The sequence below is a fragment of the Enterobacter cloacae complex sp. ECL411 genome, from assembly GCF_021869665.1.
GTDB lineage: Bacteria > Pseudomonadota > Gammaproteobacteria > Enterobacterales > Enterobacteriaceae > Enterobacter > Enterobacter intestinihominis.
In genome coordinates this window covers 3,898,598-3,955,109 of the sequence record NZ_CP091486.1, presented here as the reverse complement: position 1 = coordinate 3,955,109, position 56,512 = coordinate 3,898,598, and the positions used below count along the sequence as shown (strand labels likewise).

General features: G+C 55.9%; 54 protein-coding genes, 1 tRNA gene and 3 pseudogenes (2 of these 58 cut by a window edge). 25 read left to right on the top strand and 33 right to left on the bottom strand.

The features are described 5' to 3' along the window. Nucleotides 1-222: the 5' end (the start) of a 2,5-didehydrogluconate reductase DkgA gene (gene dkgA / locus L3069_RS18975; RefSeq protein ID WP_023306942.1), read on the bottom strand. The gene continues 606 nt to the left of window position 1, outside the view; only the first 222 of its 828 coding nucleotides appear in the window; its start codon is at nt 220-222; its stop codon lies beyond the left edge, outside the window. 105 nt (nt 223-327) lie between these two features. Continuing rightward, nucleotides 328-1,491 (bottom strand): alcohol dehydrogenase, encoded by a 1,164-nt coding sequence (gene yqhD / locus L3069_RS18970; RefSeq protein WP_038416728.1) that lies wholly within the window; start codon nt 1,489-1,491, stop codon nt 328-330. 195 nt (nt 1,492-1,686) lie between these two features. Between yqhD and L3069_RS18965 the strand changes: the two genes are divergently transcribed. Then, nucleotides 1,687-2,586 (top strand): AraC family transcriptional regulator, encoded by a 900-nt coding sequence (locus L3069_RS18965; RefSeq protein ID WP_017382749.1) that lies wholly within the window; start codon nt 1,687-1,689, stop codon nt 2,584-2,586. Between the two features lie 45 nt (nt 2,587-2,631). Here L3069_RS18965 and yghB read toward each other — a convergent pair whose 3' ends face one another. Both yghB and metC read right to left on the bottom strand, forming a co-directional pair. Beyond that, the gene (gene yghB / locus L3069_RS18960; RefSeq protein ID WP_015571869.1) at nt 2,632-3,291 is read right to left on the bottom strand and encodes a DedA family general envelope maintenance protein YghB; all 660 of its coding nucleotides are present in this window, start codon (nt 3,289-3,291) and stop codon (nt 2,632-2,634) included. 142 nt (nt 3,292-3,433) lie between these two features. After that, nucleotides 3,434-4,621 (bottom strand): cystathionine beta-lyase, encoded by a 1,188-nt coding sequence (gene metC / locus L3069_RS18955; RefSeq protein ID WP_023306940.1) that lies wholly within the window; start codon nt 4,619-4,621, stop codon nt 3,434-3,436. A gap of 252 nt (nt 4,622-4,873) precedes the next feature. On the opposite strand from metC, the gene exbB reads away from it, so the two are divergent. Continuing rightward, nucleotides 4,874-5,605: a tol-pal system-associated acyl-CoA thioesterase gene (exbB, locus tag L3069_RS18950; protein ID WP_023298602.1), complete on the top strand. Its 732-nt coding sequence runs from the start codon at nt 4,874-4,876 to the stop codon at nt 5,603-5,605. A 4-nt stretch (nt 5,606-5,609) separates the two neighbouring features. Beyond that, a complete protein-coding gene (gene exbD / locus L3069_RS18945) occupies nt 5,610-6,035 on the top strand; it encodes a TonB system transport protein ExbD (RefSeq protein WP_023298601.1) in 426 nt (141 codons plus the stop codon). Between the two features lie 91 nt (nt 6,036-6,126). Here the strand turns inward: exbD and L3069_RS18940 are convergent, their stop codons facing one another. Both L3069_RS18940 and L3069_RS18935 read right to left on the bottom strand, forming a co-directional pair. Then, entirely contained in the window at nt 6,127-6,564 is a 438-nt protein-coding gene (locus tag L3069_RS18940) for a hypothetical protein (RefSeq protein ID WP_023298600.1), read from the bottom strand. Next, nucleotides 6,557-6,961, bottom strand: coding sequence for a hypothetical protein (locus L3069_RS18935; RefSeq protein ID WP_023330187.1), 405 nt, complete (start codon nt 6,959-6,961; stop codon nt 6,557-6,559). The genes L3069_RS18940 and L3069_RS18935 overlap by 8 nt, the downstream gene beginning before the upstream one ends. Nucleotides 6,962-7,063: 102 nt before the next feature. Here L3069_RS18935 and L3069_RS18930 point away from each other — a divergent pair, with 102 nt between their 5' ends. After that, on the top strand, nt 7,064-7,567 hold the full coding sequence (locus tag L3069_RS18930) for an ESA_00282 family adhesion-associated protein (protein WP_023298598.1): 504 nt from the start codon (nt 7,064-7,066) through the stop codon (nt 7,565-7,567). A 43-nt stretch (nt 7,568-7,610) separates the two neighbouring features. Beyond that, nucleotides 7,611-8,099, top strand: coding sequence for a TIGR00645 family protein (locus L3069_RS18925; protein ID WP_006811956.1), 489 nt, complete (start codon nt 7,611-7,613; stop codon nt 8,097-8,099). 109 nt (nt 8,100-8,208) lie between these two features. Here L3069_RS18925 and L3069_RS18920 read toward each other — a convergent pair whose 3' ends face one another. Continuing rightward, nucleotides 8,209-9,249: an aldo/keto reductase gene (locus tag L3069_RS18920; RefSeq protein ID WP_038416727.1), complete on the bottom strand. Its 1,041-nt coding sequence runs from the start codon at nt 9,247-9,249 to the stop codon at nt 8,209-8,211. 82 nt (nt 9,250-9,331) lie between these two features. On the opposite strand from L3069_RS18920, the gene yghX reads away from it, so the two are divergent. Beyond that, nucleotides 9,332-10,219, top strand: a complete 888-nt coding sequence (gene yghX / locus L3069_RS18915; protein WP_023306936.1) for a YghX family hydrolase — start codon at nt 9,332-9,334, stop codon at nt 10,217-10,219. A gap of 113 nt (nt 10,220-10,332) precedes the next feature. Further along, nucleotides 10,333-11,880 carry a methyl-accepting chemotaxis protein gene (locus L3069_RS18910; protein ID WP_038416726.1) on the top strand — a complete coding sequence of 516 codons (1,548 nt, stop codon included), beginning with the start codon at nt 10,333-10,335 and terminating at the stop codon, nt 11,878-11,880. Nucleotides 11,881-11,882: 2 nt separating this feature from the next. On the opposite strand, the gene fucR is transcribed toward L3069_RS18910, so the two are convergent. Both fucR and yghU read right to left on the bottom strand, forming a co-directional pair. Next, nucleotides 11,883-12,632: an L-fucose operon activator gene (gene fucR, locus L3069_RS18905; protein WP_038416725.1), complete on the bottom strand. Its 750-nt coding sequence runs from the start codon at nt 12,630-12,632 to the stop codon at nt 11,883-11,885. A 76-nt stretch (nt 12,633-12,708) separates the two neighbouring features. Then, entirely contained in the window at nt 12,709-13,575 is an 867-nt protein-coding gene (gene yghU, locus L3069_RS18900) for a glutathione-dependent disulfide-bond oxidoreductase (protein ID WP_023298592.1), read from the bottom strand. A gap of 183 nt (nt 13,576-13,758) precedes the next feature. Between yghU and gss the strand changes: the two genes are divergently transcribed. Next, nucleotides 13,759-15,621 (top strand): bifunctional glutathionylspermidine amidase/synthase, encoded by a 1,863-nt coding sequence (gene gss, locus L3069_RS18895; RefSeq protein WP_038416724.1) that lies wholly within the window; start codon nt 13,759-13,761, stop codon nt 15,619-15,621. 52 nt (nt 15,622-15,673) lie between these two features. Here the strand turns inward: gss and pgaD are convergent, their stop codons facing one another. The 4 genes and pseudogenes from pgaD to pgaA all read right to left on the bottom strand — a co-directional run bounded on the left by pgaD (nt 15,674) and on the right by pgaA (nt 21,800). Then, on the bottom strand, nt 15,674-16,108 hold the full coding sequence (gene pgaD, locus L3069_RS18890) for a poly-beta-1,6-N-acetyl-D-glucosamine biosynthesis protein PgaD (RefSeq protein WP_038416723.1): 435 nt from the start codon (nt 16,106-16,108) through the stop codon (nt 15,674-15,676). Continuing rightward, a pseudogene (gene pgaC / locus L3069_RS18885) lies at nt 16,105-17,435 on the bottom strand (poly-beta-1,6-N-acetyl-D-glucosamine synthase). The gene pgaD and the pseudogene pgaC overlap by 4 nt, the downstream one beginning before the upstream one ends. After that, complete coding sequence (gene pgaB / locus L3069_RS18880; protein WP_236901892.1) at nt 17,428-19,353, bottom strand: poly-beta-1,6-N-acetyl-D-glucosamine N-deacetylase PgaB; 1,926 nt, start codon at nt 19,351-19,353, stop codon at nt 17,428-17,430. Before pgaB ends, pgaC begins: the two are co-directional and overlap by 8 nt. A gap of 8 nt (nt 19,354-19,361) precedes the next feature. After that, complete coding sequence (gene pgaA / locus L3069_RS18875; RefSeq protein ID WP_038416720.1) at nt 19,362-21,800, bottom strand: poly-beta-1,6 N-acetyl-D-glucosamine export porin PgaA; 2,439 nt, start codon at nt 21,798-21,800, stop codon at nt 19,362-19,364. Nucleotides 21,801-22,468: 668 nt separating this feature from the next. On the opposite strand from pgaA, the gene L3069_RS18870 reads away from it, so the two are divergent. Beyond that, nucleotides 22,469-22,996 carry a LuxR C-terminal-related transcriptional regulator gene (locus tag L3069_RS18870; RefSeq protein WP_051979844.1) on the top strand — a complete coding sequence of 176 codons (528 nt, stop codon included), beginning with the start codon at nt 22,469-22,471 and terminating at the stop codon, nt 22,994-22,996. Between the two features lie 61 nt (nt 22,997-23,057). On the opposite strand, the gene L3069_RS18865 is transcribed toward L3069_RS18870, so the two are convergent. Next, entirely contained in the window at nt 23,058-26,075 is a 3,018-nt protein-coding gene (locus L3069_RS18865; RefSeq protein WP_063135854.1) for an autotransporter outer membrane beta-barrel domain-containing protein, read from the bottom strand. A 114-nt stretch (nt 26,076-26,189) separates the two neighbouring features. Continuing rightward, nucleotides 26,190-26,504, bottom strand: coding sequence for a lipoprotein (locus tag L3069_RS18860; RefSeq protein WP_003862457.1), 315 nt, complete (start codon nt 26,502-26,504; stop codon nt 26,190-26,192). A 175-nt stretch (nt 26,505-26,679) separates the two neighbouring features. Here L3069_RS18860 and L3069_RS18855 point away from each other — a divergent pair. The 3 genes and pseudogenes from L3069_RS18855 (at nt 26,680) to L3069_RS18845 (ending at nt 29,823) form a co-directional block, all read left to right on the top strand. Continuing rightward, nucleotides 26,680-27,311: pseudogene (locus L3069_RS18855) on the top strand (LuxR C-terminal-related transcriptional regulator). Further along, nucleotides 27,308-29,095 (top strand): hybrid sensor histidine kinase/response regulator, encoded by a 1,788-nt coding sequence (locus tag L3069_RS18850; protein ID WP_038416717.1) that lies wholly within the window; start codon nt 27,308-27,310, stop codon nt 29,093-29,095. The pseudogene L3069_RS18855 and the gene L3069_RS18850 overlap by 4 nt, the downstream one beginning before the upstream one ends. Nucleotides 29,096-29,496: 401 nt before the next feature. Then, nucleotides 29,497-29,823: a hypothetical protein gene (locus L3069_RS18845; protein ID WP_023298582.1), complete on the top strand. Its 327-nt coding sequence runs from the start codon at nt 29,497-29,499 to the stop codon at nt 29,821-29,823. On the opposite strand, the pseudogene L3069_RS18840 reads toward L3069_RS18845, so the two are convergent. The 3 genes and pseudogenes from L3069_RS18840 to L3069_RS18830 all read right to left on the bottom strand — a co-directional run bounded on the left by L3069_RS18840 (nt 29,801) and on the right by L3069_RS18830 (nt 32,025). Next, nucleotides 29,801-30,619, bottom strand: a pseudogene (locus L3069_RS18840) (DUF4225 domain-containing protein). The gene L3069_RS18845 and the pseudogene L3069_RS18840 sit on opposite strands and share 23 nt — an antisense overlap. Before the next feature lie 521 nt (nt 30,620-31,140). Continuing rightward, a tRNA-Phe gene (locus L3069_RS18835) sits at nt 31,141-31,216 on the bottom strand. A gap of 95 nt (nt 31,217-31,311) precedes the next feature. Then, entirely contained in the window at nt 31,312-32,025 is a 714-nt protein-coding gene (locus tag L3069_RS18830) for a DUF554 domain-containing protein (protein ID WP_003862452.1), read from the bottom strand. 181 nt (nt 32,026-32,206) lie between these two features. Here L3069_RS18830 and L3069_RS18825 point away from each other — a divergent pair, with 181 nt between their 5' ends. Next, the gene (locus L3069_RS18825) at nt 32,207-34,342 is read left to right on the top strand and encodes an ornithine decarboxylase (RefSeq protein ID WP_022649374.1); all 2,136 of its coding nucleotides are present in this window, start codon (nt 32,207-32,209) and stop codon (nt 34,340-34,342) included. Between the two features lie 99 nt (nt 34,343-34,441). On the opposite strand, the gene L3069_RS18820 is transcribed toward L3069_RS18825, so the two are convergent. After that, on the bottom strand, nt 34,442-35,134 hold the full coding sequence (locus L3069_RS18820) for a response regulator (protein WP_022649373.1): 693 nt from the start codon (nt 35,132-35,134) through the stop codon (nt 34,442-34,444). Beyond that, nucleotides 35,124-36,761: a sensor histidine kinase gene (locus L3069_RS18815; RefSeq protein WP_022649372.1), complete on the bottom strand. Its 1,638-nt coding sequence runs from the start codon at nt 36,759-36,761 to the stop codon at nt 35,124-35,126. The genes L3069_RS18820 and L3069_RS18815 overlap by 11 nt, the downstream gene beginning before the upstream one ends. Nucleotides 36,762-37,106: 345 nt before the next feature. On the opposite strand from L3069_RS18815, the gene L3069_RS18810 reads away from it, so the two are divergent. Genes L3069_RS18810 through citG form a run of 8 tightly spaced genes read left to right on the top strand, consistent with a single transcriptional unit; the run spans nt 37,107 to nt 44,418 of the window. Continuing rightward, nucleotides 37,107-38,468, top strand: coding sequence for a 2-hydroxycarboxylate transporter family protein (locus L3069_RS18810; protein WP_038416715.1), 1,362 nt, complete (start codon nt 37,107-37,109; stop codon nt 38,466-38,468). A gap of 17 nt (nt 38,469-38,485) precedes the next feature. After that, nucleotides 38,486-39,349 (top strand): fumarylacetoacetate hydrolase family protein, encoded by an 864-nt coding sequence (locus L3069_RS18805; RefSeq protein WP_023298578.1) that lies wholly within the window; start codon nt 38,486-38,488, stop codon nt 39,347-39,349. A gap of 13 nt (nt 39,350-39,362) precedes the next feature. Further along, complete coding sequence (citC, locus tag L3069_RS18800; RefSeq protein ID WP_038416714.1) at nt 39,363-40,385, top strand: [citrate (pro-3S)-lyase] ligase; 1,023 nt, start codon at nt 39,363-39,365, stop codon at nt 40,383-40,385. A gap of 16 nt (nt 40,386-40,401) precedes the next feature. Further along, nucleotides 40,402-40,695: a citrate lyase acyl carrier protein gene (citD, locus tag L3069_RS18795; protein ID WP_017382935.1), complete on the top strand. Its 294-nt coding sequence runs from the start codon at nt 40,402-40,404 to the stop codon at nt 40,693-40,695. Then, nucleotides 40,692-41,567 carry a citrate (pro-3S)-lyase subunit beta gene (gene citE / locus L3069_RS18790; RefSeq protein ID WP_032626185.1) on the top strand — a complete coding sequence of 292 codons (876 nt, stop codon included), beginning with the start codon at nt 40,692-40,694 and terminating at the stop codon, nt 41,565-41,567. Before citD ends, citE begins: the two co-directional genes overlap by 4 nt. 10 nt (nt 41,568-41,577) lie before the next feature. Continuing rightward, complete coding sequence (citF, locus tag L3069_RS18785) at nt 41,578-43,095, top strand: citrate lyase subunit alpha (protein WP_100167815.1); 1,518 nt, start codon at nt 41,578-41,580, stop codon at nt 43,093-43,095. A 2-nt stretch (nt 43,096-43,097) separates the two neighbouring features. Next, nucleotides 43,098-43,637, top strand: a complete 540-nt coding sequence (gene citX / locus L3069_RS18780; protein ID WP_038416713.1) for a citrate lyase holo-[acyl-carrier protein] synthase — start codon at nt 43,098-43,100, stop codon at nt 43,635-43,637. Continuing rightward, the gene (gene citG, locus L3069_RS18775) at nt 43,615-44,418 is read left to right on the top strand and encodes a triphosphoribosyl-dephospho-CoA synthase CitG (RefSeq protein ID WP_038416712.1); all 804 of its coding nucleotides are present in this window, start codon (nt 43,615-43,617) and stop codon (nt 44,416-44,418) included. Before citX ends, citG begins: the two co-directional genes overlap by 23 nt. Before the next feature lie 81 nt (nt 44,419-44,499). Here the strand turns inward: citG and L3069_RS18770 are convergent, their stop codons facing one another. The 4 genes from L3069_RS18770 to mutY form a co-directional block, all read right to left on the bottom strand. Beyond that, a complete protein-coding gene (locus L3069_RS18770; protein WP_022649364.1) occupies nt 44,500-45,756 on the bottom strand; it encodes a nucleoside permease in 1,257 nt (418 codons plus the stop codon). A gap of 291 nt (nt 45,757-46,047) precedes the next feature. Then, a complete protein-coding gene (gene mltC / locus L3069_RS18765) occupies nt 46,048-47,124 on the bottom strand; it encodes a membrane-bound lytic murein transglycosylase MltC (protein ID WP_100167814.1) in 1,077 nt (358 codons plus the stop codon). 124 nt (nt 47,125-47,248) lie between these two features. Then, nucleotides 47,249-47,521, bottom strand: coding sequence for an oxidative damage protection protein (locus L3069_RS18760; protein ID WP_003862425.1), 273 nt, complete (start codon nt 47,519-47,521; stop codon nt 47,249-47,251). Between the two features lie 26 nt (nt 47,522-47,547). After that, nucleotides 47,548-48,600: an A/G-specific adenine glycosylase gene (mutY, locus tag L3069_RS18755; RefSeq protein WP_023306917.1), complete on the bottom strand. Its 1,053-nt coding sequence runs from the start codon at nt 48,598-48,600 to the stop codon at nt 47,548-47,550. 144 nt (nt 48,601-48,744) lie between these two features. Here mutY and trmB point away from each other — a divergent pair, with 144 nt between their 5' ends. The 3 genes from trmB to L3069_RS18740 are packed head-to-tail and all read left to right on the top strand — an operon-like array spanning nt 48,745 to nt 50,564. Continuing rightward, a complete protein-coding gene (gene trmB / locus L3069_RS18750) occupies nt 48,745-49,464 on the top strand; it encodes a tRNA (guanosine(46)-N7)-methyltransferase TrmB (protein ID WP_022649361.1) in 720 nt (239 codons plus the stop codon). Then, a complete protein-coding gene (locus L3069_RS18745) occupies nt 49,464-49,790 on the top strand; it encodes a YggL family protein (protein WP_003862421.1) in 327 nt (108 codons plus the stop codon). The genes trmB and L3069_RS18745 overlap by 1 nt, the downstream gene beginning before the upstream one ends. A 57-nt stretch (nt 49,791-49,847) precedes the next feature. Then, nucleotides 49,848-50,564 carry a DUF2884 domain-containing protein gene (locus tag L3069_RS18740; RefSeq protein ID WP_022649360.1) on the top strand — a complete coding sequence of 239 codons (717 nt, stop codon included), beginning with the start codon at nt 49,848-49,850 and terminating at the stop codon, nt 50,562-50,564. A gap of 83 nt (nt 50,565-50,647) precedes the next feature. Here L3069_RS18740 and L3069_RS18735 read toward each other — a convergent pair whose 3' ends face one another. Genes L3069_RS18735 through L3069_RS18710 form a run of 6 tightly spaced genes read right to left on the bottom strand, consistent with a single transcriptional unit; the run spans nt 50,648 to nt 54,363 of the window. Continuing rightward, a complete protein-coding gene (locus L3069_RS18735; protein WP_023298571.1) occupies nt 50,648-50,986 on the bottom strand; it encodes an endonuclease domain-containing protein in 339 nt (112 codons plus the stop codon). Nucleotides 50,987-51,042: 56 nt separating this feature from the next. Beyond that, nucleotides 51,043-52,191, bottom strand: a complete 1,149-nt coding sequence (gene hemW / locus L3069_RS18730; RefSeq protein WP_038416710.1) for a radical SAM family heme chaperone HemW — start codon at nt 52,189-52,191, stop codon at nt 51,043-51,045. Beyond that, nucleotides 52,184-52,777, bottom strand: a complete 594-nt coding sequence (locus L3069_RS18725) for an XTP/dITP diphosphatase (RefSeq protein ID WP_022649357.1) — start codon at nt 52,775-52,777, stop codon at nt 52,184-52,186. Before L3069_RS18725 ends, hemW begins: the two co-directional genes overlap by 8 nt. Nucleotides 52,778-52,780: 3 nt before the next feature. Continuing rightward, complete coding sequence (gene yggU, locus L3069_RS18720; protein WP_022649356.1) at nt 52,781-53,077, bottom strand: DUF167 family protein YggU; 297 nt, start codon at nt 53,075-53,077, stop codon at nt 52,781-52,783. After that, entirely contained in the window at nt 53,074-53,640 is a 567-nt protein-coding gene (locus L3069_RS18715) for a YggT family protein (protein ID WP_003860024.1), read from the bottom strand. The genes yggU and L3069_RS18715 overlap by 4 nt, the downstream gene beginning before the upstream one ends. A gap of 21 nt (nt 53,641-53,661) precedes the next feature. Beyond that, nucleotides 53,662-54,363 (bottom strand): YggS family pyridoxal phosphate-dependent enzyme, encoded by a 702-nt coding sequence (locus tag L3069_RS18710; RefSeq protein WP_023298569.1) that lies wholly within the window; start codon nt 54,361-54,363, stop codon nt 53,662-53,664. 17 nt (nt 54,364-54,380) lie between these two features. Here L3069_RS18710 and L3069_RS18705 point away from each other — a divergent pair, with 17 nt between their 5' ends. After that, nucleotides 54,381-55,361, top strand: coding sequence for a type IV pilus twitching motility protein PilT (locus tag L3069_RS18705; RefSeq protein ID WP_032676501.1), 981 nt, complete (start codon nt 54,381-54,383; stop codon nt 55,359-55,361). A gap of 10 nt (nt 55,362-55,371) precedes the next feature. Here L3069_RS18705 and ruvX read toward each other — a convergent pair whose 3' ends face one another. The 3 genes from ruvX to gshB all read right to left on the bottom strand — a co-directional run. After that, complete coding sequence (gene ruvX / locus L3069_RS18700; RefSeq protein WP_006811925.1) at nt 55,372-55,788, bottom strand: Holliday junction resolvase RuvX; 417 nt, start codon at nt 55,786-55,788, stop codon at nt 55,372-55,374. Continuing rightward, nucleotides 55,788-56,348, bottom strand: coding sequence for a YqgE/AlgH family protein (locus tag L3069_RS18695; protein ID WP_022649353.1), 561 nt, complete (start codon nt 56,346-56,348; stop codon nt 55,788-55,790). The genes ruvX and L3069_RS18695 overlap by 1 nt, the downstream gene beginning before the upstream one ends. A gap of 74 nt (nt 56,349-56,422) precedes the next feature. Next, a protein-coding gene (gene gshB / locus L3069_RS18690; RefSeq protein ID WP_038416709.1) for a glutathione synthase crosses the window boundary here: on the bottom strand, nt 56,423-56,512 show its 3' portion. Its footprint extends 858 nt past the window's final position; 90 of the gene's 948 nt are visible here — the last part of the coding sequence; its start codon lies off the right edge, out of view — the gene reads right to left on this strand; the stop codon is at nt 56,423-56,425.

The window sequence follows — 56,512 nt, the reverse complement described above, 5'->3', positions numbered from 1 at the left end:
GGTGATGAATAACTCATCGCGGGGAATGCCAGCGCTGGCAAGCGCGGTCCCCACGCCGTCCTCGTTTTTATAGGCGGCGGCGGTATCAATGGACCGATAGCCGACTTCCAGGGCTTTATGAATGGCGGAGACGACCTCGTCGTTACCGGCTTTCCATACACCTAGCCCCAGCTGGGGCATCACGTTGCCGTCCTGTAGCTTGATTACGGTTTGGTTTGCCATTTTTCCTCCTTCAGGTGCTCATCGCCGGAGGGAACCTCCGACGATGTGATGTGCATTAAGTCTGGACGAAATGTCAAAAAACGAAAGTCAGGATCCTAAAAACGCTTAGCGTGCCGCTTCGTAAATACGACGGCTGACGTCCAGGGTGATGTCGCCGTGCTCGCCGATCTGCTTCATACCGTGTGCTTCCAGCTTCGCCAGCAGGGCAGGGATGGAGCTGCCGTCCAGGCCGTAGTCAGAGAGACGCGTTGGCACGCCCAGGCTTTCAAAGAAGTGACGGGTGGCTGCAATTGCGGCATCGATACGCGCATCGTCGGAACCCTCGGTGATGTTCCACACGCGTTCGGCGTACTGGAGCAGTTTGGCGCGTTTAGCGTCACGTTTTTCATTCCACAGCGCAGGCAGAACCGCCGCCAGCGTCTGGGCGTGATCCAGGCCGTGCATCGCCGTCAGCTCGTGGCCGAGCATATGGGTAGCCCAGTCCTGTGGCACGCCTGCACCGATAAGGCCATTCAGTGCCTGTGTTGCAGCCCACATCACGTTAGCACGCACGTCATAGTTTTCAGGTTCTTTCAGCGCTTTCGGACCTTCTTCAATCAGCGTCAGCAGAATGCCTTCCGCGAAACGATCCTGAATTTTGGCGTTCACCGGGTAAGTGACGTACTGCTCAACGGTGTGAACAAAGGCGTCGACCACGCCGTTCGCCACCTGACGCGCAGGCAGGGTATAGGTGTAAACCGGATCGAGGATCGCGAACACGGGCTGAACGTGTTCGTTCATAAAGGCCTGCTTGTCACCGGTGGTTTTACGGGAGATGACCGCGCCTTTGTTGGACTCAGAGCCGGTGGCCGGCAGCGTCAGCACGGAGCCCATCGGGATCGCACTGCTGATGTCGCTGCCGCCCGTTTCCAGAATATGCCACGGGTCGATGCCGTCAGCGTAATGCGCTGCCGCCGCGATGAATTTGGTGCCGTCCAGCACGGAACCGCCGCCCACCGCCAGCAGGAAAGTGATCTGCTCGTCACGGGCGATTTTTACCGCGTTCATCAGCGTTTCATAAGACGGGTTAGGCTCGATACCGCCGAACTCGCGTACGTCCAGCCCTTCCAGAGCGCTGTAAACCTGATCCAGTACGCCGGTTTTTTTCACGCTGCCGCCGCCGTAGGTAATCAGGACGCGGGCGTCCGTCGGGATTTGCGCGCGCAGGTCAGCGATAGCGTCTTTACCAAACAGAATGCGGGTTGGGGTGTGAAGATTAAAGTTGTTCATGGCTTGTTCCCTGTAGTGGGTAAAAAATCGTGGTGGCGCAGAAGGCAACCTGATGCTGCACATTGTGGCGGGCAGGCGCTATCCTCTCAATGCACATTCCTGCCGATGTCTTGCCCATTTCTACAGCACGCTGGAGAAACGGTAAGAAAATGCGCACACTGTCAGCGTCGGAAACCGTACCCGGAGTAATTGAAAATGAACCGTGATGCCATCTGCCGCCAGCTAACGTCGCAGATTAAAAGACTGATAGATAACGGAAATGATTCGGCTGAGCTGTTGCCGGATATCCGATTGCTCTACGGTACCCAGCCCGGAACGCGCACCCCGGTGATGTATCAGCCCGGCATCGTGTTTCTCTTTTCTGGCCATAAGATTGGCTATATCAATGAGCGCGTGTTCCGTTACGACACCAATGAATATCTGCTTCTGACTGTACCTTTACCCTTCGAATGTGAAACTTTCGCGACAGAGGAGGTACCGCTGGCCGGGATCCGCGTCAACGTCGACATTCTCCAGTTGCAGGAGTTGCTGATGGAGATTGGGGAGGACGAACTTTTCCGGCCGTCGATGGCGGCAAGCGGTATCAACTCCGCGACCCTATCGGAGGAAATTCTCTGCGCGATTGAACGCCTGTTAGACGTGATGGAAAGGCCTCTGGACGCGCGTATTCTCGGAAAGCAGATTATCCGCGAAATTCTTTACCATGTGCTGCTGGGACCGGGCGGCGGGGCGCTGCTGGCGCTGGTAAGCCGGCAAACGCACTTCAGCCTCATTAGTCGCGTGCTGAAGCGCATCGAGAGCCAGTACACGGAAAACCTCAGCGTTGATCAGCTGGCGGCGGAAGCCAATATGAGCGTCTCGGCGTTTCACCATAACTTTAAATCCGTCACCAGCACGTCGCCGTTGCAGTACCTCAAAACCTACCGTCTGCATAAGGCGCGGATGCTGATGATCCACGATGGCATGAAGGCCAGCGCCGCGGCGATGCGGGTCGGGTATGAAAGCGCGTCGCAGTTTAGTCGGGAGTTTAAGCGTTACTTCGGCGTCACGCCGGGGGAAGATGCGTCACGTATCAGAACCATGCAGGGAGCGTGAGGGGAAACGGAGGCCGGGTAAGCGGTAGCGCCACCCGGCTTTTATTTATGCGCTGCAATACTTTTTCTTGATCACCACCGCAATGGTACCCACCAGCCCTGCAACCAGCAGGAAAATCGGCAGGATCATCAGGAAGGTCATCACCTGGTCTTCATGGCGCTTAACAAAGGGGATCATATTCAGCGCGTAGCCGAGCGTGGTGACCACGCCCACCCAGAGCAGAGCGCTCAGCCAGTTGAAGAACTGGAAGCGGCGGTTAGAGAGGCCTGAAATACCCGCCATGGTAGGCAACAGGGTGCGAACGAACGCCAGAAAACGCCCGGCAAGCAACGCCAGCAGGCCGTGACGGTCAAACATGCAGGTCGCGCGCTGATGATATTTATGCGGCAGCTGCGCCAGCCAGCCTTTCACCACGCGGGTGTTTCCAAGCCAGCGCCCTTGCAGGTAGCTCAGCCAACAGCCGAGACTGGCCGCAGAGGTAAGGATCACCATTGTCGGTGCGAAGTCCATCACGCCCTTGCCGATTAACGCCCCTGCGAGCAGGAGCAGGCTGTCACCGGGTAAAAATGAGGCTGGCAGTAATCCATTTTCCAGAAATAGCGTCGCGAACATCACGAAATAGACAATCCCGACGACATGTGGGTCCGCCAGCGCGGCAAAATCGTGTTGCCAGAGCGCCGTGATGATATTTTGAATAACAGCCATGGACTTTCCTGTGGAACAGCAGATATAACGCTATTGTACTCCCAATTTTGCCTGTCGGGGTTGATCGCAGGCGCATCTCATACAGACTTTTCTGCTTGCGGTGTTCAGAATAGCGTCCAGGGAGTACATGTCAGCCAGCACTTTACACGATGCGCTCAAATCCTGCCGATAAATCCGCAATTAAATCGTCCACATTTTCCAGCCCGATATGCAGGCGGATTAAGGTCCCCTCGAAGTCCACCTCGCCGCCCGGGCGCAGGGCCGCAATCTGCTCCGGCTGATTGGGCAGGATCAACGATTCAAACCCACCCCATGAATAGGCCATGCTGAAGAGGGTAAAGTTATCCAGATAGCTTGCCAGCTCGGCGTCATTCAGGCGCTTCTTAAGAACAAATGAGAACAACCCGCTGCTGCCCGTAAAGTCACGTTGCCAGTATTCGTGGCCCTTGCTGCCCGGCAGCGCCGGATGGTTAACGCGCTCCACCTGCGGATGCAGCGCCAGCCACTGAGCAATTTGCAGGCTGCTTTCGTGATGCTGACGCAGACGCACGCCGAGCGTACGGATGCCCCGGCTGGTCATGTAGGCGGTATCGGCATCCACCATCTGGCCCATCAGGTAGGCGTTTTCACGCAATTGCTCCCAGCAGCGGGCATTAGATACCGCCGTACCGATCATGCCGTCTGAGTGGCCAATCAGGTATTTGGTCGCCGCCTGAATGGAGATATCGATGTCAAATTCCAGGGCTTTAAACAGCACACCTGCCGCCCAGGTGTTGTCGATCATGATGATCGCTTCCGGCGCTATGCTGCGCACCGCCTTCACGATGGCCGGGACGTCATGCACTTCCATAGTGATGGAGCCGGGAGATTCCAGGAACACAACGCGCGTGTTGGGCTGAATAAGCCCGGCAATACCGGCCCCAATCAGCGGATCGAACCAGCTGGTGGTGACGCCGAGCTTGCTGAGTATTTTGGTGCAGAAGTCCTGGCTTGGCTCGTAGGCGGTATTGGTCATCAGGATGTGGTCACCCTGTTCAACAAACGCCAGAATGGTATTGGCGACCGCCGCCGCACCGCACGGGAACAGCGCGCAGCCCGCGCCGCCCTCCAGTTCACACATGGCTTCCTGCAACGAGAAATGGGTTAACGTGCCACGGCGACCGTAAAACAGCCCGCCCTTCGCGCGATTACGCGTGGCGATTTTTTTATCTTCGACGGTATCAAACACCAGCGAGGAGGCACGCTGGATCACGCTGTTGACCGAGCCCTGGGTGTATTTTTTACTGCGTCCTGCCTGCACCAGCGTGGTCTCAAGCTGCTTTTTAGTCATGTTCGCTAACCCTATTTTTTATACGTCTGGACGTCCAGACTACCACGATTGTCACAATGTGCATCCGGATGCTTATCGAATAAGCAGAAAATATTATCAAATATTCGCATAAGAAATTTTTACTGCGTAAGCGCAAGGAAAGTGAGCGAAAATTACGGCACTATGTAAATACTAATGAGAACTACTATCAATTCGACGACGTTTTGATATTATTACGTTCAGATTGTGTGATTTGCGTCCTGGAGATACAGAGTGGGTAATAATTTGATGCAGACGGATCTCTCCGTTTGGGGCATGTATCAACATGCTGACATCGTCGTTAAGGTTGTGATGATCGGCCTGATTCTGGCGTCCGTGATCACCTGGGCTATCTTCTTCAGCAAGAGCGCCGAACTTCTTTCACAAAAACGCCGCCTCAAGCGTGAGCAGAAGCAGCTGGCGGAAGCCCGCTCTCTGGATCAGGCTTCTGATATCACCTCATCCTTCCATGCGAAAAGCCTGACTACCCTGTTAGTGAACGAAGCGCAGAACGAGCTGGAACTCTCCGCAGGCAGTGAAGATAACGAAGGCATTAAAGAGCGTACCGGTTTCCGTCTGGAGCGTCGCGTTGCGGCCGTGGGTCGTCATATGGGCCGCGGTAACGGCTACCTGGCGACTATCGGCGCTATCTCCCCGTTCGTCGGCCTGTTCGGTACCGTCTGGGGCATCATGAACAGCTTTATCGGTATCGCCCAGACGCAGACCACTAACCTTGCGGTCGTCGCGCCGGGTATCGCAGAAGCGCTGCTGGCAACGGCTATCGGTCTGGTTGCCGCTATCCCTGCGGTAGTTATCTATAACATCTTCGCGCGCATGATTGGCAGTTACAAAGCCACACTGGGTGACGTTGCCGCGCAGGTTCTGCTGCTGCAAAGCCGCGATCTGGACCTGAACGCCAGCGCCGTTAAACCGGTGCATGCGGCGTCCAAACTGCGCGTAGGTTGATTGTATGGCAATGCGTCTTAATGAAAATCTGGACGATAACGGTGAAATGCATGAGATCAACGTGACGCCGTTTATCGACGTCATGCTGGTTCTGCTGATTATCTTTATGGTTGCCGCGCCGCTGGCGACGGTGGACGTGAAGGTGAATCTGCCTGCGTCCTCCAGCCAGCCGCAGCCGCGTCCGGAAAAGCCTGTCTACCTGTCCGTGAAGGCCGATAAGTCCATGTTCCTGGGCAACGATCCGGTGACGGATGCCTCGGTTATTCCGGCGCTGGACCAGCTGACCGGCGGCAAGAAAGACACCACCGTCTTCTTCCGCGCGGATAAAACCGTCGATTATGAAACCATGATGAAGGTAATGGACACGCTGCATCAGGCGGGATACCTGAAGATTGGTCTGGTCGGCGAAGAGAAAGCGGCCGCGAAGTAAAACGAAGGCGAAGCCGCCTTCCGTGCCGGGTGGCGGCTTCGCCTTACCCGGCCTACAATCTCAGGCTAGCGCCGCCGGGCGAACCACGTTGTCAGCAGTTAGAAGATGTTGTTGACGCCTCTTCATCGAGCGCCACGCAGGTGACGTTTGATGTGCGATAGTTGCCTTCCGAGAGTTTACGGGTCAGGCGCAGGGTGGCTGTCTCGCGTGCCAGCAGGTACTGATAGTTCGTCTCCAGTCGCCCAAGGATCTTCTCTTTAAGCTCAGGGCGCAGCTCAATAATGGCGTTCATCACCGCGCCGTAAATCTCCTCTTTGGCCTGCAAGGCATAAATTTCCCGACGGTTCTGCCATTTCAGGCGCACCAGCGTGGCCGGAATCGAAACCAAGTCCTGCGTTATTCGCGTCATCTCGTCATTTTTTATCTTTTTCAGGGCGTCGAGATTCTGCTTTAAGATAAATTCATCGCTTTTCTTATCATCTAAAGTCAAATAAACGTTATTACCGCTATCATCATTCACGTTAATCATCCCCCAGGTTATAAAAAATGGGATTGCTTTTTTCACGCGTAATTAAGTTAAGCCAAATTTCATTGCCAGCTTCATTTATTTGCTGTGTTTTCTCGGCCATTATTTGACTTAGAGCCTGGGCATCTATTTCCCCTTCGGCCTGTAAATCATTTAGCAGATGAACTAAGGCTTCAATCTTGATGGCACGAAATAACCGTTCTTTTAAATGGCGATCGTGCTCTTCCAGCACCATATTACGGGATTTGCCGGTGCGTGAAACACCAATTAATATATCGGCTTCATAGTCGGAGAGTTTTCTTTTTCCTTGAGTGAAATTCGCCTCTTTATCTGCTTCCGTCGAAGGCTGTTCCACAGGCGTAATGTGGTACTTTGCCGGGACAAGATTGTCGGGCAGCATTTTAATTTCCTTTAATTTCAAAAGGGTGGGGTTGGAAAAAGGGTGAGATTCGTTGACAATATCATGAGGCAATTTTAAAATCAAAAAAAATGGAGCCTACCCATGAACAGCATTTTCTTCACGGTCGTAACGTTACTATTACTGACCGCTGGCGTGCTTTTATTGATGCAAGAGTTCAATAAAACGAAAGTGTCAAATGACGCCAGTGAACCACCGCAGCCTGAATTGATGTCCAAAGAGGAGGGGGAAGATCATTTCTCCGTCTTGATGAACGCCGTGACGCCAGTCTGGTACTGGCGGGTGAATCACGAATATATCGATTTTCTCCATGCGACAATTAAGCGAATGAAAATGGCCGAAATTAATGATACGCCCGGTCTGTTCGACGCGCAGCGCCGCTGTAGCGACCTTAATTCGGCGGTCTATAAATATTACGACAATATCAAAAAACGCTGTCTGAATGGCGAGAAGGTGTCGTATTCCGATTTAGACGTATTAAATCTGCGCCAGTGTTTTCGCGAGTTTAGCCTGGAAGCCTACCCGGAACTGGTCGCACTGGTCTGGCCGGAGTATGCGCGTCCGGATGTGGATCCCAACGAGGTATAGTTGAGATATACTGAGCGCTGGTTTCGTTTGCAGACAGGATTTTATGGAACGCTTCTTTGAAAACGCAATGTATGCCTCTCGCTGGCTGCTCGCACCCGTCTATTTTGGTCTCTCTCTGGCGCTGGTCGCCCTGACGATCAAGTTCTTCCAGGAGATATTCCACGTCCTGCCAAACATTTTCTCCGTGGCAGAAGCCGATTTGATTCTGGTTCTGCTGTCGCTGGTGGATATGACGCTGGTAGGAGGATTACTGGTGATGGTGATGTTCTCCGGTTATGAGAATTTCGTCTCTCAGCTTGATATCGCCGAGCACAAAGAAAAGCTCAACTGGCTGGGGAAAATGGACGCCTCATCGCTGAAAAATAAAGTCGCGGCGTCGATTGTGGCGATTTCGTCTATTCACCTGTTACGTGTCTTTATGGATGCTAAAAACGTCCCGGATAATAAGCTGATGTGGTATGTGATTATCCACCTGACGTTTGTACTGTCGGCGTTTGTGATGGGATATCTGGATAAAATCAGTAAGAAATAAATTTACCAGGCCCCTCACCCTGCCCTCTCCCCAGAGGGGAGAGGGTGTTCAAGTTCCCTCTCCCCTCTGGGGAGAGGGTTAGGGTGAGGGGCGAAAGCATCGGACCGCACTATTTATCCGACGACGCCTGCCACAAATTCAGCTCACCATCCGCCACGTGCTGGTCAATCCGCGTCAGTTCATCTTCGGTAAAGCACAGGTTATTCAGCGCCTGAACGTTCTCTTCCAGTTGCTCCGGGCGGCTCGCGCCAATCAGCACTGACGTTACACGTGTATCTTTCAACAGCCAGCTTAGCGCCATCTGCGCCATCGTCTGCCCGCGCGCATGCGCCATCTCGTTCAGCAGACGAAGGCTGCTCAGGTTGGCTTCGGTCAGCATTTTCTCCGTCAGGCCGCGCACTTTTTTCCCTTCGCGCTGCATACGTGAACCGTCCGGAATACCGTTCAGGTATTTTCCGGTCAGCAGGCCCTGCGCCAGCGGGGTAAAGGCGATACAGCCCGTTCCGTTTTTCTCCAGCGCGTCCAGCAGACCAGTCTTGTCGACCCAGCGGTTAAGCAGGTTGTAAGACGGCTGGTGGATCAAAAGCGGGATCTTCCACTCGCGCAGCAATTCGGCCATCGCCGTCGTGCGTTCCGTGGAGTAGGACGAAATGCCGACGTACAGCGCTTTTCCGCTCTGCACCGCGTGTGCCAACGCGGCGGCGGTCTCTTCCATCGGCGTGTTTTCGTCTACGCGGTGAGAATAGAAAATATCCACATACTCCACGCCCATGCGTTTAAGGCTCTGGTCGAGGCTGGCGAGCAGATACTTACGTGAACCACCCGAACCATACGGTCCTGGCCACATGTCGTAGCCCGCTTTGGTGGAGATGATCAGCTCGTCGCGATACCCGGTAAAATCTTCTCGCAGCAGGCGGCCAAAATTTTCTTCAGCGCTGCCTGGAGGGGGGCCGTAGTTGTTGGCAAGGTCAAAATGGGTAATGCCGAGATCGAAGGCCTTACGCAGCAGCGCGCGCTGGGAATCGAGCGCCTGAACGTGGCCAAAGCTGTGCCACAGACCCAGCGACAGCGCCGGTAAGCGCAGGCCGCTTTTGCCGCAGTATCGGTACTGCATGTTTTCGTATCGGCCGGTGTAAGGGTGCCAGGACATGATGTCTCCTTTCTTATCGGTGAATTTTCGAAACAGCGTTTTTATTCTAAGCTTATCAAATCATAAATCATGGAGATAAGCGATGACGCGCCTGACTGCCAAAGATTTTCCGCAAGAGCTGCTTGATTACTATGACTATTACGCCCACGGTAAAATCAGCAAACGCGAATTTCTGAATCTCGCGGCGCGCTATGCCGCAGGCGGCGTAACGGCGCTGATGCTGTTTAATATGCTTAAACCCAACTACGCCCTCGCGGAGCAGGTTAAATTCACCGATCCCGATATTCTTCCGGAATACATCACTTATCCCTCGCCCAATGGTCACGGCGAAGTGCGCGGTTACCTGGTGAAGCCGGCCAAAGCTACCGCGAAAACGCCCGCGGTAGTGGTCGTGCATGAGAACCGGGGGCTGAATCCGTATATTGAAGACGTGGCACGACGCGTGGCGAAAGCGGGGTATATCGCGCTGGCTCCCGACGGCCTGAGCTCGGTGGGGGGATACCCCGGCAACGACGACGAAGGAAAGGTTTTGCAGCAGAAGGTCGACCCGACAAGGCTGATGAACGACTTTTTTGCCGCCATAGAGTTTATGAAAAATCATCCGGAAGCCACCGGGAAGGTGGGGATTACCGGTTTTTGCTACGGCGGCGGCGTATCGAATGCCGCCGCCGTAGCGTATCCGGAACTCGACTGCGCGGTGCCCTTCTATGGTCGTCAGCCGCGGGTGGAGGATGTGCCAAAAATTAGCGCGCCGCTCCTGCTTCATTATGCCGAGCTGGACAAAAATATTAACGAGGGCTGGCCTGCCTATGAAGCCGCGCTGAAATCAAATAATAAGGTTTATGAAGCGTATATCTACCCTGGCGTAAACCATGGATTTCACAACGATTCTACCCCACGCTATGACCAGCCCGCAGCCGAACTGGCCTGGTCGAGAACGTTAAGCTGGTTTAAAAAATATCTGGAATGATAAGCCCTGCTTAAATAAATCATCACAAAGGGTTATCTTTTCCCCTGTCCCTGCCGATAACGAGGGTAGTACTCGCCTCTGGGCGAATTCACCCTCACGGCAAGGAATACTCAATGAAGATGCTTCGTAATTTCACCATCCGTTTCGTCATGCTGACGGTACTGGGGATCTTTTGTGTCATGTGGGCAGGCGTGGGGCTTTATAGCACCTGGTCTCTGTCTCGTGTTTCTGATGGTAATGACGTTGACCGCCAGCTGGTCAGGCAAATGACGGTGCTGAGCCAGGGCAACGATCAGTATTTCCGTTTCGTCACCCGCCTGAGCCGGGCGATGGAAGCTAAAGCAGCGGGCGGCACGCCGGACCTGGCTCCTGCTCAGCAGGCGCTGGATAACATGAGTAAAAAGCTGGCAGAGATGAAGGCTATCTCCCCGGGCCCGATGGATGAAAAGGTCTCTGCGCAGGTGATTTCCACCTGGCAGGCGCTGCTCGATCGGGGCGTTACGCCTCAGATGGTGCAGGCAAAGCAGGCGACGCTCGAAGGCTATCGTCAGCATGCCAACAACGTTACGCCGCCGCTAAGCCGCGCGTTTGGCGCCGCGGTTGAGAACTTTAACAATTCTGCGGTGAAGGCGCTCGACAGTACGCGCGTTGTGGTCGACAGCCTGACCAGCATGACCCGGACGGTGATTATCACCGCCACGATCGTGGGTCTGCTGATCCTGCTGTTCACCGACCGCTACCTGGTGGCGCTGCTGGTAAAACCTCTGGAGCGTATCCGTCAGCAGTTCCGCCAGATTGCGCAGGGCGATCTCAGCCAGCCGATTGAGCCCATTGGCCGCAACTGCGTGGGGCAACTGGTTCCGCTGCTAAGCGCCATGCAGGACAGCCTGCGGGAGGCGGTCAGCACGATTCGTTCCGGCAGCGAGAATATCTGGCGCGGGGCAACGGAGATCTCCAGCGGGAATAACGATCTCTCTTCGCGTACCGAAGAGCAGGCCGCTGCGCTGGAAGAGACCGCGGCCAGCATGGAGCAGCTTACCGCAACGGTGAAGCTGAACGCCGAAAGCGCGCGCCAGGCCAGCCAGCTTGCGGATGTCGCCTCCAGTACGGCCAGCCGCGGCGGGTCGCTGGTAGATGATGTGGTCACGACCATGAGCGGCATTTCGGACAGCTCGAAGAAAATTGCTGAAATCACTACCGTTATCAACAGCATCGCCTTCCAGACCAATATTCTGGCGCTGAACGCCGCGGTGGAAGCGGCTCGGGCCGGGGAGCAGGGGCGCGGTTTTGCGGTCGTGGCGGGTGAGGTGCGTAATCTGGCCAGCCGCAGCGCGAATGCGGCAAAAGAGATCGAAGGGCTGATTGCGGATTCCGTTGCCCGCGTGGAGCAGGGGGCGCAGCTGGTGAACGATACCGGCACGACGATGGAAGCTATCCTGCGCGACGTGACGGAGGTGACCGTCATTATGAAGCAGATCGCCATCGCGTCAGAGGAGCAGAGCAAAGGTATTTCTCAGGTCGGCGTAGCCATCACGCAGATGGACGGCGTGACCCAGCAGAATGCCTCGCTGGTGGAGCAGGTTTCCGCCGCCGCGGCCGCACTGGAACGGCAGACCGAAGAACTCCAGCGCTCAGTGCAGAAGTTCCGTCTCTCCGCGTAACATCATCGCGTCAGGCCGTCTCTGGCGGCCTGACATTTATCGCTCTGAATAATCTGTGTCACCTGCGACAGCTGACCGATTTTCACTTCGCTTGCCCGCATAAATTTACTTTTGTCGATCAGCAGCAGCGACTGGCTGGCCCGGTTTAACAGCAGCGCCTTAAAGCCCGCGTTGTGCTCGGACGGATCCCAAAGGATGCCATGCTCATCAACCCCTTCACACGAGAAGATAAACAGATCGATCTCCAGTCCTTTAAGCTGCGTCACCAGCGCCGGATTAACATAGCAGCGATACTTACGCTCAAGCGTTCCACCGGAACAGATAAGCGTGATCCGCTCGCGCTTCGCCATCTCGTGGCAGACAGGCAGGCTATTGGTAAACACGGTGAGTTCGATATCCGGAAGCTGGCGCGCCAGATGAAAGCAGGTCGAGCTGGCGTCGAGGGCGATGGTCATCCCTTCGCTGATCCAGCCCAGCGCGTGTCGGGCAATATCGGCTTTGTCGGCATAATGGCTTTTCAGGCGTGCGCCAAAGGGTTCACCGCTGTCGCGGCTGTCCGGGTGAATCAGACGCGCACGCCCGTGCTGGCGCAGAAGTTTCCCCTGCTGCTGTAACGACTTCAGATCCCGGCGGATCGTCTCTTTGCTGACGGAGAGCTTTTCAGCCAGGGCATCGGTGGTCAGCCAGTCACTTTTACTCAGCAGGGTGATGATGCTCTGCTGTCGGGTCGCTTTTAGCGTCTGGTCTGACATTCGAGGATCCTTGCTCACGCGTGCTGACTCATTTTTCTCATCGCAAAAGATGGGCGGCGAACCGCCCGGTGATGGGTCAATCCTGACGTTTATCTTCCGTCTGGGTATCGAAGTCGCTCGCTGAATGGCGCTCATGCAGCTGCTCGTTCAGCTCGCCGTTGGTGCGGTTAACAATGCGCCCGCGTTTAACGGCCGGGCGATTCGCCACATCTTTTGCCCAGCGCTGCACGTTGGTGTACTTCCCGGCGTCGAGGAATTCGGCGGCGTTGTAGACGCTGCCCAGCGCCACGCAGCCAAACCACGGCCAGATCGCCATATCGGCGATGGTATATTCCTCACCCGCTACATAACGACCGCGCCCCAGCTGCTTGTCCAGCACGTCGAACAGGCGTTTAGCCTCCATGGTGAAGCGATCGATAGCGTACTCAATCTTCACCGGCGCGTAGTTATAGAAGTGGCCAAAACCGCCGCCGAGGAACGGGGCCGCGCCCTGTAACCAGAACAGCCAGTTCAGGGTTTCCGTTCGTCCTGCCGGATCTTTTGGCAGGAAGTGACCAAATTTCTCGGCCAGATAGAGCAGGATATTGCCGGATTCAAAGACGCGCGTCGGCGGGGTGGTGGAGTGGTCACGCAGTGCCGGGATCTTCGAGTTCGGGTTCACGTCGACAAAACCGCTGGAGAACTGATCGCCCTCACCGATGCGGATTAACCATGCGTCGTATTCCGCGCCCGTCACGCCCAGCGCCAGCAGCTCTTCCAGCATGATGGTAACTTTCTGTCCATTCGGCGTACCCAGAGAGTACAGCTGGAGCGGGTGCTCGCCCACGGGCAGCTCTTTCTCGTGCGTAGCGCCCGAGACGGGACGGTTGATATTGGCGAACGCGCCGCCGTTATTCTGTTTCCATTCCCACACTTTCGGTGGCTGATAGGTGTTATCTGACATGTTGGCCTGCCTTTTTGGTGTTGTGTTGAGGCAGTGTAGCAGGAGATAGGGGAACCGTTTAACGATGCGAGCGTAATGGGCAGGGCGGGTGTATGATAACGCCACCTCTGTCAGTTAATTACAACGTGCAGACGACGACAACCCCACAAAAAAATTGCCGCCTGCCTGTTTTAGGTTGGACACATGCGTAAAGGAACGTTAAGCAGTGACGCACCCTTCGGGACGTTATTAGGCTATGCGCCGGGTGGCGTGGCGATTTACTCTTCAAATTACGGCAGTCTCGATCCGCGTCACTATCCGGAAGACGCGGAATTCCGCAGCTATATCGGCAACGAATACATGGGCCATAAATGGCAGTGCGTTGAGTTTGCGCGCCGTTTCCTGTTTCTCAACCACGGGTTTGTCTTTACCGACGTCGGGATGGCGTGGGAGATCTTCTCCCTGCGTTTTTTACGCCAGGTGGTGAATGACAACATCCTGCCGCTACAGGCCTTTGCTAATGGCTCGAAGCGCGCGCCGCAGGCCGGTGCATTGCTCATCTGGCAAAAGGGCGGTGAATTTCAAGAGACCGGCCACGTCGCCGTCATCACCCAGTTGCTGGACGACAGAGTGCGCATTGCCGAGCAGAACGTTATTCACTCTCCGCTGCCGATGGGGCAGCAGTGGACGCGCGAGCTGCGTCTGAGCGTTGAGAACGGTTGCTATACGCTTCATGATACGTTCAGCGATACCGAGATCCTCGGCTGGATGATCCAGACGGAGGAGACGGAACACAGTATTCCTCAGCCGGAGATCGACGGTGAGCTGCTGAAAATCAGCGGCGCGCGGTTGAAGAACAACCGTCAGTTCGACGGAAAATGGCTCAATGAAAACGACGCCCTGCAACAGGCGTACGTTCGCGCGAACGGCCACGTTATTAACAACGATCCCTGCCAGTACTTCACCATTACCGAAAGTGCCGAGCAGGAGCTGATCAAAGCCACCAATGAACTGCACCTGATGTACCTTCATGCCACCGACAAGGTGCTGAAAGACGACAGCTTACTCGCGCTTTTCGACATCCCGAAAATTCTCTGGCCGCGTCTGCGCCTCTCGTGGCAGTGGCGTCGTCACCATATGATCACCGGTCGTATGGATTTCTGCATGGATGAGCGCGGCATTAAGGTTTACGAGTACAACGCGGATTCCGCCTCCTGCCATACCGAGGGCGGGCTGATTCTTGAAGAGTGGGTGAAAAACGGCTATCGCGGCACCGGCCACAATCCGGCGGAAGGCTTGCTGGAGGAGCTGACCGGCGCCTGGAAGCACAGCCACGCGCGGCCGTTCGTCCATATCATGCAGGACAACGATATCGAAGAGGATTACCACGCGCTCTTTATTCAGCGCTCGCTGATCCAGGCCGGGTTTGAAACCAAAATCCTGCATGGACTGGGCGCGCTGAGCTGGGATGCTGCCGGGCAACTGATTGATGATGAAGGCCGTCACGTCAACTGCGTATGGAAAACCTGGGCGTGGGAAACGGCGATCGAGCAGATCCGCGAGGTGAGCGAAACCGAGTACGCCGCCGTGCCCATCCGTACCGGTCACCCGCAAGGTGAAGTGCGCCTGATTGACGTCCTGCTGCGCCCGGAAGTGCTGGTCTTTGAACCGCTGTGGACGGTGATCCCAGGTAACAAGGCGATCCTGCCGGTGCTGTGGCAGCTGTTCCCGAACCACCGTTACCTGCTGGATACCGATTTTGAGGTGAATGCGCTGCTGAAACGGACAGGCTATGCCGTTAAACCGATAGCCGGACGCTGCGGGAGCAATATCGATCTGATCGGCGCCCAGGATCAACTGCTGGACCAGTCCAGCGGCAAGTTTGTTGACCGCAAAAATATCTACCAGCAGCTATGGTGCCTGCCAAAGGTTGACGGCAGATACATACAGGTCTGCACCTTTACCGTGGGCGGAAACTATGGCGGAACCTGTCTGCGTGGGGATGACTCGCTGGTGGTGAAGAAAGAGAGCGATATTGAACCGCTGATTGTGGTGAAGGATAAATAACGTCTCCCTGTTATAAAAAAGCCCCCGCAGGGTATGCTGCGGGGGCTTTTTATTACTCTTCTTCCTCGACCTGCTGCTCGCTGATCTTCAAATCAATGATGCGGCCGATCTGGTCATGATAGACCGTCAGCAGGTTGTACTGGCTCATCTCGGACATAATTTGCGGCGTGACGTTAAAACTTTGGGCAAGCTCGTCATGGCGCAACATTTGCGGATGACGCCGCCTCACATGCGCGCGGCGGCGATTGTACTGATACCACAGGATCAGCAGCCAGCCGTTGAGCGCGGCAATCAGCAGATAGACCAGTACTGTATTAAAAGAGGCGATAATCACGCTCCAGCGGTGATCGCTCTCCTCGGTTAACTGCATCCACAGCCTGGCATACAGGAAAAACAGGAATCCTCCCCAGGCTATCAGCGTTAATGCGGCATCGAAAAGACGCGGTGCCAGCCGATGTTCAGTCAAAATTAACGTATTCTCGTTCATTGAATGCTCCCTTTTCCCCGGTCCGGACTGATCCAGCGCGCGCGGGCGCGTTTACGTTTAAGCATGACTTTCGGAAATGCCACGAGGGTGGTAAACAGGCCAATCATCCAGTACACCATCGGGAACCAAATCACCCAGAACAGCGAGCCTGCCACTTTCCGCTCGTAGCGCCGCTCGATATACAAACTGACGAGGAATTGCAGCAGGCACATCACCCCCAGCAGCAGCCCGGTAAACGCCGGGGGAAACAGACTCGCAACGGCCAGGTTCGCGGGAAGAGGGATAATATGGCTAAGAATGAACAACACCACGGTCGCTCCATAGGCAAACGCCCACAGCGTTGATAGCGCGTACTCGAGAAACAGGGGCCACATCCGATGATGTTCCCAGCGGGCCATTTTGCGCAGGTTAACCAGAAACACCTCTGCACCGCCCTGAGCCCAGCGCAGACGCTGTTTCCACAGCCCCTTGAGCGTCTCCGGCATCAGGATCCAGCACAGCGCCCGCGGCTCGAAAAAGATATCCCAGTGGCGCAGCTGAAGCTTCCAGCTTATGTCAATGTCCTCTGTGATCATATCCGGGCTCCAGTACCCGACATCCGCCAGCGCCTGTCGGCGAAAGGCGGCGATGACGCCGGAGACCGTAAAGACCCGGCCATAGATCCGCTGCGTTCGCTTGATAAGACCAATAATGGAAGAAAACTCGCCCACCTGAATACGACCAATCAGCGTTGAGCGCGTGCGAATACGCGGATTTCCGGTGACGGCCCCAACGTGGGGATACTGAATCAGCGGTGCCACCAGATACGCGGCCGTATCGCGATCGAGCAGGGCGTCGCCGTCAATGCAGACCAGCAGATCGCCCCGGGCCGCCGCCGCACCAGCCTTGAGCGCCACGGCTTTCCCCTGATTCTCCGCGAGATTAATCACCCGCAGGCGCGGCTGCTCCTGCGCCAGTTGATGCAGCACCTGCGCGGTATTGTCCGAAGAGCCGTCGTTGATGGCGATAACCTCAACATTCCAGTACCGCTGACCCAGCGCGGCGCTAATGGTCTCCCGTGCGTTGCGTTCCTCATTAAAGCAGGGAATAAGAATCGAGATTAACGGTTCACCGGCTAAGGCGGGCGCGGGTGTTGCGTTATCCCACGACCAGTGCCGTTCAAGCTGAAACCAGAAATAGAGGCCGCCGGTTACCCAGAACACGGACATAAACAGCGGCCAGAAAAGACAAAGTCCAGAATCAGTTCGCCGGTAAACAGCGCGGCTACGCCTAACGGCAACCCGAATACCAGACACAAAATAGAGAAGGCGATAATGCGATCAGTCATTGTCAGGATACCAGTACGAAGAAAATTCAGGCCTGATACGCGAAATATCAGGTTGGTTGTTGAGAAAGTCGTCGGGGTAATAACCGTAATTTTTGATGCCGTTCAGCTGGAGCACCTGCATCCACCCCACCAGACGTTCATCGGCTACGGCACGCTGCGGTTTCTGCGCCCAGTCCCTGGCCTGTAGCTCAAAAATCGTTTTATTCAGCGCGCCGGGGCGTGCGGCGACGGCGTTGACTAAACGCGTCAGCCAGGCATTGCTCTCTTCTGCCGGGACGGACTCCATCAGTGGCATTGCCATCGGCACCGTCCAGTCGTAGGCCGACAGAAAATCATCCAGATTTTGCGCAAACCACGCTTCGCTTTCGGGCTGCAGAATGGGGAGGGCGAACATATTGCGCGCGGTCTTGATCTGCGGGCCACGGATGTCCTTCACCGTCTGGCTAAGGGCCTGGGTAAGCCCGATAAGCTGCTGGCTTTTCTGGCGCGTCGTCTCCTGCCCGGCATCGTCAACGTCCGTCAGCACCGCGTCGTCATGGAACAAGATCCCGTTGAAGCTGGCATAGCGGGCCAGATCTTCATAGATCTCCGTCACCTGTTGGCGAACCTGTGGACTCCAGGGGGAGAGCCGGATATAGGGCTCGGCGGCCACGGTCAACTCTCCCGTTTGGCGATCCCGGCGCTGCACGCGCGGCAGGGCTGGACTGAGATCGAAAGAGAGGACCGGCATCCACGCAAAGACTTTCACTCCCGCGCGGGTTTGTAGCTGCCAGGCGACAAAATTAAAGAGATCGGCCCGGACCGGAAGCCGGCGGTTGGGGAAATAGAGCGCGCCGATCCTGCCGTCGCCCCGCGGATCCGAAAACGCCTGGAGAAACACATGGCTGATTTTCATGTCGTAGACCCGCTGGACGAGTTTGTTGATGTTTTTCGTCTGCTGGGCCGGATCGGGATCGTAGACATAATCGAGATCAACATGCATGACGCGCACCGGGTCAAACTCCTGAACGCGGCTAACCGTGTTGGCAAAGGTTTTTATCGACGGATTTCCGGCAATCAGCAGGCGCGGGATGTTGCCGAGGTCGCGCACGTTTGCCAGCCCGTCCTCCAGGGTAAAGGCCAGCTGATAGCCCTGTTTCTGGGCGATAGCGAGCGATGTACCGTTGGCAGCCCCATAGGGCCACACCCAGGCACGCGGCGCTTTTCCCGTCACCTGGGTGATTTTTTCGGTGACTTTCCCTACGTCTGCGGCGATCCGCTGGTTGAAGTGTTCATCGGTTTCGTAATGCCCCGTCGCGTTATCGAAAAAACGGTTGGCGATAGCAGGTTCACGGCTTCCCTGCGGGTTGGCCGGGATGCCGTAATGCGAGGCCCAGGTATGCGAGCCGATTTCAACCAGCGGGGACTGGCTGAGCTCGCGCACCATGTCCCATGTCGCGAACCGATCGCGGGGCGTCATCAGACCGCCGAAGTTAACTTTTTGATTTGCCGGCGTATCCACCCAGCTGCCCACCGGCGCCCACAGCGCAGGAACGTTCCAGGCCTGAAGCAGGGGCCAGACGCGGGTGTAAAAGCTGCTGTAGCCGTCGTCGAAGCTGAGCAAAACGGCTTTCGGCGGCAGCGCTTTTTTTCCTTCATGCGCATCCACAATGTCCTGCACGCTGATGGCGTGATAGCCGTTGTGCAAAAGCCAGCTTATCTGCTCGTTTAACGCGCTGGTGCGAACGGAGAGGTAGCGCTGATCGGCAGCATCATCTTCGACGTCGTGGTAGGCCAGGACCAGAAACTGATTCTCCGGCCAGGGTTTGCTGGCCTCCAGCTGCGGCCTCTCTTCAGGAGCCATAAAGGAGAGCGGCTGCGCGCAGAGGCAGAGCCAGCCGATGACGATCAGGCTTACAGAAAAACGTGTATTCAGCATATTCATCCTTAAAAGCGTAAAGTCGCATCTAACGTGACGGAGAGATTACTCTCGCGTTTGCCGTCGTAAGGGCGTTTATCCCAGTTCAGCATCACGCCAGTATCGAGAACGTTGTTCCACTGAATGCGTTGCCCGTAACCCAGCAGGGTAATGGCGCCAGGCGACTGATTTTTCTGCCAGTAGCTGCCGCCGCCTGCCACGAACTGCTGGCTCCAGAGGGTGTCGTAGTGGCGGTACATCTCATGGTCAACGGACAGGGCTGCCGTCACGGACAGATCCCGTGCCGGGTTGTAATAGAGCGTATTCCGCAGGCTGTTTTTACTGGCGGCGATCCCCGGTTCGAGATCCAGCGTCAGGGTCGGGGTCTGCCAGAGACGCTCTTTCCCAGAGAGGGTGTATTCCTGACGGCGGTTGTGGTCTGAGAAGCGGCTGACGGCGGCGTTGAACTGGTATTCACGTCGCTCGTTTTGATACCAGCGCACCCCACCTTCACCCCGGTTGGCGCTGATCCCATTGCGTAATGCCCGTAAGGGTGTCGCGCGTGATGAGCGCTCGAGGCTACCGCTGACCTGCCAGTTATCACTCAGGCTGTAGGTTGTTGAGAGCCGTGCGCCCGGCCTGTTTGTGCCGTGATAGCGGTTGCTGGAGAGCTCGGCTTCGAGCGTGAGGTCACGTGGGCGCCACTCAACGCCGCCCAACAGGTGGCGGCTGATGCCTTTACCTTCGTCGAAATTCCCCTGTGCATAGCGGGCGCCAGCAAATAGCCGCCAGTTATCCGCCACGGGTGGGCCATAGAGCGTGGCGTCCCAGCTCATGTCGTGGCTACCGCTGACGGGGTTATCTGAGTGCAATCCTTTACCCGCGTTCAGACGCAGCTCTGACATATGGTGGACCGCTCTGAGCCTGTCCAGGCGACGGGCGCTGCGATCGGCGGGGGCGCGAGCAATTACGTCATCAGCCAGTAAATCCATCTGGCGCCACTCCTGAAGGTCCATTGCGACGTAAGCCTGCTGTTTTTCAAGCTCCAGATTCGTGGGTTCGAGCGCCTCTGCTCGTTTAAGCTTTTGCTCGGCCGCGCGCGGCAGGCCCCTGGCCTGAAGCAGGGCGGCATAATCAATCTGTAATCCCTGATTTCCCGGCGCCGTTGACGCCAGACGATACGACAGCTTTTCGGCTTCCGGCAGGGCGTTGGTCGCCAGCAAATAGTTAAGTTTGAGTGACTGTCCGGTGAGCCACCGATCGTTCGGCTGAGCGGTCGGGGATCCGAAATCGTAGCGGGTCCAGGGAACGCTGCGGGTCTCGCGCTCAACGTAGCGGCGGGCGGCCTGATACTGCCCCGTATCCAGCCAGGCATAGAAAAGCGCATGCTCCTCATCCTGCGGATCGGAGGCGTAGTGTGGATAGCGTTGTACAAGCGAGAAGGCGGCGACGGTGTTTTTCTCCTGCAAATATGCAGAGATCACCCAGCCGATGGCCCAGTCCGGCACCGGATGCTGTGCGGTCGTCAGCGCCTCATATTCGCTAATAACCTGCCGGTAATCACCCTGCGCATACAGCGCGCCAAGCCGATCGATACGGGCAAGGATGATGTCTTCAGCCGCCTGCGGTTCGTTTTGCCAGCGGGAAAGCAGGACGTGATAGCGATCTAATGCGTTTTGTGCCAGCCGCAGCCGCTCTTTCTCCGTTCTGCCAGGCACATCCGCCAGGCGTACCTTTTCAGCCGCGGCGTTACGCTCAAGGCGGCGACGCTCCGCGGGGGACATCGCTGCGCTTTGCGACAGCCAGAGTGCGGGTGTGCTTACCCGGTTATCCGTTAATGCATCGATCGTCTCGCGAAGAAGGGCGTTATTCCCTGGTGCGGCGTTCAGCGCGCGCATGTCCGCCAGCAGCCGGTCCCCGTTTTTTCCCTGGCGCATCCAGACATAGGAGAGCGTCTCAAGGTGCGCGGGAGAAGGATCGTCCTTAACCAGCTGCCGGGCTTCCGAAAGCGCGAGGCGATCTCTGCGGGCATCGGCCAGGGTCTTAACATAGCCGATGCGGTAATCGTCGTTATCCGGCGCAAGGCTGAGCGCCTCTTTCCACAGCGATAAGGCGGATGGCCAGGCTTTTTGGTTTCTTCTGGACTGGGCGACAGCAGCGATGGCGCGAGCGGGCAGCGGCATATAAATACCATAACGCTGCCAGACTCGAATAACCTCATCATCGCGTCCTGCCCAGGAGGCTACCTGTAACCAGTCCGCAACCTGTCCAGGTGTTAAGGCATGCTGTTGCTCATAGCGCTGTAGGTAATCAAGAAACAGAGCGTAATTACCGTTACGTGCCTGTTGTATCTGATGCTCATAAACGGATTCATCAGCCTGAACCAGAACAGGAAAGAGTAAAAGCAGGAACAATAATATTGTGGTGCGATAAAAGAATAACGTAGTGAAGCTAAGCGATCTTTCCATATCTATTTGCCATTTGTTTATCGTGAATCCATTGCATAACACGGCCGCCTTTTAACTCTGCGTTAAAGGGCATAAAGGAGAACATTAAATCTGAATGATGCTACGTTATGGGGTACTTACTTAAAGGTAATTATGCGCCCTCATCTCAGTGGTCTGATTGGGCTTAATGTACACCCGATGTGTTGGGGGATAAATAAGTTGAAAAGCGGCTGGGAGGTTTTGAGATAATTCTGGAAGAAGTAAGTTTTTTAGATAATTCAGTGCAGGATTATTCTTTTTAACTGATTGATATTAAATGTTTTTTCTTTTGCTGCTTGCAGTTTTTTTATATTTGAAATGAAGTTCTGCTGAGTTAATTAAAGTACTTTCCGGTGCATGTTTGGGAAGTTTCATGACAAAAATTCTTAATGTTCAGAGAAGTGACTTTTCTGAAATTCTTTTTTATTTATAATTAACGCCAGGCATTGAGTGATAGTCTACAAAAAGTCTAGCTCACCAATGTCATATTGAGGGATGATCAAAGCCAGAAAACATTTGCCGTTAATGTAAAGCGCTATAAACGAAAGCGTCCTTGTTTCTTAAGAGGCGGGCTTGCTTTAATCTAAAAGGGATGATTAGTGGCGACTTCAATAGTGTTAGTGACTCAGGATTGTTTCCTTGTCAGGGGGATGCGGCTATTTTTCCCGGATATAATTTGCCTCTGTTCGATAGACAGAAACATATTTGATACCGACGCAAATGAATATACTGTACTGATTGATAGCCGTACGCCGCTCCGTTTATATGATTACCTGATACGCCATCCGGCCAGAACGAGAAAAACCATCTGCTGCGTTATGCTGGATATGCGCCCTCGAGAGGAGGATCTGCACAGTATGAAGCTGTTTATGAACACGTCGCTTACGCCTCCGGATATGGCGTCGTTATTCAATCTGGTGCTTGATATGAAAGGCTGGCGTCTGACAACCAAATGGCTGCTTAACTTACGGCTGAGTAGACATGAAGCGATAATGCTCCGGTTGCTGAAGGCAGGGAGGCCAATGGAAGAGATTGCAGATAAGCTGAATATGTCGGTTAAAAGCCTCTATCGCAAGCGAACGGCGCTATCGGAGCGGTTAGGGGCAGGGAACTTCAACGAGGCGTGTTTGTTTATCTTCAAAAACAAACTGCTGGACGCGGCTGGGAACGATCCCTAGCTTCGTCAGAAGCCAAAAGCACAAACCCGCCACGAGGGCGGGTTCTTTTAATGGAAATAATTCAGAACGACCAGCGCAGATTGGCGTTCACCGAGTTGACGCGGGTATCCGCACCATATTGTCCCTGATAACCCACATCCAGCGTCGCAGCACGCGACAGCTGTACGCTCACGCCGATATCACCCACCATTACGTCCTCATCCACGGCTTGCCCCTGAGTAATGAACGCGTCGCTGCCCGCAAACGCCATGCGCGAAGAGGTATTTTTATCGCCATAAGCGTGCTGCCATCCCAGCGAACCGTAGAGGTTAACGTTCTTCGGCAGCTCGGTCACACCGCGCACCCCGAGTGTGGAATAGAAGGTGTTCATCGTTTCGTTACGGACGCTCAGCGCAGCGGCACCGCCGTCTTCCCTGAAGCTGTCGGTATGCAGCCGGATGTACGATAAATTGACGAACGGCTCAATATTCCTGTCTGGCTGGCCGAAACGGTAGCCCGCTTCGGTAAACGCCAGCAGCGAGTTAGCGTCGTAATCTGACTTCAGCCGATCCGAGAAGCCGCTGAAATCAACATTGCGCTCGCCCTCGATCTTGTGCCAGGTGTAACCCAGCGCGCCGCGAAGGGAGAACGCATCCTGTTGACCCGCCGCATACAGGCCAAGGTGATAGTTGTCGGTATCCGTTGAGGAGCGACGGCTGTCGACGTCGTAATCACCCCGGCTGTAGCCGAAGTAGCCGCCGACACGCACGTTATGATCCGCCAGCTTGCGATCTGCCCCCAGCAGGAAGCCGGTGGTGTTGCCGTCCAGCTTGCCCACGTTTCCGTCGCCGCTGTTTCGGCTCCAGGAGCTGAAGGTCTGGCCCCAGACGCCATTGTTTTGCGGCTCCGGCTGCTGCACCAGCGACATGGCTAACGGTGGGATCGGCAGGCTGTCGTTATCAAACGCGCGCTGCATACGCTGGTTTAACACGTTAAACACCTGCGTGCTGCCAGCGATCAGGTTGGACTGCATTGATGGATAAACTTCGCCAGACAGCTGGTTGAACGCCTCGCGCGCTTCCGGCGCGCTCAGCAGCAACAGCGAGTTATACAGCGCCAGCGACGGGCCACTTTGCGTCAGCGTGGAGAGCGCGCCAGCGGTATTCCACTGGTTGCTGCTTTGGGCCACGGTCTGGAAAATGCCCGGCTTGCCGCTGCCCGGGTTTTCGCCGCCAGGATTCTCACCGCCCGGGTTTTCACCTCCGGGGTTTTCACCGCCCGGGTTCTCGCCTCCGGGATTCTCACCGCCAGGGTTTTCGCCTCCAGGATTCTCGCCACCGGTTTCTTTCTGCGCGATGGTCAGATCGACGGCGTTGGTGCTTTGCTCAAGCGCCACGTCCAGGAAGGCGGATTTGGAAATCGCTCCGGCGAACTCACCGTCAATTCCCCCGTCGGAGGTCAAAATGCGGTAGCTTTGGCCCGTTTTATAGCTGGTTTGCGGATCCAGCGCGGTGACCTGTACCTTAGCCCGATCGCTGATGGTGGTTTTGCCCGATACCAGTAGCTGGTCGCTGCTGCCATCGCCCGCGATATCCACGTCATAGAAGGATTCGCCGATAAAGTTCAGATAGCGTTTCAGCGTCAACGTACCGATATTGCCGTCGCCAGGCGAGATATGCCCGCCAGACAGGATCTCGGTCTGGCCCAGCGTGCCGTTGCCGCCCAGCGTGCCGCCGGACTTGATTGACGCGGCGCTGCTGTAACCGACCCCGTCGCTGACGTCTGAACCCGCCGTCGCGTTGAGGATCAGCGTACCGCCGTTCTCGGCGCTAAGCGTCTGAACATCAAAAATATCGTCTTCTGGCTGGGTATTAATATTGCTGGCAATGATAACTTTACCGCCCCGCGCGGTTACGTTCGCCTTGAGTGCGGAAAGATCGCCGTTCAGCGTCGTTTGCCCGGAGGTGTTGATCACATCACCTTCACCGCTCATCGTGTTGCTGAAGATGTAATTTCCGTCGGTATGGTTGAAGTAGACATAGCTGCCGAACAGTCCGCCACGCAGGCTGATTGCCGTCTTCGCATCGAGGGTACCTGCGCCGCCCGCCGTGCCAGGTGTTGGCTCAGTTAAACCCGTGCCGGTGTCCATATTGCCGCGGCTGCCGATGATGAGCGCACCCCGGTTCGAGCCGGAACCCGATGTCCCCACGATCAGCGCATTGCTGCCAGCGGAAAATGAACCGCCGTCAATCACAGACAGCACGCCATTGCCGTAATCGCCCACGCTCACGCTGCTGCCGCTGGTAAAGCGCGAGTCCTTGCCCGCAATAACCAATTCGGCGGTTTTCCCTGCGCCGGAGACGCCCGCCACCTGCACGCCGCCAACGTTAACCGCTCCGCCGTCCAGTACGTCCAGGTCGCCATTAAGCGTCAACGTACGGCCAACGTTCCACTGTGAGCCGCTCCCGGTGACGGTGGCTTTCGGGCTCAGCGTGTCGGTTTCACCCGGCCCGGTACCATTCCCGATGCGCGCATCGTAGGCGGTATTGAGCGCCGCGCCGTCCTCAATTGCCAGCGTGGAGCGTGCGCCCAGATCGGTGCCTACGCTCAGAAAATTACTGGTCACGCGAGAACCGGCACCCGTGGCGATAAGGTGGCTGTCGTAGCCGCGGGTGGTGCCGACAACAATCTCCTTTGCGCTGGCCAGCGCGCCCTCTTCAACTCGCAGGGTGCCGAGGCCAAGATTCAGGTCGCCGCGCAGGACGTACCGATCGTTCACCGCGTTAAGCTCAGCGTCTGGCCCACGGACCGTGACCACGCTTTCATAAATTTTGCCATCGAACAGCCGACCGATATTGATGTTATAGGCGGTGATTTTGCCATTATCGATCAGCAGGTTTCCGCGTTGATTACGTCCAACATAAACATCTCCGGTGTAACCCAGCGTTTCGGTAATACGCGAGTCGCCATCAAAAAAGGCATCGGCTGCACGCGCGATATCGGCAGATAAAAACAGTAACAGCGGCGCGGAAAATAGAGCGAGGTAAAGTCTGGAAAGCGGCGTCTTAACCGCTAAAGCATGCGATGTAGAGTTATTCACGGGCTATCTCCGTACTCATTAGCGTGATGTCTGGAAAATCGTTTTTATGAAAACTCAGATACGTCAGAAAATGTAAAAGGCGTTATTTATGTACGCCTTTTGATGCGGCGTTAATTATTTATGTGTGACAACAGGTGTACAGGTTGGCGCGCTTAGCGTCGGTGCGGATCCTAAAATCCCCGGCATCATCATTGATGAACAATCGAAAATACGCCCTTTTTCTGTCGTGGCGCGATAAGACAGTTTTTGTCCTCCCAGTGCGTCCGGCTGGGCGCCATTAACGTTGGTCACGGTTATTTCATCCGATGAGCCCAGTCCCAGCATTTTAGCGGTCTCCGCTTGCAGGAGTGGAATAGCCTGATCGGTTTTCAACGTGGAACAACCGGCTAGCATCAACGTAACGGTTAAAACGATTAGTGGTTTTTTCATAAATTATCCTTGATATCCAACCAGTTAATTTCACTGATTGTATTTATGTTTTCTTTTACCCAAATCAGCGAATAATATATTTCTCTTTCCTAATCGAAAAAACCCTCCTAAAGTAGGGTGGGTAGATAATAATTCATCTGTACTCTAAGATATGCGAAGGTAAAAGGAGGCTCCTTTGGGACAGAATTATGCGTTAGTCGTTGATGACCATCCATTGGTAGCAAGCGGCATCGCCAATTTTCTGATTACACATTGCCAGTTTAAACAGGCGTGTGTGGTGACGAATGAGGATGATTGCTACCGCCAAATTAGGGATCATGGCCCGCCACGTTTGCTGGTAATCGATTTTTGGCTCTCTTCCGGAACGGCCCTGAAATTACTCAAAGAAGTAAAACAACTTTACCCACAGGTACGACTCCTGGTGGTCAGCGGGGATGACAATAATGACATCTGGCGCAAAGTTAATGCCGCCGGGGGCCACGGTTTTGTATTGAAAAGCGAGCCACCTGAGATGTTCTCGCGGGCCGTTTTCGCACTCACTGATAATCAGACCTGGTTTCCTGAGGGAAACGAAATTTCCGTTAAGGCAAATAATGAGAAGTTAAGTAAATTTAACTTAACGCCGCGACAATAGACGTATTAAATATGATTATGCGCGGCCTGCCAAATAAACGAATCGCCGCACAGCTTTCAATTTCTGAGCCCACGGTCAAAGAACACATCAGCAATATATTGAAAAAGATAGGCGTTAACAGCCGGGTTGAAGCCATCACGCTTCTGCATGGCAAGCAGGAACCGTCGGAATGAGGTTTTTCCAGAGCTTACAAAACGAAGGTATATCTGCTCCGGCGCAGATCCGTTTGCTAAACAACACCTTTCTGCGGCTGGTATTTAGCTTTAGTGCTGTGCCCTTTGTGGGTATTCCTTTCGCCATCTGGATTTATATGCTTGGGGACGACCTCGGCCCAACGATTATCTGGATAATTATTTATCTGCTATGTGCCGGGGCGATACGACTATTGCACCGACGCTATCAGCGTGAAGCGAAAGAAAACGGTGATAGGGACGTCCTGCGACGCTGGCTTCCGCGTATTAATAATATCGCCTTTATTCACGGGCTGGGCATTTCTTCGCTCTATTTAATTACTCCACAGACGCAGAATTTTGACTTTTTCCTGTTACTTAATATCAGCATCGCCGCTATCGTCGCCGCCAATGCAACGCATCTGACGCCGGTCATCAGCACCTTTACGCGCTTTTTCTTCGCCTCCTGGGGGGGGCTGAACCTCGGTATTATCTGGCGGCTGGATGAGTTGATGTTCATCGTGCTCATGCTGAATCTGCTTTACGGCTTCGCAATTTACCGCCATGCGTTAACTTCCCATGCGTTCTTTATTCAGCAGGCACTGCTTGAGGAAAAAAGCTCACGCCTGGCGGAACAGTTTCGTCAGGCCAAAGAGGACGCGGAGCAGGCACTGCTGGATAAAAATCAGTTTCTGACCACCGCCAGCCACGATCTGCGCCAGCCCGTACACGCTATGGGCTTTCTGATCGAAGCCATCCTCCACCGAAACCGGGACGACAGCCTGACGCCACAGCTTCTTGACCTGCAGCAGAGCGTTCGCTCGGTACATTTAATGCTCAACTCTCTGCTCGATCTCAGCAAAATAGAATCCGGGAATGTCCTCTCTGTCCCGACCAAAGTGGATATCGGTGCTCTGCTCGACTCGGTCATCACGCTGTTTCGCGAAGAGGCCAACAGCCGCGCGCTTAGGCTGTGCATCCGGCGGCCTAAACGCCGTATCTACGTGATGGGCGATTCGCTGCTGGTGCGACAGTCCCTGATTAACCTGATTCAAAACGCCCTTCGTTACACGCTCCAGGGCGGGGTGCTGGTCGCCATCCGACCGCGCGGTGACGAGTGTATGGTGGAGGTGTGGGACACGGGAGTCGGTATCGCCGATGAAGAGAAGGGCAAAATCTTCTCACCTTACTACCGCCCCGAGCTGGCATGGAAGATCGACAGCGCCGGACACGGGCTGGGACTAGCCGTAGTGGCCCGTTGTGCCAAGCTGATGAAGGTGAAATACGGGATGCAATCCATTGAAGGGAAAGGCTCCCGCTTCTGGATGCGCTTTACCCAATATGCTGGCGAAGATAGCGCGCTGGACACCCCGCCCGCCGCTGATAACACCGCCACGCCGGTACGCTATGCGCCGCTGCACGGTTCCTGCCTGGTCGTCGATGACGACCCGCTGGTGACGTCTGCCTGGGAGAGCCTGATGAGCGTCTGGGGAATCGATGTACGCTGTGCGGCCTCCGCTGAAGAAGCGTTTGCCATCATCGACGACGGCTTTACGCCGTTCGCCGTGCTGTGCGACCAGCGCCTGCGATCCGGCGAAAGCGGCTTCGATATCCTGAAAGCGCTTTTTGAACGTCTGCCGGATATGAGCGGCGCGATAGTCAGCGGCGAATTTAATTCACCGGTTCTGCTGGAGGCGGAGCAGGAGGGGTACCTGGTGCTTCGCAAGCCTCTGGAGCCGGCTAAACTGCATGCGCTGCTGACGCAGTGGTCAGGGTGTCGTGGATAGGGGAATAGATAATAGCAGCATTGCGCTTCACTGTAGGGCCAGATAGTACGCGGTGTCCTGCTGTGATGCCAATGTGTCGGTATGGTTGAGCCGCTGAGGGAGGATTTCGCGGGCCTGATTAATGATTTCATCGTGCATGATTCAGCCTCCTGTGGTGATCTGCATGTTGCTTCTACCGGGCAGGGCGGGAGATGTTGGAAACGGCCCCGAAGGAGTCATTAGAGTTGCTACCAGCGAAGTTCCGCAGTGGGCAATAATGTCAGTTTTCGAGCGTATACTCTAAGATATCTTCAACTCGTTGATATATATAGATTTGACGAATATCGTCAGGTAGCGATTTATCCGCAAAATTAAGTTAAACTTCGTCACAGGTTTCAGTGAGTTATGGGACGGATAATAGAATGACCAGCGAAGAGGCACTTTTAAAATCAGGTTTTAGCAAACGAGATCTTCAAAAGTTAAAAAACAATATTGAAAATTACGGTGGTTCGTTTGATAGCGTAACTCATGATCTGGCCAATCGTTTTAAGGCTATGAAGTGGATAACTATTATTGCCTTCATCATACTGGCTTTAACTCTTTTACTTGCATCCAAGGATACAAGCCTGACACTTGCGCTCACATTATTGATTGTACTACCTTTCATCTGGTATATAACGCCAGCAAAACTTGGCTACAAATCCTGGCGTTATCGTAAAATGCTGACTAATTCTGGGACGGGTCGCTGACGGACAACAGATCAAAAATAATCTTAGCTTTCACGCCATAACCCGCTATTTTCATTGTAAGCTGCGGGCGGCTCAGTGTGCTCACCTTTCGGTAATAGTCAGCAGGGAGATAACGAAACAGTCGCCAGGTACCAGGTCGCCGTAACAAGCCAAAAATGGTGTACGCATTAGCGGCCAGTGAAATTGATTTGTAGACACCTAACCCATTCTCACGACTAAAGCCCATAAACTCAGCTGTAGACATCGCGGCATTCGCGACCAGCCCTTCACTGGTAGTGTTGTTAGTTGCGTAGCGAGCCACTTCTTTACTGATGCTGTTTGTCCCGTCAGTAACCAGAATCGCACCAGCAAGAACCCCGAGAGGGGTCATAGTGCCTATGAGGGTAAATCCTGCGGCTAATTCAGCACCGGCCAGGACAACACTAACAGCCGAGATCACATACCCAACAATTTTGTTATTCTCTCGGATAAACTCGACTTTAGCGTAAAGCTTCGCTGCCTTCGTTCTTAATAAACGCGCTTGTTCCAGCAGGTTACTGTTTTCTTCTCTGAGAATTTTAACGCATTCCATGCATTCTTCATCTGATTAAGCCCGACGAGCTAACGTAAACTGATGTTCTATGAGGTCCCGAATTTCCTGAACAAACTTCATTCGAGTCAAACTATCGCTGAGATGAAAAGCCGACAGAGTGTTGGCTGTATTTACCAGTTTCCTGGCTTCCATATTCACCATAGTTTCCGCCCAGGCTTTATTTCTTCCATCTGAGCGCATCATGTTAAGTAATGCTGCATCCATTGTAGTTCCTCTCAATTGCTTTACCGGCCTCTGCTTAGACTGATAAACGCCCCCATGACAGCCATGCGTGCCAACGCACACACAATATAGTAGCAATGTGGTTACGGTGTCTGAAGTAGAAGTCGCTTTTTACAGCTTCGTTCCTCGGCCTACTTTACTGCGGTTAGCCAGGGCCTGTTCCAGCAGTGTACGGAACGCCGAAAGGTCACTTTTCAGGATGTCCCGGATGGATTTACCACCGATGAATCTAATAAAACAGTTAGCCGATGGGGGGTAATCACGGATACGTGATGCCGCTCTGTCGGGCTCTGTCCAATTGATATGTGCATTTGTAATGCTCAAATAGATCGGTGAAGGTCAGGTTTTTCTGCTTCTGTGTGGCGGTAAAGGCGGTAAACAACGCCAGTTGTACCACCGGGAAGCGGGGCCGGAGGAGAGATAAGGGCGGTAACTACTGTTCAAACAACGAGTTGCTGACTCAGAAAGCAAAAACCCCCGCCGAAGCGAGGGTTATAAATAAGTGGTGCCCGGACTCGGAATCGAACCAAGGACACGGGGATTTTCAATCCCCTGCTCTACCGACTGAGCTATCCGGGCAACGGGGCGCATTAAACCCGATCCGCCCTCCGACGTCAACGAAATTTGTTGTTTTCGTTGCAGACTGCACACTCTCTCACCATTTCGTCGCAAACTTAAGCGAAAAAGTGCGTCCAGAGCGCGGAAAGCGGCATCGCGAGCAGCAGGGCTGGGAGCATGTTCACCACTGCAAACATCTTGATGCCACAGATGCGCAGCCCTGTCGCCAGCAGCAGCAGGCCGCCGACGGCGGTAAAGTCCGCCATCATCGCAGGCGTCGTCAGCGGCAGGATCAGCGTGGCGCAGGTGGCCAGCGCCAGCTGAATAAGCAGCATCGGTACACAAATCGCCGCCACGGCGATGCCGAGGGTAGTGGCAAAGATGGTGGCAGTAAAGAAATCCAGAAACGCTTTCGCAATCAGTATGCTGGGATCGCCGGTCATCCCTTCCTGCATCGAACCGAATATCCCCGTGCCGCTGGCACAGAACAGAATAATGATCGCAACGTAGTTCTGAATAAACGACTCGTGCGTGCCGTGCTTTGCCTTGCCCGGTCGGGCAATCAGATTTTTGGCTTTGCCTACCGCGTGATTAATGCCTTTTTCCAGATAGCAAAACTCGCCGATCAGCGCGCCGAGCAGTGTCGCCAGTACCATCACCGGCAGGTTGGCGCATTTCACCACTAAAAGGATACCAATCCCTAACGACGCCAGGCCAAAAATGGAGGGCATGGAGACGCGAATACGCTCCGGCAACCGCTGGCTTAATACTGCCCCAAGTACACCGCCCAGCAATACGGCTCCCGCATTGATAAAGGGTCCAATCACCACGTTTAACTCCTGTTATTTAAGCACTGGCATTGCATGATTATGGCACGTCCGTCCCTGATTATGCTTAGCTTTGGGAGGCGTAACGCATACTGATTCCTTCTTGCACCTGAAAATAAAAGGTGACATGATTGCGCGAATTTTCTCCTTCCTGTCTCACCGTTCGGTGAGGGTATTTGCGCTTATGAAAACCATGAAAATTGCCGTCAGCCGTGAGCTGGTATCCAAAGTTTCTACGCATCGCGAAAAGGTTATGCTGGATAACACCGATTTCACCGATGTGGCGGCAGTCGTCATTACGGTTGTTGAAAGCTACAGCGGCATTCTTGCGTTGCTGAAGCGTACGGGCTTTCAGCTACCGGTATTTATGTTCTCAACAGAGCCAGGAGAGGTGCCAGAGGGTGTCACGGCGATCATCTCGGGTAAAGCACAAGAATTGCTGGAACTGGAATCTGCCGCCTGCCGGTATGAAGAGAACCTGCTGCCACCCTTTTTTGACACCCTGAGCCAGTATGTGGCGATGGGAAACAGCACCTTTGCCTGTCCGGGTCACCAGCACGGCGCCTTTTTCAAAAAACATCCCGCCGGGCGGCAGTTTTACGACTTCTTCGGTGAAAACGTGTTTCGTGCCGATATGTGCAATGCCGACGTGAAGCTCGGTGATTTGCTGATCCACGAAGGTTCTGCCAAGCACGCGCAAAAGTTCGCGGCGAAAGTGTTCAACGCGGATAAAACCTACTTCGTGCTGAACGGCACGTCGGCAGCCAATAAAGTGGTGACCAATGCGCTGCTGACCCGTGGCGATCTGGTGCTGTTCGATCGTAACAACCATAAGTCCAACCATCATGGGGCGCTGATCCAGGCCGGGGCAACGCCTGTCTATCTTGAGGCAGCCCGTAATCCGTTTGGTTTTATCGGCGGGATCGATGAACACTGCTTTGATGAGGCCTGGCTGCGGGAACTGATCCGTGACGTCGCGCCGCAGAAAGCCGCCGAGGCGCGCCCGTTCCGTCTGGCGATCATTCAGCTCGGCACCTACGACGGCACGATCTACAACGCCCGTCAGGTGATCGACAAGATCGGTCACCTTTGCGACTACATCCTCTTTGACTCCGCCTGGGTCGGCTACGAGCAATTTATCCCGATGATGGCGGAAACGTCTCCGCTTCTGCTGGAACTGAACGAGAACGATCCGGGAATTTTCGTGACCCAGTCGGTCCACAAACAGCAGGCCGGGTTCTCGCAAACCTCACAGATCCATAAAAAGGATAACCATATTCGCGGTCAGTCGCGCTTCTGCCCGCACAAGCGGCTGAACAATGCGTTCATGCTGCATGCCTCCACCAGCCCGTTTTACCCGCTGTTTGCGGCGCTGGACGTGAACGCCAAGATCCACGAGGGTGAGAGCGGACGCAGGTTGTGGGCTGAGTGCGTCGAGCTGGGCATTGAAGCGCGCAAAGCCATTATCGCCAACTGCAATATGATCAAACCCTTTATCCCACCGGTGGTGGCGGGGCGGCCATGGCAGGATCACCCCACGCAGGCTATCGCCAGCGAGCGTCGCTTCTTTAGTTTTGAACCGGGTGCAAAATGGCACGGTTTTGAAGGCTATGCCCGTGAACAGTATTTCGTCGATCCGTGCAAGCTGCTGCTGACCACGCCGGGCATTGATGCGGAAACAGGGCACTATACCGATTTCGGCATTCCGGCGACCATTCTCGCCCACTACCTGCGCGAAAACGGCATTGTGCCGGAGAAGTGCGATCTCAACTCCATCCTGTTCCTGCTGACGCCAGCCGAGAGCGCGGAGAAGCTAATGCAGCTGGTGGCGATGCTGGGGCAGTTTGAACAGCATATTGAAGACGATACGCCGCTCGTGGATGTGCTGCCGACCATCTATCAGAAATACCCGGTGCGTTACCGCGACTATACGATCCGTCAGCTGTGCCAGGAGATGCACGATCTCTACGTCAGCTTTAACGTGAAGGATTTACAGAAGGCGATGTTCCGCCAGGAGAGCCTGCCTGCCGTGGTGATGAACCCGCAGGATGCCAACCAGGAGTACATTCGCGGGAACGTCGAACTGGTGCGTATTCGTGACGCCGAAGGACGCATTGCCGCCGAAGGTGCGCTGCCATACCCGCCGGGCGTGCTGTGCGTGGTACCGGGGGAAGTCTGGGGTGGAGCAGTACAGCGCTACTTCCTGGCGCTGGAAGAGGGCATTAATATGCTGCCGGGTTTCTCGCCAGAGTTGCAGGGCGTTTACAGCGAGAAGGATGCCGACGGGATCAAGCGACTGTATGGGTACGTGTTAAAGTAGGGCCCCTCACCCTAACCCTCTCCCCAAAGGGGAGAGGGGATTGCACGGAGCCGTCTTTTCACCCTCGCCCCTTTGGGGAGAGGGCCGGGGTGAGGGGAGTTAAGTCGCACTACGCCGGTACATCCTTCTCGGATGCCCAATCTTCCCGTACAGCATCTCCACCGTCAGAAAACCCACCTCCACGCAGTGTTCCAGATAGCGCCGGGTGGTGGTTTTACTCAGTCCCGTCTCGCTCACCACCTCATCCACCGTAAAGCAGTGCGCCGCCTTGTTGTTAAACAACGTTTGCACCCGCGCCAGCGTGTTCTCCTCTATCCCTTTGCTGCCGTTGTCCAGTCGATAATTTTTCGCCTGTAGCTGATAGAGTGAATCCACGTTCTGTTGGTCGACAATCTTCCAGACGCGCTGCTGTTCGGCAAACTGCACAAAACGTTCCAGCGACTGGCTCAGGCGTTTCCAGGAAACCGGCTTGAGGATGTAGTCGAACGCGCCGTTACGAATGGCCTGGCTACAGGTGTCCATATCGCTGGCGGCGGTGATGAAAATCACCGAGCAGTTGGCGCGGGTGAGCATCGGGTTGCTGATAAGGGTGATGCCTTTGCCGTCCGGCAGATAGTTATCCAGCAGCATCAGCTTCGGCTGTTTGCTCTCCAGTTGTACCTGCGCGTCGGCCAGTGACGCGGCAATCCCCACCAGCCTCAGGCGCGGATGTTTACCGATAAGCTCCGCGTGCAGTTGCGCCAGTTCGTTCTCGTCTTCAACAATCAGTACGTCGATAAGTTCATGTTGCATAGTCGGTATCTTCCAGTTCCTGTACGGGGTGCCGGACCGTTCCCGTGGCGGGAATAAACAGTGAGAAAATGGCACCGCGTGGGGTGTTATCGGCAACTTCAATTGCACCGCCAGCCTGCGTGACGTAGCTTTCAATCAGATACAGGCCAATACCGTGATCGCCGCGCGTTTTGGTAGTGATGCCGCGCTCAAAGATCCGGTCGCGGATCTCCGGTGTGATGCCGACGCCCTGGTCGGCGACTTCAATAATCAGTTCTTGCTCGTTCAACTTTATTAGCACGTCTACCGGGGCATGCGGGAGCGGGGCGCGCTGGGTCGCTTCGATGGCGTTATCCAGCAAGTTCCCGATGATCGAGACTAGTTCCGATTCGAGCAGCGGCAGGAAGGGTTTGTCCACCCGGCAGGCCGGATCGAAGCTCAGCTCAACGCCTTTTTCACGCGCGCGGGCGGCCTTTCCAAGCAGCAAACCGCACAGCGTCGGGGAGCTAAAGCGGGACGAGATAAAGTCCAGCAGCTCCTGAGCGTGTTCCGACTGCGCCTGTATATAGCGAATTGCCTCGTCATAACGGCCCATATGCAGCAGGCCGGACAGCGTGGTCATGCGGTTCAGCTGTTCATGGCGCATGATGCGCAGGTTATCAACATAGCGTTTCACCTGGCTGAGCTGGGCGCTGAGCGAGTCGATCTCGTTGCGATCGCGAAAGGTGATCACCCAGCCCTGCAACGCATCTTCCAGCATGATCCGCACCCGGCTGGCAATGACCGTGAGATCGTTAAAGCGACAGATCTCATCGTGGGTGTCTTTCGCAAGCATGGTTTGCGCGTTAAAGAACGGGACGGGCGCGATCACCTGGCTGATGAGTTGACCCCGCAGTTCGCGGGCGGGCTGGCGTAAGCCTAATAATTTACGCGCCGCCTGGTTAATCACCTCAATGCGGAGATCGTCGTCGATGGCAATCACCCCTTCATAAATGGATTCCATCATCGCCTTTTGCTGACGCACCAGCAGGCCGATTTCGCGCGGCTCCAGAGAGAATATCTGCTTCTTGATGCTGCGGGTGAAGAACCAGGAGAAAATAAACAGGGCGATAAGCAGCAGCACGGCGGCAATCAGGATATTAACCACCTTGCTGACGGTGATGGTGTCCAGATAGCTTGTGAGATAGCCTACCGAAACAATCCCTACCACCTGCCCGGCATCATTAAAAATGGGCGCTTTGCTGCGCAGCGAAATGCCTAACCCGCCCTTGCGGATGGTGATGGTGCTTTTGCCGTGTAATACCTCGTCGTTGTCTCCGCCAACCAGCGTTTTGCCTACCCGGTCGGCAAACACGGAATGGAAAAGATGCAGCCCTTTATTGTCACCAATCACAATAAAACTGGCGTCGCTGCGGGCGGCTATTTTCTGCATAAAGTCATGGATGCCCTGGATATCCTTTTGTTCGACTTCTTTTCGCAGAGAAGGAATAAGCGCAATTTCTTCGGCCTGTATTTTTGCGCGCGCGCTCATTTCCTGATAAAGCTGCCTGCCGACATCGACATAATAATATCCGCCCAGTAATGCGAACAGCACTGAGAAAAAGGCGACCAGCGAAATAAACAGCTTGATCTGAAACGATACTTTCATAACTATCACGCGAGATATCAACAGGTCGGCTGAATATATCATCTTTTAAGGCCAGGATGCCCGCTTTGCCGAAAACTTGTGATCCCTTGCACAGCGCAGCCTGTAAAAGATTTTTCCGAAAGTCTCATCCTCTTAAGGTTAAATGAATAAATGTTATTTCTTTGTTCAGTTAAGAAAAGAAACCATAAAAACCACGGTAATAAATAAGGCATAAATCACATTAAATAAAAGAAACCATTAAAACCATAGCGGCCATTAAAACTTCGCTTTTAATATGTCATCCCTCACATAAAGTAAGCCTTTGTGACTCTAAGCTGGACGCACAAAATAACCAAGGGGCTTATTATGAGCACAACTGACGATTCTTTCTCTGTTACCCACGACCCGATTGAAATTCAGCGGCCTTCGCTTAAAGAGCGCTGGTGGCATATTATGGATACCTGGAAAATCGGGATTATTCCTCTGCCGCTGTTCGTTCTGGCGGGCGCGCTGATCGCCATTGATTGCCTGGGCGGAAAACTGCCGAGCGATATCGTGGTGATGGTGGCGACGCTGGCCTTCTTCGGCTTTGCCTGCGGCGAGTTTGGTAAACGCCTGCCGATTGTCGGCAAGCTCGGCGCGGCGGCAATTTGCGCCACCTTTATCCCTTCCGCGTTGGTCTATTACGGCCTGCTGCCGGACGTGGTGGTCGAGTCCACGACCAAATTCTATAAATCCACCAACATTCTCTACCTCTATATCTGCTGCATTATTGTCGGCAGCATCATGAGCATGAACCGCACCGTGCTGATCCAGGGCTTCCTGCGCATCTTCTTCCCGATGCTGTGCGGCGAAATCGTCGGCATGATTGTCGGCATGGGCGTTGGGCTGGCGCTGGGACTCGAGCCGTTCCAGATCTTCTTCTTTATTATTCTGCCGATCATGGCGGGCGGCGTTGGGGAAGGGGCGATCCCGCTCTCTATCGGCTATGCCACGCTGCTGCACATGGATCAGGGCGTGGCGCTCGGCCGCGTGCTGCCGATGGTAATGCTCGGCGGCCTGACGGCGATCATCATCTCCGGTTGCCTCAACCAGCTCGGTAAACGCTACCCGCACCTGACCGGTGAAGGCCAGCTGATGCCTAACCGCGCCAACGCCGATGCCACCGTCTCTCAACCCGCGTTCTCCGGCAAAGCGGATGTGACCACCATCGCCTCCGGCGCGCTGCTGGCGGTGCTGCTGTACATGCTGGGCATGCTCGGCCACAAGCTGATTGGTCTGCCAGCGCCGGTGGGTATGCTGTTTATGGCGGTGCTGGTGAAGCTCTGCAATGGCGCCTCTCCGCGTCTGCTGGAGGGTTCTCAGGTGGTGTACAAATTCTTCCAGACCTCCGTGACCTACCCGATTCTCTTCGCCGTTGGCGTGGCGATTACCCCATGGCATGAACTGGTGGCGGCGTTCACCGTCAGCAACCTGCTGGTGATTATCAGCACGGTTTCCGCGCTGGTGGCAACCGGATTCTTCGTTGGCAAAAAGATTGGTATGCACCCGATTGATGTCGCCATCGTCTCCTGCTGTCAGAGCGGGCAGGGCGGTACCGGTGACGTGGCGATCCTGACCGCAGGCAACCGCATGAGCCTGATGCCATTCGCCCAGATTGCTACCCGTATCGGCGGGGCGATTAACGTCTCTGTCTCACTGCTGATTCTGGGCAACTTCCTCGTTTAAGTTTTCAGGAAAGAACAATGAAACTCGCAAGCTTTTTATACCAGGGTAAACGCAGCTACGGCATCGTTCAGGCCGGGGGCGTGATTGATTTAGGCCGCCGCCTGGGCGACCGCTATGGCGACCTTAAAGCGCTGTTGCAGGGGAACGGGCTGGCGCAGGCCACCCGTTTTCTGAACGACGCGGTGGATGTACCGCTGAACGCCATCACCTTCTTACCGGTGATTGTCCAGCCGGAAAAAATTCTCTGCGTGGGCATGAACTATGCCGACAAGCGCAAGGAGTTTGATCAGCATAACCCGGCCCCGACCCTGTTTGTCCGCTTCCCGGATTCACAGACCGGCCACAACGAGCCGGTGCTGAAGCCGCGCCACTCCAGCGAGTTCGACTACGAAGGCGAGCTGGCGGTGATCATCGGCAAAGGCGGGGAGAACATCAGCCGCGACGACGCCCTGCGCCACGTGGCGGGCTACAGCTGCTACATGGACGGCTCCGCCCGCGACTGGCAGCACACCTGGTTCACCGCCGGGAAAAACTGGCGGCAGACCGGGGCGTTCGGCCCGTGGATGGCGACGGCGGATGAGATCCCGGACCCGCACAGCCTGGCGATCCGCACCTGGCTGAACGGCCGCATGGTGCAGGAGGACAACACCAGCAGCATGATCCACAAGGTGGCGGAGCTGATCGAGTACATCAGCACCTTCACCCGTCTCAGCCCGGGCGACGTGATCATCACCGGCTCGCCTGGCGGGGTGGGTAAAAAGCGCAACCCGCCACTGTTTATGAAGGAGGGGGATCGCATTGAGGTAGAGATCGAGCATATCGGTCATCTGAGCAACGTGATCGTGGAAGCGCCAGCCGTCGGGCTCGCGGCAGCACACTGAGTAAGGCGGCAGCATGCAATCGCAACCCATTGATTTTCGCCACACCGTTGTGGCGAAACACCCGGAACGCTTAAGCCAGATCCGCTACCTGCTGGCAGACAGCGGCCTTGGCCTGGACAACGACATCACGCTGTTTGTTGAAGCCTGGTCCGGCGCGCAGCTGGTGGGTTGCGCCGGGCTTGCTGCCAACGTCATCAAGTGCGTCGCGGTCAACGAGCAGCTTCGTGGGGAAAACCTCAGCGCGCGTCTGCTGGCAGAGGTGGAAAATGCGGCGCTGGAGCGCGGCCATTTTCACCTCTTCCTCTGCACCCGTCCGTGTAATAAGGAGCGCTTTGGCCGCAGCGGTTTCTGGCCGGTTGCCCAGAGCGGGAACAACGCGGTGCTAATGGAGAACACTCCGCAAGGGATCGTGCGCTACTGCCGATCCCTGCGCGCTAGCCGCAAGTGTGGGGAGAAGATTGGTGCCATCGTGATGAACGCCAACCCGTTCACCCTCGGTCACCGTCATCTGGTGGAGCAGGCGGCGGCGCAGTGCGATGCTCTACATCTGTTCGTGGTGCGTGAAGACGCCTCGTTCTTCCCGTTCAGCGCGCGCCTTGAGATGGTGCGTGCGGGCGTGGCGCATCTGCCGAACGTGGCGGTGCATGAAGGCTCGCAGTACATCATCTCCCGCGCCACGTTTCCGGCCTACTTCCTGAAGGAGACCGGCAAAGTGCAGCAGGCGTGGAGCGAGATCGACGTGCTGATCTTCCGGGACTTTATCGCCCCGGCGCTGGGCATCACGCACCGCTTCATCGGCTCGGAGCCGTTCTGCGATATCACCCGCCAGTACAACCAGACGCTGCACGACCTGCTGGCCTCGCACATCGACGTGGTGGAGATGCCGCGCATCAAAGCCACCGGCAACGCTATTTCGGCCTCGGAAGTGCGCCGTTTACTCAAGACACAGCAGTTTTCCCGGATCCGGGAGATTGTCCCGGACTCCACCTTCGCGCACCTCGAAGCACATTATCGTGCGAGTGCGGAAGTCGCATAACTATCAGGAATTTATCATGAATATTGTAAGGGAGGCGCTGGCCGGAACGCAGGAGTCCAGCGACCTGATGGTGAAAATCGCCCCCGCTCACGGTGAGCTGGAGATTGTCATCCACAGTGAAGTGATTAAGCAGTTTGGCGAGCAAATACGCCAGGTGGTCAACGACACATTGCGCGCCATGAACGTGCACCAGGGATTAATCATTATTGAAGACAAAGGGGCGCTGGACTGTGTGATCCGCGCCCGCCTGCAAAGCGCGCTTCTGCGTGCCGCCGATGAACAGGCCATCAACTGGGGGGCGCTGAAATGAGTAAACTCCGCCGCAGTATGCTGTTCCTGCCGGGCGCCAATGCCGCCATGCTCTCCACCGCCTTTATCTACCGCCCCGACTCCATCATGTTTGACCTTGAGGACGCCGTGGCCCTGCGCGAGAAAGACACCGCACGCATGCTGGTGTTCCACGCGTTGCAGCACCCGATGTATCAGGATATCGAAACCGTGGTGCGTATTAACCCGCTGAGCACGCCGTTTGGCCTGCTGGATCTGGAGGCCGCCGTACGCGCGGGCGTAGACGTGATTCGCCTGCCGAAAACCGACACCCCGGACGATATCTACGAGCTGGAAGGCCACCTCGAGCGCATTGAGCAGGAGTGCGGGCGTGAAGTAGGTTCCACCCGCGTGATGGCGGCGATTGAATCGGCCATTGGCGTCATCAACGCCGTGGCGATTGCCCGCAGCTCCCCGCGACTTATCGGCATCGCGCTGGCCGCCTTTGACTATGTGATGGACATGCAGACCGAGCGCGGCGACGGCACCGAGCTGTTCTACGCCCGCTGCGCCGTGCTGCACGCCGCCCGCGCTGCGGGCATTGACGCCTTCGACGTGGTGTGGTCAGACGTTAATGACGAAGCCGGGTTCCTGCGCGAGGTCGATCTGATCCGCAAGATGGGCTTTAACGGCAAATCGCTGATTAACCCGCGCCAGATTGACCTGCTGCACAACGCCTACGCCCCGACACGGGAAGAGGTGGAGCACGCCAAACGGGTGATTGAAGCGGCAGAAGAGGGCGAGCGTAACGGCCTGGGGGTGGTCTCGCTCAACGGCAAAATGGTGGATGCACCGATTATTAACCACGCGCAGGTGGTGCTGGAGCGCGCGGCGGCCTCCGGCGTGCGTCGGTAAGGATGACATAATGAATCAGACAGAACTTCTCCATGTGAATTTCCCCCATCTGCGGGATCTGAAGCCCTTTGATACCGCCCACAGCGCGACGCCGTGGCTGGCGGACAGCGAGGCGAAACACAACCGTAAGCTTTGCGCCTCCCTCGAAGAAGCCGTCATGCGCAGCGGCTTGCAGGACGGGATGACCATCTCTTTCCACCATGCCTTTCGCGAAGGCGACCGGGTGATCAACACCGTTGTGGCGCTGCTGGCGCGGATGGGTTTTAAAAATTTGACCCTGGCCTCCAGCTCGCTGATGACCTGCAACGACGCGCTGATCGAGCATATTCAAAACGGCGTGATCGCCCGAATTTATACCTCCGGTATGCGCGGCAGGCTGGCGGAGGCCATCTCCCACGGGCTGATGGACGAGCCGGTACAAATTCACTCCCACGGGGGGCGCGTGAAGCTGCTCCAGGATGGCGAGCTGAATATCGACGTGGCATTTCTCGGCGTGCCGTGCAGCGATGAGTTTGGCAACGCCAACGGCACGCAGGGCAAATCGTGTTGCGGTTCGCTGGGCTACGCCATGGTGGACGCACACTTTGCCCGTAAGGTGGTGCTGCTGACCGAAGAACTGGTGCCGTTCCCGAATATGCCCGCCAGCCTGGTGCAGGATCAGGTGGACTACATCGTGCAGGTGGAGAGCGTGGGCGACCCGGCGAAAATCAGCGTCGGTGCGGCGCGCGTCACCAGCAACCCGCGCGAGCTGATGATTGCCCGCTATGCGGCGGACGTGATTGAGCACTCAGGCTATTTCAAACCAGGTTTCTCGATGCAGACCGGCTCCGGTGCGGCGGCCACCGCCTGCACCCGCTTTATGGAAGAGAAGATGGAGCGCAGCGGTGTGAAGGCGCGCTTCGCCCTTGGCGGTATCACCGGCAGCCTGGTGGATTTGCACGAGAAGGGGCTCATCGAAAAGCTGCTCGACACCCAGTGCTTTGACGGCCAGGCAGCGGCCTCGCTGGCGCGCAACCCGAACCACGTGGAGATCTCCACCAACGTCTACGCCAACCCCGGCAGCAAGGCGGCAAGCTGCGACCAGCTCGACGTGGTGATCCTCAGCGCGCTGGAAATCGACGTCGATTTTAACGTCAACGTCATCACCGGATCCGACGGCGTGATGCGCGGCGCATCCGGCGGGCACTGCGACGTGGCGTCGGCAGCCAACCTGACCATTGTGGTCGCGCCGCTGCTGCGAAGCCGCATCCCGACCGTTGTGAAGCGCGTTACCACTCGCCTCACGCCGGGGGAGAGCATTGACGTGCTGGTCACCGACCACGGTATTGCGGTCAACCCGGCGCGCCCGGAGATCCGCGAACGACTCATGGAAGCAGGCCTGAAGGTTGTAGATATCAACGCGCTCTATGAGCGGGCGATTTCCCTGGCCGGCGTACCGAAACCGATTGAGTTCACCGACAAAATTGTCGGGGTGATCCGCTACCGCGACGGCAGCGTGATCGACACCGTTCGACAGGTAAAGGAGTGAATATGACTATTGCGACACCTGTGCGGACGGGTGTCAGCCTGGACGCGCTGCTGGCGGCGAAAGAGCGCCGCGCAGCCCGTCAGGCTGACTGGCTTACGCACCATCAACAACCGGTGATCTCCCTAACGCTGGTCACGCCCGGGCAAATCAAAGACAGCCTGCGCTATCGCAACACCATGGGCGTGGCGTTACAGATGTGTGACCAGCTGCTGTGGGAAAACCGCTGGCAGGTGCTGGACCGCCAGGTGCTCTGGCTACCCACCGGACCTGAAGCGCTGTGGTGCGTCGCGCATCCGGCGGCGGAAATTAAAGCGCACTGTGCTGAACTGGAGCAGACGCACCCGCTCGGCAGACTGTGGGATCTGGATGTGATCTGCCCTCAGCACGGCCACGTTGGCCGTCAGTCGTTGGGTTCACACCTCAGGCGCTGTCTGATTTGCGACGAGCCCGCCCACGCCTGTTCCCGTTCGCGCCACCATCCCGTTGAGCAGGTGGTTTCCCGCGTGGAGAAGATGATCGATGACTGGTTTGCTCGCGACTAAACCGCGCCCGGTTGACGTGCCTGCGCTTGCCGAAGCGGCGCTGTGGCAGGAGCTGGAGCTGACGCCCAAGCCGGGGCTGGTGGACAGGCTCAATAACGGCTCCCATCGCGATATGGACCATACCTTATTCCTCCGCAGCATTGCGGCGATTACGCCGTGGTTTGCCCGTTTTGCGGAACTGGGTGAAGCACATGCGGAAAAACCTGCTGGAGAGCAGCTACGGATTATCCGCCCGATGGGAATGGCCTGTGAGCAGGCGATGTACGCCGCCACGGGCGGGGTGAACACGCACAAGGGCGGGATTTTTGCCCTTGGTTTGCTCTGCTTCGCCGCCGGACGTGTGAAAAATATCTCTGCGGATAGCCTCTGTTGTGAGGTAAGTAACATCTGTCGTGGGCTGGTGGCGCGGGAACTGGGCGGGCGCAGCGGGCAGGCAACGGCGGGAGAGCGACAGTTTCAACAGTACGGTTTAACCGGCGCGCGCGGTGAGGCAGAAAGCGGCTTCAGCACGGTGCGTAAGGCGCTGGCGCAGTGGAAGGGAAACACCCTTCATGACCTGTTATTGCGCCTGATGGCCATCAACCAGGACAGTAATCTCGTTTCGCGCGGCGGCACTGAAGGGCTGCGCTACGTCCAGGATTATGCACAGGAGCTGCTGGCGAACGGCTGGGATCAGGATGCGTTACTTAGGATGGATAACGCGTTGATTGAACGAAACCTGAGTCCGGGCGGCAGCGCGGATTTGCTGTCGGTGGGGTGGGTGCTGTCTGGAATAAAATAGCCGGGTGGCGCTAACGCTTACCCGGCCTACGGTTTGCGGTTTGTAGGCCCGGTAAGGCGAAGCCGCCACCGGGCACAACAATCAATGCGCGATCGGCTGCGCACCGTGTGGTTCGCGTACGTGCTTGTACTTGAACAGCACGATGAACGCGAAGAACAGCACCAGTGAGTACCCGGCGAAGATCAGCCACACTGGCTGCCAGTTGGTGATGCCGTTGGTGGTATACATCTCAACCACTTTACCGCTCACCACGCCGCCCAGAATACAGCCGAAGCCGTTGGTCATCATCAGGAACATGCCCTGCGCGCTGGCGCGAATTTCAGGTTTCACCTCTTTTTCTACAAACACCGAGCCGGAGATGTTGAAGAAGTCGAAGGCGCAGCCGTAAACAATCATCGACAGAACCAGCAGCACGGTGCCGAACGCGCTTGGGTCGCCGTAGGCGAACAGACCGAAGCGCAACATCCAGGCAGCGATACTGATCAGCATGACGTTCTTGATGCCGTAGCGGCTCAGGAAGAACGGGATGGTCAGGATGAACAGCGTCTCAGAGATCTGCGAGATGGACATCATCACCGACGCGTGTTCAACGATAAAGCTCCCGGCAAACAGCGGATCGTTATCGAAGCTGTGCAGGAAGGTATTACCGAACATGTTGGTGATTTGCAGTTCCGCGCCCAGCAGCATGGAGAAAATAAAGAAGATCGCCATGCGCTTGTTTTTGAACAGGGCGAAGGCGTCCAGGCCAAGCATGGTGCTCCAGCTCTGGTTTTTCTGCTGGTTAGAAACCGGAATGGTGGGCAGCGTCAGGGTGAACAGCGCCAGCAGCACGGAGAGCGCGGCACCAATATACAGCTGCATGTGGCTCAGCTCGAAGCCCGCGAAGCTCACGCCCCACATTGCCATGATAAAGCCGATGGTGCCCCAGATACGGATTGGCGGGAAGTCGGTGACGATATCCAGACCGGCAGATTTCAGGCGGTAGTAGGAGATGGTGTTGATCAGGCCAAGCGTTGGCATATACGCCAGCGAGTTAAGCAGGATCACCATAAACATCGCCCCCGGCGTGGTCACTTCGGCCGCCATAAACAGCGTCCCCGCACCCACCAGATGGCAAAGCATATACAGCCATTTCGCACTTAACCATTTATCCGCCACGATACCGAGCAGCGTTGGCATGAAAACAGCCGCAATACCCAGCGAGCTGTAGACGGCACCGATTGACGCACCATCGAACTTGAGCGTCACAAACATATAGGAGCCGAGTGTAGTCAGCCAGCTACCCCACAGGCAGAACTGCAGAAACGACAAGATTTTAAGCTGCAGCTTAAGGTTCATGTTACTTTCCTCACAAGTGAGCGGGAGATATGTTGTTATAGGAACATTCAGGGTTGTTATTTGATGCAATTCTATCAGTTGGCAACGATATGTTTTGTTACCTCCCGCAAAAAAATGCAATCCACATTAATTTGCAGTTTGGATTGTGATGCAAATAGCATTTTTGTATGGGTGGGGTGGAGTGAGTGCGGTCTGATGCCCCCTCACCCTAACCCTCTCCCCAAAGGGGAGAGGGAACTTGAACACCCTCTCCTCTTTGGGGAGAGGGCAGGGTGAGGGGGGTGTTGGTTTCTAGCGACGACGATAGTTCTTCTGCGCCGTATTCACCTTATACAGATAGCGGCGGGATTCCGCAGACGGGTGGCGAGTGGTCATCGTGGAGTACACGTCCCCCGGCGCCATGCTGTTGATGATGTTCGCGGCCTGAACTTTATCGTTCGAGAAGACGCGCAGGACGCTGCCCGCTCCGCCGTTGTAGGCGGTGATCACCGCATAGCGACGTGAAGTCGGGTTATCAATCCCGCCGAGATAAACATTGTTCAGCATCGCCAGATATGCGGTACCGGTATCAATGTTGCTTTGCGGGTCAAACAGGTAGCTGCGGCTCGGCGTACCGGATTTCCCCTGCGCGCGGAACACGTCTTTACCGGCGCTGTGCTGCACAACCTGCATCAGCCCCAGCGCGTCGGAACGGCTCACCGCATACGGGTTGAACGAGGATTCGGTCTGCATAATCGCCAGGATCAGCGACTCATCCACGCCATACTTACGCGACGCCTGACGCACCATGCCCAGATACTTATGCGCACGCTTGTCGAGGTGGTTCGGCACCAGGTTGATCGTAACGCTATAGATCACCTTCAGGCCATTGGTGCGGCTTTTCAGGCGCGTTTGCAGCAAATAGTCTGCGAAATTCGTCGCGCGACCTTCCCAGCGAATCGGCTGACCGGTCTGATCAACGACCTGCCCATACAGGAATGGCTCTTTGGAGATTGTAATGTCATCGGCATCAGAGTAGAGATCGATAGATCCCGGATCGTCGCCCATCAGCAGGGTTTTGATGGTGGCCTGACGTAAATGCGCCGCAGGTTCAGTCCCCGCGATGGTTTCAATCGTAATCGTACCGTCATCGAAGTTGATGTGGCTACGGGTCTGATAGGCGTCGGTATACTTAACGTAGTCCTTCGGTCCGGCAATAAGAACTTCGTTAAATCCCCATATGTTCTCGATGTTATGGGCAAACTGCCCCATCAAAATGTCAAAACCGTTGGTGTCCTTAACCCAGGCTTCGTTATAGCTATCGCCCTTTTTGGAAGAACAAGACACAAGCAACGGCGCAACAAGTGCTAGCGCTAATAGTTTTTTCATCATTCCGGGAGTGCGTGTTGTGTTTGCTTTGAGGTTGCTGTTGCCGGGTGGCGCTGCGCTTACCCGGCCTACATAACCGTAGGCCCGTGCAAGCGCAGCGCCGCCGGGCAGCAGCCGCAGAGTATTATTTTTCCGGTGGCGTATAGCCTTCGATGTGGACGTCTTTACCCTCGAACAGGAAGTTCACCATCTCCTGCTCCAGCAGCTTGCGGTGTTCCGGGTTCATCATGCTGAGCTTTTTCTCGTTGATCAGCATGGTCTGTTTTTTCTGCCACTGTCCCCAGGCTTCTTTGGAGATCTCGTTGTAAATGCGTTTACCCAGGTCGCCCGGGTAGAGCTGGAAATCCTGGCCTTCAGCGTCGCGCTGCAGGAAAGTACAAAAAATGGTTCTGGCCATACTCATTCCTCTTTGTCTTGCCGATGCTAAACCATTGCACCGACACGTAATTGCTGTAACAGGCGCTCCACGGGAGCCGCCAGCCCGACTGATGGCGGTTGCGCTAAGTTATACCAGAGAGCGGTGCCTTCATCCATGCAGGAGGTGAATGAGGACACGGGAAGCCACATAGGCACAATATCCAGATGGAAATGGCTGAAGGTATGACGGAACGCGTTGAGTTGCGTCAGGGTATCGGCCGCAATGCCGCGCTGTTCAAGCCATGCCCGAAGCGAAGCTTCATCCTCAAACTGTGGGAAGCAGTATAGACCACCCCACAGGCCACTCGGCGGGCGCTGGGCGAGAAACACCTCGTCGCCATGCTGCATCAGCAGCATGTACCCGGTGCGTTCAGGCAGCGTCTGCTTCGGTTTTTTCCCCGGATACTGCGCCCAGGAGTGGTTCGCATAGGCCACGCAGAGGTTATTTACCGGGCAGAGTTCGCACTTCGGTTTTGAACGGGTGCAGACCATCGCGCCCAGATCCATCATCGCCTGGTTAAAACGCTCCACCCCTTTCGCCGGAGTGACCGCTTCACTGATCTCCCACAGGCGCTTCTCAACCTCTTTCTTGCCCGGCCAGCCTTCTACGGCGTAGCAGCGTGCCAGCACGCGCTTGACGTTGCCGTCGAGAATAGGGAAATGCTTGCCTAAAGACAGGGAAAGGATTGCGCCTGCGGTTGAACGCCCGACGCCGGGCAAATCCGCCACCTCGTCAAAGGTCTCCGGGAATTTACCGTTGTGGCGGGTGGCGACCTGCTGTGCGGCTTTGTGCAGGTTGCGCGCGCGGGCGTAATAGCCGAGGCCTGTCCACAGGTGCAGTACCTCGTCTAACGGCGCGTTGGCCAGATCGGTGATTGTCGGGAAGCGCGCCATAAAACGCTCGAAGTAAGGAATGACCGTCGCGACCTGCGTTTGTTGCAACATCACCTCGGAGAGCCATACTTTGTAAGGCGTTTTTTCAATTTGCCAGGGCAGGGTTTTACGCCCGTATTTGTCGTACCAGTCCAGCACCTGGGCTGAAAATTGAGAGGCTTGCATGGTCATCGATTCGCTTAATCAGGGAGGCAGATTGCAGCACAGCGTCAATCTGCTGTAAACCGGATCTTTCCCATGCTTGCATAGAAGCCTTAACTTTGGATAATGCCCGTTTCCCGTACACTCTCACAAGCAGACAACTCTTTTATGAAAAACGACGTCATTTCACCGGAATTTGATGAAAACGGTCGCCCGCTGCGCCGTATTCGCAGCTTTGTCCGCCGTCAGGGCCGCCTGACAAAAGGGCAGCAACACGCGCTGGACAACTACTGGCCGGTGATGGGCGTTGAGTTCAGCGAGCAGCCGCTCGACTTTACCGAGCTGTTTGGTCGCGATGCGCCAGTGACGCTGGAGATCGGTTTTGGCATGGGCACCTCGCTGGTCACTATGGCGAAAGCGCGACCAGAGCAGAACTTCCTCGGTATTGAAGTGCACTCGCCAGGCGTCGGTGCGTGTCTGGCAACGGCCCATGAAGAGGGCGTTGAGAACCTGCGCGTTATGTGTCACGACGCGGTGGAAGTGCTGCATAAAATGATTCCTGACAATTCTTTGAACATGGTTCAGCTCTTTTTCCCTGACCCGTGGCACAAAGCGCGTCATAATAAACGCCGTATCGTTCAGGCACCGTTTGCCGAGCTGGTGAAAAGTAAGCTTAAGCTGGGCGGCGTCTTCCACATGGCGACCGACTGGGAACCTTATGCGGAACACATGCTGGAAGTGATGTCGTCGCTGGACGGGTATAAAAACCAGTCTGAAAGCAACGACTACGTACCGCGTCCGGATTCACGTCCGGTGACAAAATTTGAACAGCGTGGCCATCGTCTTGGTCACGGCGTATGGGACTTAATGTTCGAGAGGGTGAAATAATGGCAAAGAATCGTAGCCGTCGTCTGCGTAAAAAGATGCACATCGAAGAATTCCAGGAAGTGGGTTTCTCCGTTGCCTGGCGTTTCCCGGAAGGCACCAGCGTTGAGCAGATCGATCAGGACGTTGATGCGTTCATCAACGAGGTGATCGAACCCAACAAGCTGGCCTTCGACGGTAGCGGCTATCTGGCGTGGGAAGGTCTGATTTGCACCCAGGAAGTGGGGAAATGCACCGAAGAACATCAGGCGCTGGTACGCAAATGGCTTGAAGACCACAAACTGGAAGATGTCCGCGTCAGCGAACTTTTCGACGTTTGGTGGGACTAATAAAGCAAGAACGGGGCCAGCATTAGCTGGCCCATTTTGTCTGAGGGAGTGTTGAAGATGCGTAAAACGTTGCTGGCGGTTGCTTTACTGGCAATCGGAACCACCGCCCATGCGGAGTATAAATGTAGCGTCACCCCGCGTGACGACGTGGTATTAAGCCCGCAAACCGTGCAGGTTAAGGGCGAGAATGGCAATCTGGTGATCACGCCGGATGGCAACGTGACGTTTAACGGCAAACAGCAAAACCTGACGGCCGCCCAGCGCGAGCAGGCGATGGACTACCAGGCCGAGTTGCGTACCGCGCTGCCATGGATAAACGATGGCGCGCTGACCCGCGTTGAGAAGGGCCGCGTGGCGCTGGATAAAATCATCACCAAAGAGGTGGGGGAGAGCAGCAATATGCGCACCCGTCTGACGAAGCTGGATAAACAGCTGAAAGAACAGATGAACCGCATTATTGAGACGCGCTCTGATGGCCTGACGTTCCACTATAAGGCGATCGATCAGGTGCGAGCCGACGGTCAGCAGTTGGTGAACCAGGCGATGGGCGGCATTCTCCAGGACAGCATCAACGAGATGGGCGCCAAAGCGGTGCTGAAAGGCGGCGGTAATCCGTTGCAGGGTGTACTGGGTAGCCTGGGCGGACTGCAAACCTCGATTCAGAACGAGTGGAAGAATCAGGAAGCCGATTTCCAGCAGTTCGGCAAAGACGTGTGTAAACGCGTGGTGTCCCTGGAAGACAGCCGGAAGGCGCTGGTGGGGACGCTGAAGTAACGCCTCTGCGCGTAGGGCCCCTCACCCCGGCCCTCTCCCCAGGGGAGAGGGAGTAACCAGTTCCCTCTCCCTGTGGGAGAGGGTTAGGGTGAGGGCATCAGGCATTGCAATCGTTGCAGAATAGCCATCAGCATCTCCTCCTCATTAGCCCTGAATTCATGATTCCAGAACCGTACGACTTCCCAGCCGTTCGCATTCAAAAACTCGGTGCGACGAGAGTCATAGGCCTCTTTATCCTGATGTTGCCCCCCGTCCAGCTCAACAATCAGTTTCGCCTTAAAGCAGGCAAAATCCACGATGTACGGCCCAACCGGCATCTGTCGGCGAAACTTATACCCAAAGAAGCGGCGACCTCTGAGCAGATACCAGAGGCGTAATTCTTCGGGTGTCATTTGTTTGCGGAGTTGTTTTGATTTTTCCATCCCCACACTCTGCCAGCCTTTCCCTCAACCAGCAGAACGGGATGTAAAATCCTGAATCAGCCTTCAGGATTTTCAGCGAGGAACAGCTCAAGAAGGGAGTTTAGGAACAGCTTACCGTGCTCGGTGATCTGCCAGTACTCATTACACTCGGTCAGATACCCCTGCGCCAGCGCCTCGTCAATCTGCGGACGAATCACCGACTCTGACAACCCGGTGTAGAGCGCAAACTCCGCGCGCGGTGCGGCTTCCAGCAGACGGAAGCGGTTCATAAAGAACTCAAACGGCTTATCCACCGCCTCGACGTCATGCTGACGCTCCAGGTAGCGGCCTTCCATAAACCCGCGCGGATGACGCGTTTTGGCAGTACGCAGAATGCGCCCGTCCGGGAAGGTCACTTTGCCGTGTGCCCCGCAGCCAATCCCCAGATAATCCCCAAAGCGCCAGTAGTTCAGGTTGTGCTGACACTGATAGCCCGGCTTCGCATACGCCGAGGTTTCGTATTGCTGATACCCCGCCGCGGTCAAAAGCTGGTGGCCCTGCTCGAAGATATCCCACAGCGCGTCATCGTCCGGCAGCACCGGAGGACGGGAACCAAACAGGGTGTTCGGTTCAATGGTCAACTGATACCACGACAGATGCGGCGGGTTCAGTTCAATTGCCTGACGCAAATCGTCCAGCGCTTCTTCCAGCGACTGATCCGGCAGGCCGTGCATCAAATCGAGGTTAAAACTGCGCAGCCCAAGCCCCGTTGCCAGGTTCGCCGCGCGCTTTGCCTCTTCCGGGCCATGAATGCGCCCCAGGCGCTTCAGCTTTGGCTCGCTAAAGCTCTGCACGCCGATGGAGATACGGTTCACGCCCGCGCGCTGATACTCGACAAAACGGTCGGCCTCAACGGTGCCCGGGTTGGCTTCCATCGTAATTTCAGCATCCGCTGCCAGGTTCAGGCGTGCGCGCACACCGTCCAGCAGCGTCTGCATCGCCGGGCCTGAAAGCAGGCTCGGCGTACCGCCACCAATAAAAATGGTCTTCACTTCACGTCCCTGTGCGTACGGTACATCGGCATCCAGATCGGCCAGCAGATGCGCGACGTAATCATCGTGCGGCACTTCGCCCTTCAGCGCGTGCGAGTTGAAATCGCAGTACGGGCATTTCTGCACGCACCATGGGATGTGAATATAAAGACTCAGAGGCGGCAAATTAGCCATTACGCAGTGCTTCCAGTAACAGTTTCAGGGCGCGTCCACGGTGGGAGATCGCGCTTTTCTCTTCGCGGGTGAGTTCCGCAGCGGTTTTGCCCTCGGTCGGGACAAAGAAAATCGGGTCGTAACCAAAGCCGCCGTTGCCCGCCGCTTCACGGGTGATCACGCCCGGCCAGCTGCCGTGACAGACAATCGGCGTGGGATCTTCCGCGTGACGCATGTAGACCAGCACGCAGTGGAACTGCGCGGTACGCTGTTCGTCAGGGACGTCGTTCAGGGCCACAAGCAGCTTTTCCAGGTTCTGCTGGTCGGTGGCGTCCACCCCGGAATAGCGGGCGGAGTAAATCCCCGGCGCACCGCCCAGAAAATCCACGGCCAGACCGGAGTCATCGGCAATCGCGGGCAGCCCGGTGATCTGCGCCGCATGGCGCGCTTTCAGAATGGCGTTTTCGATAAACGTCAGGCCGGTTTCTTCGGCGGAGTCCACGCCCAGCTCGGTCTGAGCCACCACGTCCAGCCCAAAATCATGTAATAGCGAGGCCAGCTCGCGCACTTTACCGGCGTTTCCGGTGGCGAGAACAACTTTCTGCATGGTTTAGTCCTGTTTTGTCAGAGCCGCGACTTCCGTCGGGATAGATTGCGGGTTAAGGATTTTTACCTGTTTATGCCGGCCAAGTTCACCTTTCTCAATGATGACCTGGCTTTTAGCGACGCGAAACTGTTTTGCCAGATATTTAGTCAGATGCGCATTCGCCTGGCCGTCAACGGGCGGGGCAGTGATGGCGACTTTTAGCTCGTCGCCATGCAGCCCAACAATGCTGTCGCGGCTGGCTTTCGGCTGAATGTACAGCCGTAAAACCAGCCCGTCGGCGCAGGGGCTAACTGCACTCATAACGCCATCCACAGCCCCGGCAGCAGCATATTACCCGTCGCCTGTAACAGTTCCGCGATACCCATATTCAGCACGTACAGCAGCAGAACGAGAAGCATCGGGGAGAAGTCGATTCCGCCCATCGCAGGCAGCAGGCTACGGATCGGACGCAGTAACGGTTCAGTCAGCTGAATCAACGCGTACTCCACCGGGCTACGGCCCCGGCTTACCCAGCTCATAATCGCCATCACCAGCAGGACCCAGAAGATCAGCGAGCCGACGGTTTTAACCAGGATCAGAACGGCTGAAATCCAGATAATCGGCTGGAAAGTGATGACCATAAACAGCACGATCGCTTTGATAACGCTCAGAATAAACGCCATCAGCAGAGATGAACTGTCAATCGGCCCCATTGCCGGAATGATGCGGCGAAGCGGCCCCACAATGGGCTGCGTGATTTTCACGATAAATTGTGAGAATGGATTGTAAAAATCACAACGGGCCCACTGCATCCAGACGCGCAGTAGCAGCGCCATCGTATACAGTTCAATGACCGTTGAAAGCAGGAAAGTCAACGTCTTCATGGCGTTCCTCAGGTTTCCTTATTATTGGGTGTAATCGCGCGCACCGAAAATTGCTGTGCCGATGCGCACCATGGTGCTGCCTGCCGCGATGGCGGCTTCCATATCGTCCGACATGCCCAGAGAAAGCGTGTCTACCGTGTCATAGCGCGCTTTAAGCGCCTCAAATGCTACAGCCATTTGCTGTGCTACGGCAAACTGCCTTTCATAACTTGACTCTGGTGCCGGAATGGCCATCAGTCCGCGCAGGGTTAAGCGCGGCAGCGCCGCCACGTCCGCCGCCAGCGCATCCAGTTCGCTCAGCGTAATGCCGGACTTGCTGTTTTCATCACTGATGTTGATTTGAATCAGCACGTTAAGCGCTGGCATCTCCATAGGGCGCTGGTCGCTCAAACGGGTAGCGATACGCAGACGATCGATGGTGTGACACCAGTCGAAGTGCTCTGCTACCAGACGGCTTTTGTTCGACTGTAGCGGACCGATAAAGTGCCACTGCAGGTCTGTATTTCCCCGCTCCCGGAAAGCGCGAATCTTATCTACGCCTTCCTGCACATAGTTTTCACCAAAGGCACGATGACCGGCGGCTATCGCTTCTGCGATGGCGCTCGCAGGCTTGGTTTTGCTGACTGCAAGCAACGTAATTTCTTCTGAAGCACGGCCGCAACGCGTTGCCGCGGCTGAGATTTTGTCCCGGACCTGTGCCAGGTTATGCGCAATGTCGTTCATTTTCCGAGGAGTTGTCTATGGATGTGGAAGAAATTGTGGCCCTTAGTGTAAAGCATAACGTCTCCGATCTACACCTGTGCAGTGATTCACCACCGCGCTGGCGCAGGTCAGGCCGTCTTGAACCTGCGCCGTTTCCGCCCCCGGATGTGGAGGCGTTATTAAAAGCGTGGCTCAACGACGAGCAGCAGGGTGCCTGGTGGGCAAACGGGCAGGTAGATTTTGCCGTTACCCTCACAGGCGGTCAGCGGCTGCGCGGCAGTGCGTTTAAGCATATGCACGGCGTTTCGATCGCGCTACGCCTGTTGCCGCTGACGTGTCCGCAGCTCTCTGCGCTAGGCGTGCCGCGAGCGATCCCGGAGCTTTTGTCCAATGACAATGGCCTGATTCTGGTCACCGGCGCCACCGGCAGCGGGAAATCGACCACCCTGGCCGCGATGGTCGATTTTCTCAATCACCATACGGACGGGCACATTCTGACTCTGGAAGATCCGGTGGAGTTTATGTACCAGAGTCAACGTTGCCTCATCCGGCAGCGGGAGATAGGCCAGCATAGCCCGTCCTTTGCCGAGGCCCTGCGCAGTGCGCTGCGTGAAGATCCGGATGTGATTCTGCTTGGTGAGCTGCGCGACAGCGAGACGATACGCCTGGCGCTGACGGCGGCTGAGACTGGCCATCTGGTGTTGGCCACGCTGCACACGCGCGGTGCGGCGCAGGCGATCGAGCGCCTGGTCGATACCTTCCCGGCGCAGGAGAAAGATCCGGTTCGTAATCAGCTGGCGGGAAGCCTGCGTGCGGTACTGGCGCAGAAGCTGCGTCAGGATGTCCAGGGCGGGCGCGTGGCGCTGTATGAGCTACTGGTGAATACGTCGGCGGCGGCAAACCTGATCCGCGAAGGCAAAACCTGGCAACTGCCGGGCATTATTCAAACGGGGCAGCAGGCGGGGATGCAGAACTTTGAGCAGAGTCTGGCGGAGCGACGGGCGCAGGGGCGGCTGTAGGCCCCGGCGCTCAGTAACCCTGTTCGAAATAGCTTTCGAGGATAATGACGGCTGAAGCTGAATCCACGCTGCCTTTGTTCAACGCCCGGAAGCCACCGTGCTCGAACAGGCCAGCGCGTGCCTCGACGGTGCTCAAACGTTCATCGTGCAGCTTAACGGAGACGCCAAAGCGGCCATGGATTTTGTTCGCGAACTTGCGTGCGCGGGCGGTAAGCGGCTGCTCGGTGCCGTCCATGTTCAGCGGCAGACCGACAATCACGTCGTCCGGCTGCCACTCTTTGAGCAAGCGCTCAATAAGGTTCCAGTCCGGCGTGCCGTCGTTAGCTTTCAGCGCTGTGAGCGGGCGGGCGGTGCCGGTGATCCGTTGACCCACAGCGACGCCGATGCTTTTGGTGCCGAAGTCAAAGGCGAGAAGGGTGCCGCTCATTACGCGTGCCCCGCAACGCCAGGCATGGTCAGAATATCAATGCCAATCAGTTTTGCCGCGTCACGCCAGCGATCGGCGATAGGGGTTTTAAACAGGATATTCATATCCGCAGGGGCCGTCAGCCAGGCGTTGTCCAGAATTTCTTGTTCCAGCTGCCCTTTTTCCCAGGAAGCGTAGCCGAGCGCAACCAGCACCTCAGAAGGCTGATTTGCCGTGCCCAGTGTTTCGAGCACATCGCGAGAGGTGGTGACGACGGTGTTATCGGAGATACGAATGCTGGACGAGAAAACCGGCGGGGTATGCAGGATAAAGCCACGATCTTCTGCAAGCGGTCCGCCGAGCATCACCGGTTTATCAAGACGGATTTCCGGCAGCCGCGCTTCAGCAGGGATTTTCAGCTTGTCCAGAATGCCTTCGACCTGAAGGTTTTCCAGCGGCTTATTGATGATAATCCCCATTGCGCCGTCTTCGTTGTATTCGCAAATATAGACCACGGCGCGGCGGAAAATCGGATCCTGGAGAGCAGGCATGGCAATAAGAAAGTGATGCTGTAAATTCATTGTCAGAGGTACTGTTTCCTGGTTTAAAAAGCGACAGCGCCCAGTATGGGGATAAACACAGGCGCTGTCACAGGTTATTTCTGTAAACGTTTTTCGATAGCGTCCATCAGCATTCCGGTGATCGAGATCGGGAATTCCGCTTCGATTTCACGAATGCAGGTCGG

Coding starts and splice junctions, on each gene's coding strand:
- yqhD (WP_038416728.1), bottom strand. CDS start 1,491: ATGAACAACTTTAATCTTCACACCCCAACCCGCATTCTGTTTGGTAAA.
- L3069_RS18965 (WP_017382749.1), top strand. CDS start 1,687: ATGAACCGTGATGCCATCTGCCGCCAGCTAACGTCGCAGATTAAAAGA.
- yghB (WP_015571869.1), bottom strand. CDS start 3,291: ATGGCTGTTATTCAAAATATCATCACGGCGCTCTGGCAACACGATTTT.
- metC (WP_023306940.1), bottom strand. CDS start 4,621: ATGACTAAAAAGCAGCTTGAGACCACGCTGGTGCAGGCAGGACGCAGT.
- exbD (WP_023298601.1), top strand. CDS start 5,610: ATGGCAATGCGTCTTAATGAAAATCTGGACGATAACGGTGAAATGCAT.
- L3069_RS18940 (WP_023298600.1), bottom strand. CDS start 6,564: ATGATTAACGTGAATGATGATAGCGGTAATAACGTTTATTTGACTTTA.
- L3069_RS18935 (WP_023330187.1), bottom strand. CDS start 6,961: ATGCTGCCCGACAATCTTGTCCCGGCAAAGTACCACATTACGCCTGTG.
- L3069_RS18930 (WP_023298598.1), top strand. CDS start 7,064: ATGAACAGCATTTTCTTCACGGTCGTAACGTTACTATTACTGACCGCT.
- L3069_RS18925 (WP_006811956.1), top strand. CDS start 7,611: ATGGAACGCTTCTTTGAAAACGCAATGTATGCCTCTCGCTGGCTGCTC.
- L3069_RS18920 (WP_038416727.1), bottom strand. CDS start 9,249: ATGTCCTGGCACCCTTACACCGGCCGATACGAAAACATGCAGTACCGA.
- yghX (WP_023306936.1), top strand. CDS start 9,332: ATGACGCGCCTGACTGCCAAAGATTTTCCGCAAGAGCTGCTTGATTAC.
- L3069_RS18910 (WP_038416726.1), top strand. CDS start 10,333: ATGAAGATGCTTCGTAATTTCACCATCCGTTTCGTCATGCTGACGGTA.
- fucR (WP_038416725.1), bottom strand. CDS start 12,632: ATGTCAGACCAGACGCTAAAAGCGACCCGACAGCAGAGCATCATCACC.
- yghU (WP_023298592.1), bottom strand. CDS start 13,575: ATGTCAGATAACACCTATCAGCCACCGAAAGTGTGGGAATGGAAACAG.
- gss (WP_038416724.1), top strand. CDS start 13,759: ATGCGTAAAGGAACGTTAAGCAGTGACGCACCCTTCGGGACGTTATTA.
- pgaD (WP_038416723.1), bottom strand. CDS start 16,108: ATGAACGAGAATACGTTAATTTTGACTGAACATCGGCTGGCACCGCGT.
- pgaB (WP_236901892.1), bottom strand. CDS start 19,353: ATGCTGAATACACGTTTTTCTGTAAGCCTGATCGTCATCGGCTGGCTC.
- pgaA (WP_038416720.1), bottom strand. CDS start 21,800: ATGGAAAGATCGCTTAGCTTCACTACGTTATTCTTTTATCGCACCACA.
- L3069_RS18870 (WP_051979844.1), top strand. CDS start 22,469: ATGCGGCTATTTTTCCCGGATATAATTTGCCTCTGTTCGATAGACAGA.
- L3069_RS18860 (WP_003862457.1), bottom strand. CDS start 26,504: ATGAAAAAACCACTAATCGTTTTAACCGTTACGTTGATGCTAGCCGGT.
- L3069_RS18850 (WP_038416717.1), top strand. CDS start 27,308: ATGAGGTTTTTCCAGAGCTTACAAAACGAAGGTATATCTGCTCCGGCG.
- L3069_RS18845 (WP_023298582.1), top strand. CDS start 29,497: ATGACCAGCGAAGAGGCACTTTTAAAATCAGGTTTTAGCAAACGAGAT.
- L3069_RS18825 (WP_022649374.1), top strand. CDS start 32,207: ATGAAAACCATGAAAATTGCCGTCAGCCGTGAGCTGGTATCCAAAGTT.
- L3069_RS18820 (WP_022649373.1), bottom strand. CDS start 35,134: ATGCAACATGAACTTATCGACGTACTGATTGTTGAAGACGAGAACGAA.
- L3069_RS18815 (WP_022649372.1), bottom strand. CDS start 36,761: ATGAAAGTATCGTTTCAGATCAAGCTGTTTATTTCGCTGGTCGCCTTT.
- L3069_RS18810 (WP_038416715.1), top strand. CDS start 37,107: ATGAGCACAACTGACGATTCTTTCTCTGTTACCCACGACCCGATTGAA.
- L3069_RS18805 (WP_023298578.1), top strand. CDS start 38,486: ATGAAACTCGCAAGCTTTTTATACCAGGGTAAACGCAGCTACGGCATC.
- citC (WP_038416714.1), top strand. CDS start 39,363: ATGCAATCGCAACCCATTGATTTTCGCCACACCGTTGTGGCGAAACAC.
- citD (WP_017382935.1), top strand. CDS start 40,402: ATGAATATTGTAAGGGAGGCGCTGGCCGGAACGCAGGAGTCCAGCGAC.
- citE (WP_032626185.1), top strand. CDS start 40,692: ATGAGTAAACTCCGCCGCAGTATGCTGTTCCTGCCGGGCGCCAATGCC.
- citF (WP_100167815.1), top strand. CDS start 41,578: ATGAATCAGACAGAACTTCTCCATGTGAATTTCCCCCATCTGCGGGAT.
- citX (WP_038416713.1), top strand. CDS start 43,098: ATGACTATTGCGACACCTGTGCGGACGGGTGTCAGCCTGGACGCGCTG.
- citG (WP_038416712.1), top strand. CDS start 43,615: ATGACTGGTTTGCTCGCGACTAAACCGCGCCCGGTTGACGTGCCTGCG.
- L3069_RS18770 (WP_022649364.1), bottom strand. CDS start 45,756: ATGAACCTTAAGCTGCAGCTTAAAATCTTGTCGTTTCTGCAGTTCTGC.
- mltC (WP_100167814.1), bottom strand. CDS start 47,124: ATGAAAAAACTATTAGCGCTAGCACTTGTTGCGCCGTTGCTTGTGTCT.
- L3069_RS18760 (WP_003862425.1), bottom strand. CDS start 47,521: ATGGCCAGAACCATTTTTTGTACTTTCCTGCAGCGCGACGCTGAAGGC.
- mutY (WP_023306917.1), bottom strand. CDS start 48,600: ATGCAAGCCTCTCAATTTTCAGCCCAGGTGCTGGACTGGTACGACAAA.
- trmB (WP_022649361.1), top strand. CDS start 48,745: ATGAAAAACGACGTCATTTCACCGGAATTTGATGAAAACGGTCGCCCG.
- L3069_RS18745 (WP_003862421.1), top strand. CDS start 49,464: ATGGCAAAGAATCGTAGCCGTCGTCTGCGTAAAAAGATGCACATCGAA.
- L3069_RS18740 (WP_022649360.1), top strand. CDS start 49,848: ATGCGTAAAACGTTGCTGGCGGTTGCTTTACTGGCAATCGGAACCACC.
- L3069_RS18735 (WP_023298571.1), bottom strand. CDS start 50,986: ATGGAAAAATCAAAACAACTCCGCAAACAAATGACACCCGAAGAATTA.
- hemW (WP_038416710.1), bottom strand. CDS start 52,191: ATGGCTAATTTGCCGCCTCTGAGTCTTTATATTCACATCCCATGGTGC.
- L3069_RS18725 (WP_022649357.1), bottom strand. CDS start 52,777: ATGCAGAAAGTTGTTCTCGCCACCGGAAACGCCGGTAAAGTGCGCGAG.
- yggU (WP_022649356.1), bottom strand. CDS start 53,077: ATGAGTGCAGTTAGCCCCTGCGCCGACGGGCTGGTTTTACGGCTGTAC.
- L3069_RS18715 (WP_003860024.1), bottom strand. CDS start 53,640: ATGAAGACGTTGACTTTCCTGCTTTCAACGGTCATTGAACTGTATACG.
- L3069_RS18710 (WP_023298569.1), bottom strand. CDS start 54,363: ATGAACGACATTGCGCATAACCTGGCACAGGTCCGGGACAAAATCTCA.
- L3069_RS18705 (WP_032676501.1), top strand. CDS start 54,381: ATGGATGTGGAAGAAATTGTGGCCCTTAGTGTAAAGCATAACGTCTCC.
- ruvX (WP_006811925.1), bottom strand. CDS start 55,788: ATGAGCGGCACCCTTCTCGCCTTTGACTTCGGCACCAAAAGCATCGGC.
- L3069_RS18695 (WP_022649353.1), bottom strand. CDS start 56,348: ATGAATTTACAGCATCACTTTCTTATTGCCATGCCTGCTCTCCAGGAT.